The organism is Paenibacillus sp. Soil522 (assembly GCF_001428245.1).
In the GTDB taxonomy this organism is placed as follows: Bacteria; Bacillota; Bacilli; order Paenibacillales; family Paenibacillaceae; genus Pristimantibacillus.
Genome location: NZ_LMRV01000039.1, coordinates 1 through 57671 on the forward strand (window position 1 = coordinate 1; position 57671 = coordinate 57671).

Here is a 57671-nt window from a genome sequence, read left to right on the forward strand (position 1 = left end):
CATCGGGATAAAGTCGAATATGACAATCATAATAATTGCTGGCCAAAGCATCGTCATGAGCTCCAACTGGGTTCGAAGATCGTGCCCGAGCCTGAACGATTTTTTTCTTTTGATATTTGCTGTCGGGATGCCTCCCTCAATGGCGCCATTTGCCATCATTCGTCCCTCCCTTGAAAAACAATGATAATGCCAAAGTGCAGCATGGAATGCACATGCACTTTGGCACTATTCATCACTCAAATCATACTATTAAGAATTAATGCCTTTAACCGTTACGCCCATTTCCTGCGACTTCTTCTGAAGTTCCGCGTCCAGCGCCGCATCAAGCTCGTCAACCTTCAATTTCTTCAGCATGGCGACAAACTCGTCATAAAGCTTGTTGAACGCTGCTTCATCCTTCGCCAATACCATCTTGGCAACCTGAGCTTCCATGTATTGCTGGATTTGATCTCTTATTTGTGCATTTTGGCTTCCGGCCGCATAGAAATCGCCAGGCAATGCCAGTACAGACTGATCGTATCTTACCACTTCCGGCGATCTTCCATAAGCCGTCTGCGCTTCCATTTGAATCAATCCGCCGCCGCCTTCTCTTTTCGTTGGAGCCGGTTGCACGTTTTCAAGGAATGCCATATTGGCGAATTGCCAGAAGATATCCAATCCCGTTTTGGCGCTGTCCTTCTGATCTTGTGTACCTTTCTCCGTTCTTGTAAAGAGGCCTTTGTCATCTTTCGTGAAATGAACGCCTTCGATACCGAAGTTATTGAGAGTCATCCCTTCGGTGCTGGTCATAAAGCTGAGCCATTTCGCCAACTTTTCCGGTTCCTTAGCCGATTTCGAAATGTACGTTTGCATCCAGCCTGCCCCTGGTTCAGACCCTCTAGGGAAAACAGGTTTTGTGCCTTCGTTCGACAAGATAGTGCCAGGAGAAACCCAGAAATCAAGCGTATCGAATTTGCCCTGAGCTGTATTCCCGATGAACATAAACACACGTTTGGACAAGAGATTGGCTTCGATCGCCGCATTATCCGTCGTCATCTGACCGGCATCGAAGTAACCGCCTTGTGCCGCTTTAAACAGAAATTGAATGGCTTGCTTGTGTTCCGGAGCCAAGAGAATATTTCTAAATTTCCCGTCTTTATCAATAGGCATAGCGCCAAAAGATCTTTGAAGAAACTGGAGCGTCTCGCCATGATAGTTTTTACCGTGTATCTGAAGCGGGATAACAGGCTGGCCGTCAACCATCAGCTTCATGTCCTGTACCTTTTTGAGAGCCGCGAGCACGTCATCCTCGGTTTTCAGATCGGTAAGGGCAATGCCTGCTTCCTTCAAAATATTCGAGTTGACCAAAACGCCTTTGTTTTCACTGTATTTTGCCACATCTTCAAAGTAAGTGTTTGCATACGGATATACCTTTCTCGCGTCATCGCCGCCCATATGACTCGGAATGGCATACCAGTCGCCATCGCGTTTGACAAGCTGCTTCTTTACATCTTCAGGAAAGTCTTTGAGCAAATGGGATTCCGGATCGTATTGCTTAAGAAATTCTTCCAATTGCCAAACCTTGCCGGCTTGAACCAGCTTTTTCCCCATATCAGGGCCTACGGTCGTAATGATATCCGGGAAAGCGTCCGTCGTTGAAACCATCATCAGATTCAATTTCGTGTCGCCGTCCTGAGCCGGAATGTTATAGCTGAAGGTAAGCCCTGTCTTTTCCGTAATTCCGCCCATTATTGTTCCAGACTCAGCGTTCCATTGAGGCGGGTTCCAGAATCCTGCTGTCGCGAACCAGTTCACATTAACCGGCGCCGCAGGCGTCTCGGTTTTCACTTCGTTCGTCGGTTTGGCTCCGTTGTCGGTACCGCTTCCCGATTGGTTGGCGCTGCAGCCTGACAACGCAATCGTTGCGGCCATCGCCAATATTGAAAACACTTTCAATTTCATACTATTCAATCCCCCTGTGTTTAATGGTTACTGCTTCTACATCATAGCCTGCTATCCCGGTGTATCATATGTTTCGATTTTTATATTTTGGTGTTCATTTCAGATAGCGTTTACATTTTGCGATACTTGCTGGGCGTAATGCCGTAGTGCTTTTTGAACAGCTTGTTGAAATGAAAGTAATCCTTATAACCCACACGCTCTACGATCTCATGAATGGACAGCGTTGCGTCATGCAATAATTCTTTGGCCAAGTTCAACCTTTTGTTCATCACATACTCCGAATAAGTTTTTCCTGTTTCCTTCTTGATCATGGTGCTTAAATATCCGAGACTGATATTGAACTCCCTCGACAAAAAACCAAGCATAATATCTTCCGTAAAGCTGGAATCGACATGTCCGATGATCTTCTTTACCGTCTCGTTGGAAATGTGCAGCTCATCCCCCGATTTCTCGAGGAAGATGGCCTTCAGCCTGTCGAACAACTGCTCGATTGAGCTGTAATGACGAAAGATTTGATAATAGTTCAAGTATTCAATTTCATAAATGGCATTGCTGTTACTGTAATATTTAAAGAAGAGCGAGACGATTTGATTGTAAAGCGAAGAGATTTGGTCGATCTGCATATTCCGCGTCTTACAGTCCTCGCATAGCTCGTCCAGCCCTCTGTTCAATTGCTCCGGCTTCTGTTCCTTAATGGCCAGTTCGATTTGCAGGACCGTCTTCGCCAGCTCAGATGCATGCTCGGCCGCTTTATATTCGATTATCCGGTCCACTGGTCTGGTAAATGAACTGCAGAGGGCGACATCCGATTCCTGGTAGAGTTTGGCAACGGATGCCGAGTAAACGCCGATGCCGCTAATCCCGATAGACTGGGCGTGAGACAGATGTTCAGAGATGAAATTCAATAATCCGACCGGATTTTTCAACTCGTCGTAATTGATCAGGTAGGAGACTTTATTTTGCCCCGATCGAAAACGCAAATAACGGACGCCGGCAACCGCCGCTGCCCGCTCATCGGGACCGGAAACCGAAGATCCCTCGTAGAGACAACTGACAAACCGATAGTGCGGATAATCAAATGCAATTCCCCGGCTGGTCAAAAAGTTATGGATTTTCATTTTATGGTCGGGCTCGAATAATTCGAACAGATCATCCAGAAACAAATCCAGACTTTTTTGTGCTTTTTGCTCCTCCTCCAACTCCTTTTTTAAACGTGCCAACGTATCCGTCAGCTTGTTTTTGTCGACCTGCTTGAGCAAATAATCGAACGCACCGAGCCGGAGCGCCTGTTGCGCATATTCGAATTCCGAATATCCGCTGATCAGGATCACTTTGCTAGGCAAATCGTGCAGCCGGATATGTTCCAAAAGCTTAATCCCGTCCAATCCCGGCATGCGGATATCCGAGAGGACGACGTCCGGCTTCTTCTCCATAATTATCTCCAGAGCCGACAATCCGTTGTGCGCTTCTCCGATTACGGTGTAGCCAAAACTTTCCCATTCCACCAATTGTTTAATCCCGTACGCAACCCAAGGCTCATCGTCTACGATCAATACCGTGTGCATCGTTTTACAACCTCCAATTATTCTGCATAGTCTTCTAAGGGGAAGGTAATCTTGACGGTTGTACCCAAGCCGGTTTTGCTCTCGATGAGCAGATCCGCCTCGTCTCCATATAAAAGCTTGATTCTCCAGTAAATATTGGATATACCTATGCCCTGCTTCGCATCTTTCGCCGCCTGTCCTTCATTCTCGAATAATCTCAGCCGTTCGGTCAACTCCTGGAGCTGTTTTTCTTCTATCCCGTTTCCGTTATCCTGTATGACGTATTGAACTTGGCTCCGCGAGATCTTGTGCACGTGAATCCGGACCGTGCCGTTGTCGATCTTTCTCTCCAATCCGTGGAAAACAGCATTTTCCACAATCGGCTGAAGCAGCATTTTAATCGTTTTCAGCTTGAGTATATCTTCATCCGCATCGATCATTACCTGTATTTTTCCCATGAACCGGAATCCAATAATTTTTGCGTATTCCTTGACGTGGGATATTTCGTCCTGAATCGTAACAAAATCGCTCCCTTTGACCGAGTATCTGAACATGTTGGACAAGGAGGCCGAAATATCGGCAATATCCTGAACTTTGTAATAAAAAGCCATGGCACGTATACATTCCAGTGTATTGTACAAAAAATGAGGGTTGATCTGATTGCGGTATGCCGATATTTCCATCTGTTTTTTCGTGATTTCCATTTCGTACATTCGCTTTTGCGTAAACTGAATCTCTTCGCTCAGGGAGTCGATTTCGTCCAGCATTTTATTCAAACTGACGGCGAGAACGCCGATTTCATTATGGTATGCCACATGGATGCGGCTTTCTCGGCCCACTTTCGGATAGGACTTCATAAAATCCATCAGCGCCTTTACCGGCTTTAAGATACGGGTAAAAAAAAGGATAAGAAAGAGACCAAGTATACAAAACATGACCGCATACGTCGCAATGTTCAGCCTTTGAACGGTATTCAATTCCTGCAACAGCTCGTTCTTCGGAATGATGCTGATCAGTTCCCACCCGGTCTCAGACAGCGTGCTCGTCTGCACGATATACCGGTTGTCGTTTTTCCACTCCTCTAACCGGAACGTATCGATGTTGGGCGTATTTCCAACGCTTGCCAACATTTTTTTGTTTTGATCAAGGAGCAGGAGCCGTGAATTGGCTGTAATTTTTGCATTCTTCAATATATTGCTGAAGTTTCCGACATCCATGACAAATACGCTTGTTCCCTTGTAATCCCTAGCAGGAGTGTTTTTCAAATTATGAATCGGAACGGAAATCGAATAGTACGGGATTATTTCACCCGTATCCGGATCCGCTAATAAACCGGAATATTCGATATTTGGATCCGGCAGTTTGACGGATTCGCCGGTTCCCAGACCTAGAGTGGCTACTATCGTCCCTGACCGGTTGTAAAGCTGGATGCCCCGAATATTATCTTTCAATGTGGTGGTATTGGAGAACACCGATATGACCTCGTTGTGCATGAGAATCCTGGATAAAGAGTCATCCGCGTCCAAGTAAGCTTGTACCGTCGGACTATACAGCATCGAAACCGAGATTCTCTCCATGTCCGCATAAAAGCTTTTCATCTTATCTTCAACCTGAAGCAAAATTTTGCCGGCGGAGTCCGTAACCTTGCTCTCGACTATACGTTTGGCAATCGTGTTCGAGATGAAAAATGAGATCAGAAGAATGACCAGCATCATCAAGATCAAATAAAGGATTTGCCTGGTAAGGCCAAGATTTTGGAATCGTAGCATGATTATCCATTCCTTTTCGTATTTTTCACTGTTATAACCGGAAGTTGGTCAGTAAATATCGTCCCGACTTCTTTCTTGAACAGCTGGCTTTTCCATTTCAACAGTTGCCGAAAGCGCCGTAAGCGACCGCTCTTTGTGTGAAAGCAAATTCTGCGTAACCGCTTACTAAAATTAACAGGACGAGACTGAACGCATCCTTCAAATTATTAATGAGTTCAAGCCCGCTCATGCCGGGCATCCGAATATCCGTAAATAGCGGCATCATGATGACGACTTCGGTGCCCATTCCTGCTTTGCTGTTCTTCATAATGCCATATTCGTCCCCGCAGCTCAACTTGATCCGATTGTTAACGTTTTCCAGACCGATGTTGACCGTTCGGTTGTTACGGTTTTTTCCATCCATAACGGCTTGCAATTTTTCAACGTAGATGGAATAGATTCGCGCTCCCTCTAATCGACAATTTTTTCAGATATTCCATATTTTCACGACCTCTAAATGACCAGGGTATGAACGATTCGGATAATTCTATTATAACAGCCGCAGCACATATAAAAAGAGCCGCCTTTTCGCGACTCTTTTGTTGCTACGTATTTATCGCTCATGGGAATCCTTCGTTCTAAGGCCGAATAATCCGTTTTTCCTTCGCAGCTTCCAGCCAGCGCGGAAACTCATTCAGCAGCTGGTCGTACAGCGACTCGTCGGAGACGGCGGAAATGTCGTCCAAATGGATGAAGTTTGCGTTATCCACAAGGCGGCCCTCCATCGTATCCAGCTTTTTCAACACCTCGAAATCGGAGTCTCCGATGCCTACGAACTGCCAGAAAATCGGCAGTACCGAAGATGCCGTAATCACTTTCTTGATCGGCTTCACGACGCCGCCATCATTAATGAAAATAATGAACACTGGCATACCGTCATCCTGCTCGACCGTATATTTGCGAATCACGTCCTCCATGACCGGCGGCTCATTGTTCCGTCCAAACTTATGGATGGCATCGTTGTTCAAAATATGCGTCTGCACATATTGGTTAAAATCTTTTTCCGTCACGGAAGGCAATCGGCTGAAATGGGTGTCGTACACCCACACGTCAAGCGCGGCGTTATCGTCGAACTTGCAGGCAACCGCCAATATGCGCTCGACGACTTCCTGAACGGTCCCGTTTTTGTACAAGCCCTGCATGGAGCCGGTTATATCCAGCACGATGCCCACCTTTGCCGTGACATTCGTCAGCTTCTTCTTTTCTAACGTGATTTGTACCATTTTTTTGCGCAAGTCGATGATCGGCAGGGCAGCTTCCTCGACGGCAGCCGCCGCCTCGGCAGACTCTTCCTCCACCTTCAGGCCAAAATTCGTGCACAAGGACGCAAGCCCGCCGAAAAAGCCGCTGCCGACCGCGTTAAATTTCCATTCCCCGTTATAGCGATATAACTCCCCGACCACGACAGCCGTCTCGTTCGTAAAACCGGTGCCGCAATCGAAGCGGAACAGTTCCTCCTCAGTAGCCGAATTGACCAAACGTACATAAAGCCCGGATACATCCTTCATGTAGTGACCCAGCCGCTCTCCTTCGTGAATCGTTATCGTTAATGCGATTTTCGAAATGCTTTCCGGCATGCGGGATAACGAGACCTGGATGACCTCCTGCTCGCCGGTACCCGTCGCCGAATGAGCAACGGACCCGTCACGAGCCTCGGGATTTCCGTAAAAAATAAAATGCTCGTCCCGCTCACACTTGCCGTCGCCGGATAATAGAAATGCGGCCGCGTCTAAGCTCATTGGCGATACACCGATTGTCCACCCGAAACGCAGGCTGAGCAATGAGAGGTTTCGTCCCTTTGTTACGTCTGCCTTTTGTCCCTTTAACAGCTGCATTTGGTCAACTCCGTTTCAGTAGGCTGGCTATTTTTATTTGGAGCAACTCTCTCAAATCCTGTATTGATGAAGAAAACATTTCTATTATAGCTCAAATCAGAGAATAAGGAGAGACGTTCATGGAATTCTTGCCCTCGATTTCGAAACCGCTTTTTATTATGTAAAAATAGAAGTATATCACAGACTGTGTCTTAAAAAGATACAATCAGCATTATTGTTCAACCAAAAAAATGGACTGTTCTAGAAGAACAATCCGCAAAGTTATGGCCATACCTCATTTGTTGCCATCCATGCAAAAAGCCCGCCCGGATACAGGTCCGGTGCGGGCTGGAAATGCTGCAGTCAGCCGTATTTATAGGTGATGCCGTACCCCCCTTTTGGGTAAACCCAATCGATGTTGTCGTAGGGGCATGCGATCCGGCACGTCCCGCATTCGATGCAGTTTTCATACGCGACGGTCGTCAGCTTCTGCTTTTTGTCCCAATCGTACACATCGGACGGGCAAAAATAATTGCAGTCCTTCTTGACGCATTTCAGACAGTTGTCCCGTTCCTTAATGATTAGATGGGATACGTCATCGCACTTGTAGCGGATCGTAAACAGCTTGTCGGAAATCGAATCATTCATCCGTTCATCGCCCTCCAGCCTTTGTAGCCTAATTTCAGTAAATTCATCGTCCCGCCGGCAGCGTCCTTAATTAATTTTACGGCCATTTTTTGTTTTTGTGCCTTGGAGACCCCGTCAACCAGAAACATCTGATAAGCGGCTTCATTGAGCGCCGACGGCAGCTTGTCGAACAGCAGCTCCGGATCTTGTTCCTTCAGCAGCTCGTGCATCCCTTTATATTTCTTCAAATCCTTCTCGATAAACGAGCTTCGGATCTTCCGGTCGTACAGCTGCAGCGTTTCCCATGAAAAATCGTTCTTCAGTTTGGCCTCCACGATGGCCTCGCCTGCCAGCCTCCCCGACGTCATGGCAAGGTTCGTACCCTCCCGGTGAACGAGATTGACCATCTGCGCCGCATCCCCTGCGATTACCCAGCCGTCTCCGGACAGCGAAGGCATCGAATGATAGCCGCCTTCGGGGATAAGATGCCCCGAATATTCCAGTACCTCTCCGCCCTGAATTAATTTGCGGATCATCGGATGCTGTTTCGCCGCCTCCAGCACGGCGTACGGCTTGATCCGCTTCTCCCTCAGCTGATCGACCATGACGCCGACGCCCAGCGAGAGCGTTTCTTTGTTCGTATACAAAAATCCCATCCCCGCCATCCCTAAAGAGGTGTCACCGATAAACTCGATCGTGACGCCCTCGTCGCCTTCCAGATTGAACCGGTCCTGAATTTTCTCCCTCGGAAGGGCGATCACCTCCTTCACCGCGAGCGACACCTCATCGGGCCGCCATTCCTTATGCACGCCGAGCGATTTGCCGAGCAAGGAATTGACACCGTCCGCAATGACGACGACGTCAGCGTACAGATCGCCGTCGTCCCGATCCGTCTTCACGCCGACGACGAGGCCGTCTTTTCTAAGCAATTCTACCGCGACCGTTTGATAGACCGGGATAGCCCCGGCCTGAACCGCTTTGTCGGCAAACCACTGGTCGAACTTCACCCTGAGACCGGTGAAGCAGTTATAAGGCGCCTTGTAGGCTTCGTTCCGGTGACCGAACGTCGTTACGGATTCCTTGCCCATCATCCATACCCGCTGCTCGACGATGTAGCGCTCCATCGGGAACCCTTTTTCCGTCCAAAATTCGGGGATCATTTCCTCCAGCTGTTTCCGGTACAGCACCCCGCCGAAAATATTTTTCGAGCCGGGAAACTCGCCCCGCTCCAGCAGCACGACGCGTAGCCCTGCCCGGGCCATCGTCAGCGCGGCTGCGGCGCCGGCCGGTCCCGCACCGACGACGACCGCGTCAAACTTTTCGTTCATAATCCTTCACCTCTTCCCGCGAAAGCGCCCGTTTCTTCTTCACTTCGGCCGTGATGGCAGGGACGATTTTGAATAAATCCCCGACGATGCGGTAATGCGCGGTCTGGAAAATAGGCGCTTCCGGATCTTTATTAATCGCCACGATCACGTCCGAACCCGCCATTCCGACGATGTGCTGAACCGCTCCGGATATGCCGATGGCAAAATAAAGCTTTGGTCTTACGGTGCAGCCGGTTTGCCCGACCTGATGCTCATGCTTGATCCAGCCCGCATCGACGGCTGCCCGGGAAGCGCCGACGATTCCCCCGAGAGCGTCGGCCAGCTCCTTCAGCATGGCGAAAGGCTCCGGTCCTCCCAGCCCCCGGCCGCCGGCGACGATGATTTCCGCTTCCTCCAGATTGATTTTGTCGCGTTCCTGGATGAAATCCAGCACCCGCGTCGCAATTTGCTCCTCGGTCATCGCGTTCGCGATGAGGATGACCTCGCCTTCGCGGGTGGTATCGCGAGGCAGCGCCTGGAACACGCCCGCGCGGGCCGTAGCCATCTGAGGCCGATACTTCTTGCATAAGATCGTAGCCATCATTTTCTCCGAAAAGGCGGGGCGGCTAGCGAGCAGCAGCCGCGACGGCGGCGGCTCGACATCCAATTCGGTCGTATCCGCAGTCAGTCCGGTCGGCAGGTGGGTAGCGATCGCGCCGGCTAAATCCCTGCCGGTGCCCGTCGCGCCGAACAGACAAATTTCAGGCTTAGCCTCTCCGATGACCTTCATCGCGACACGGCTATAAGGCCTCGTCCGGTACGCTTTCAGCTCGGGCGCCTCGCACAAAAATACTTTGTCCGCACCGTAATAAATCGCTTCCTGCGCCAAATGCCCCACCTCATGCCCGATGACGAGCGCCATCAGTTGAACCTCCAGCTTCCCCGCGAGCCTTTTCCCCTCCCCCAGCAGCTGCCAGGAAACCTTCTTGGCTTCCCCGTCCCGCTGTTCCACGACAACGAGCACGCCCCGGTAATCGGACCAATCGGACGTTTGTTCCGCATCTCTTGCAGCAGTCATCTGCATCCCCTCCTAAAGGTTACGTCCACCCGAATCTTTCCGGCAGATCACTCTCCCACAGCTTATTTACCAGCTCCCCGGCCACTTGCTCGGGAGTATCGCCGCTTACGATTTGGCCGTTTATTTTTCTGACTTCGGGCACCCAGGTTTTGCTGACGATCGTCGGCGATCCTTTCAAGCCGATCTTGGCGTTGTCCAGATCGGGGAAATCGGCGGTCGTCCATATGTACGGCTTGTAACCGGCAGCCCGGATCATGCCCGGCAGCGAAGCTCTGCGGACTTTGTTCAGCTCCTTAAGCGCGGTAATAAGCAGCGGCATGGAAGACTCGACGACCTCAAGCCCGTCCTCCAAATACCGGTGAACGGTAACTTTCCGACTGATGGGGTTCACATCGGCGACCTTTCCCACATACGTCAGCTGCTCCAGGTCCAACCGGCACGCAATGCCGGGACCGACCTGCCCGGTATCCCCGTCCAGCGTTTGCTTGCCGCAAAACACGATGTCCGCTTTCCCCCACAGCTCCTCTACCTTGCGGATCGTCCGCGCCACAACGTAAGAAGTCGCAAGCGTATCCGCGCCTGCAAACTTCCGGTCGGTGACGAGAACGGCCTCGTCCGCGCCAAGCGAAATGCATTCCTTCAGCGACTTCTCGGCAGGAGGCGGCCCCATGGTGACGACCGTGACTCTGGCGTCATGCTCATCCTTGATGCGCAACGCCTCTTCCAGGCCGTGCAGATCGTAGAAATTGACGATGCTCGGCACGCCCTGGCGGATTAACGTATTGTTGACGGGATCGATCCGGATTTCCCGGCTGTCGGGAACCTGCTTGATGCAAACGATAATATGCAGCACTCGTGGCACACCTCCTAATAGTTTTTACGGCTTCACTGAATCGACTTCCATGAACGAGCAAAAACTCGCTTCGGAAGCATAAGTCAAATCTTCGCCCAGTCGTCCCAGTACGGATGAACGTACTTCTCGGTCAGCTCATCGTTACGGGAGCTTGCTTTGATCGCTTCCGAAAGTCTCCATGCTTTGTCAAAGGTTGAGGGGACCGTCGTATAGAAGAGCGGAGGAACAAGCCAAAAGACCCTCCCTTTCGCCACCGGGTAAACGATCGTTTTCCAGCCGGCGTCGATTTCATCCTCTTCCCACATCAAGGCGATAAGCCAGTTCGCGAATGCATGGCGCTTCCCGTCATTGCTGATGTAAATCTCGCCCAACTGTTCCTTGTCGCGCTGCCCGATCGGAATATGCGGTCTTTGGAAAAAGCTCTCCAGATTCAGGAACTGGCCCATGCCTACAGCCCCCTCGCCATTTTTATTAAGAGCTTAACGATTAAGATTATTAAACGCTTTCATATTTACCATGGCGTGGTAAAGGTTACGGTTCATTATATGCGGGACCGGGGAAATCTTTCTTTATATTCTTCCATAACGCAAAAAAGACACCCGCAAAGGTGTCTTCCGCAAAAAATTATGCGTTGTAAGTTCAACTTATATAGATTCATTTCTTGTTTATTCGTATGCGGAACACCTGGGCCTAATACTCAGATGGCATTTTTTTATAAGCTTTCAAACTTTCATATTCTTCCATGGTAATCGTTAAGATGGTACCATGCTTATAACCATATGGGAAAGTAAAGGATTTATCCGAACGCATAAATCTTCCTGTTGACATTTTCTCTGCTATGAACGGAACATACCCTTGTTCTTCTGCGGAACATCCATAAAAATCCAAGAATAAGCACCATCTGCCATCTTCCAATTTAACTGCTGTTGGAGCTTCATATTGTCCTGATTGCAGTGACTCCATGCTATTATCAAATTCTTCAATCTTCTCAAATGGTCCAGTTATATTTTCTGATTCCATAAGAATAATTCTAGCAGGATTCTTTTCACTCTTTAAGAATAAATAATACTTTCCGTCTTCCTCATACATTGCAGAATCAATGACTCCACTGTCTTCTTTCCGATATAAAACCTTAGCTTCTGTAAAATTCACAAAATCTTTTGTTCGGGAATAATAGATTCCCTTTTCTCCATAGTTATTGCAGCTATGGGATGATGACCAGTGAATAACGTAATCATCATTTTTCTTATCATAAATAAGATCCGGTGCCCACAAACAGCCGAAGTCTTCATCTCCCAGTTTTATCATCCTCTGTTCTGACCAGTGAATCAAATCATCAGACTCCCAGAGGACAAGACATTTGCTTCCGTTTCTTGATATTTTGTCCCATGAATGTTGATACTGATTCAACATACCATACGACAAACTTAAGTCTGTTGCTAAAATAAAAAATTTACCTTCTTTGGTTCTAGTAATCGTAAAATCTCTTACGCCCTTATCGCCATAATAACTCCATAAAATAGGATTTCCATCATTAACTTCTTCCCAATAAAAGCCATCCTTACTAACTCCGAAGTAAACCTGTTCTCCGTCCGGTGTTCTCTTCTCCTTAAAATGTACAAATAAATAAGCTTGCATTATTTCTAATCCCTCCCTTTGTAATATGATCGATCTAGAGTTTCCGTCAAATCTAAATACAGTAATTTACTGCTAAGGGAATTCACATTCAAAAATTTGCAAATTCAACAGGTACACTATACTGTATTTTAGTTTTATATGCGGGGGAGGCGTTTCACCGCCCCGTTTACGCGGGCATCCTCTACAGCTGCATCTGCTGCATCAGCCCATCTTCGCCGAAGGTGAGCGGGTCTATGCAGACTTCGCGATGAAAGCCTTTTCCCTCTGTAAACCGGGTCAGCGGCGTGACAAACCGGTGATAAGCAATCCAATACTTATCGGTGCCGGGCTCCTGGAGAATCGAATGATGAGCGGTGCCGAGCATATCCTTTTCCTTATTTTTGACAAGAACCGGATAGCGGTAAGTTACCGGCCCGTAAAGATGCTCCGCCGTGCCATAATTCACGTGGTAATCCTCGCTGCCAGTGTCGTCGCAGGACCACGTGAAGTGATACTGCCCGCCGCGCCTCAGAACGGTGACCGCCTCCCGGAAATCGTGCAGGCCGACAAGATTCTTCATCGTATCCTCAATTACGTTTACCATATCTTCACTGAGCCGTACAATTGCAGGGTGTGCATTTCCAAACAGCAGGTACGCTGTACCGTCATCCTCAAAATAGACGGATGGGTCTATGGCCTGGCCCATGGTGACACCAAGACGCTTCGTCTGTTCCATGGTAACAAGCGGCTGCGGCTGTGCGCGAAACGGGCCTACCGGAGTCTCGGCAACCGCAACCCCTATGGCGCTCTCTCCGCTTTTCATTTTGCCGCAAAAATAATAGTAATATTTACCATTTTTGTCGGCAATGGCCGGTGCCCATGCGCTGCCGACAGCCCAAGGTACATCTTCCGTCGCAAGATCCAAAATCACTCCTTCATCTTTCCAAATACGCATGTCAGCCGAAGAAAACGCATGAAATTGCGTACCCGACCAGCCCGTGTAGCCATCGGTTGTGGGATAAAGGTAATAGCGGTCGCCGAACTTCGCAAGATCCGGGTCGGCGAATTGCCCTAGCAAGGCCTGATGGCCATCGCCAAACGCCGCCAGAAGGCGGCTGCATTCGGCAGCGGTAATAGGGAGGACTCCGCCGTGGCGTTTCTTGGTTTTTCCCAAATCGAACGACCCTTCCGGCAGAACCCGGAATTCACCGCCATCAAGGTCGGAGGTCAGCAGGGGGAGGTAGCCCTTTCCTTCCGCAAAGCGATCCACAATAAGGCACCACTCCTCGCGATCGTTCAACTTGTAAATTTGGGGGCCTTCCACACCTAGCAATTCTTCCAAAACCGGAGCGGGAAGATCGGTGAATGAGTCTTTTTCCAGCGATGTGCCTTTTTCGACCCGGATATTCTTAGTCGTTTCATCCTTGGAAAAACGGTAGTAGGCACCGTTGTGTGCAATGATCGTAGTGTCAATGATGTGGTTTTCCCGTTCAATATATTTTTCAGGCTCTGTAAAGCTGCGAAAATCCCTAGTGCGGGCGCTATAGATTTTTTGTTTCCGCTCTTTCTCCTGCGGTTCCTGCGTCGCGGAGGCCCAAAACACCAGGAAATCGTCCGCGGCTTCATCATAAATAACCTCCGGCGCCCAGACGCAGCCGGCGCCCGGTACGCCAAGGGTGACTGCCCACGGTGAAGACCAATGCACCAGATCGGCGGATTCCCATATGATAATGTCGCGGCTTCCGTTAGTCGACGCAGCGGTCCAGCCCTTTCCGTTTGCAATGCGAAGATCCGTGGCAATCAGATAAAACTTGTCCTCCTTGGGCGAGCGCACGATAAACGGATCCCTCACGCCCTTTTCCCCCAGTTCGGAACGCAGAACCGGTAACCCCGCATTCAGGTCTTTCCAATGCAGGCCGTCCTCACTGTAGGAGAAATAAACCTGCTCGCCGTCAGGCTGTTCCCCGATAAAATGCACCAAAAGATAACCTGAATAATTGCTATTATATACTGACAAAAGATAGCCCCCTAAATAAATTAATATTGCATATAGATCTCCACATGTACCCTTGCGGTTAACCCTCTCATATTTTCCCGGGTCAATGCCCTTACATTCCTTCGCTCTACCTCGATAACGAGTTTGGAGATGACCTTCTCATTATTGATGTCGTTCTTGGTGGGAGGTTTTTACTTTTATGAAATATTGTATTAATATAATTGTTAATTCAATGATAAAAACATTAATTCATGTTTCATATTAAGACATATTTGACTGGAATGCAATCCTTAATAAAAAGCCTGTAGTCGGCAAATGTTGCCGCTACAGGGCAGCATTCGTTTTCCGATGGGAAACTGATTCGAATCCCAATAAGGATTGATGAAGGGTCTCAGCTCTGTCCGCTCAGGCGGTGAACCGGTAAAGATCTTCACGAGAAAATAGACCACTGATGTATTCAGCGGTCTGCCTTACAAATTCTGTATCCGTTTATTCAGTGATTTTTCCTTTTTTTAGAAATTAACATCATTTATATTAAAAAATTGCGATGTCCATTTTGTATTTTTCTCGTACCATAGCGCGTAATTCGGGTCGGAAAATGGCCTATCCGATCCCGCAAAATGTTTTCAATTACCCAAGCTTTCCGCGTCCACCATTCATAAGTTCTTCCCGATTCTTGTGCGGCTTCCAGATAATCATGGGTTCCGGCATCGATCACCTTATTAAAAAGTTTTAAATGTTTGTTTATGTCTGTTCGTTCTTGCCGGACTAGCCGCAGCAGAAACACCAAAAAAAACGTGGATTTTTTCATCAGCTCCGGCGTGGAAAGCTCAGCATAATCGGCGTAAAAATACGAATCGAACACAAGAGGCTTCCGACTCACATCGTTCGGAACGTCAATCGAAACCACCGTCATCTGACAAAATGTACAGTAGTACTGGTCTGCATCAAGCACAAGTGCTAAGTGACAATAAGGGCATGTTTTCATTAACATCTCCCCTTCCTGTTTCGTTTAAGCACCCGCCGGTCATTGTTCAAAAATATATCCAATTTTTAAGTGCGGATTGATCCACCGGATCCTCTCCGTCCCGATCCTTGGTGACAATCGCATTGTTGTTTCCTTCCTGTTGATCATTCATGGTTCGCCCCTTTCGGGACCTAAACATGCCTTAGTTTCTTCACGCTTTCATGGTAGGTATTGAGCAATTCGTCGAGCCTTTGGGACAGATCTAAAACCAGCGGTGCATTAAAACCGTACTGTAAGGCTAACTGATGCATGCTCGACCGGGCTTCTTCAATCCGCTGCAGAAGATCGTTCATTTGCCCCCCCCTCTCTCTAGCCTTAAAAAAGCTTCAAATCTTCAAAACGTAATTGATGATCTCCCGTTCGAAGGAGACCCTTTTCGTAGTATCCAAGATTGAAAAAGCTACCGCTCGAAACGGCCGTAAGGTAGACACACCGACTGGAACAATCAGTTGTTGGAAAGCGCAATAAATGTTCGCTCTATCTTCCGCGGCGCACCTGATGGTGAGCCGGACCATTTCTGGCTATCCTGAAGGGGCACGAGCTTTGCATGTACGGCAACTCAGGTGGATCATCCAAATGTTATCAATCGCCCTCCTCACTTCTAATGAATAAAGCGTTACGGATCACACTATCCAAGATGTGATGCATCTCCTCCTATGTATGCCTATTTTTGAAAACATTTACGTAAACGTTTAACTAAATGTTCAAGACCATATGTAAGCGTTTTCTTTGTTGTTAAACTAATATTATTCTGCTACTGTTAATCTGTCAATAATCCCTTTGCCGTTACCTTATTGCCAGTAGGTACGGTCTTCATTTTTTTACAGATAAAGACCCACTTCTGCTGTTTTTGTCCTGAAATCTAGGCGATTTTTCGAATAATATTCAATCCTTCCCACAGCGTCCCTACAACCGGAGTCACTTCGATTGTTATGTAAAGCCGCGCTGACAATCTGCATAAACTTTGGCTGGCCATAAGCTCCAAATCCAAGGTCCGGGCATTAATCCCCGCCTTTTAATAGACGGGGATTGAAAAATGGTGAGGATGACCGATTACTATTTACTACGTTTTACCTGTTTTGCGGAAGTACTGAGTCGGGTATTACCGAATTTCTTTGTTGTACAGGCTTTAATAGAAGGCATTCTTGTTTTAGTGGATGCCTTCGAACAAATAAAACAGCTGCCGGATTGGTTGGAAAATCGACTGTACGAACCGCGGGAACCGCTTGAACGGTTGGGATTTACGATTTTTGTGGTCAGTACACTAAAAGCGGTGGACACCTTTCAAGCAAAAAGAAGTGGCGGCTCGACAGATTTGAAATGGATATACATTAAACGCGGATTATCGAACAGCCAGTGATTGTGTACTACTGTAACTTCGATGCCGCGCATGCGGAGTTCAGAAATAAACGTCTTTTAAAATAACCGTTTCACCTAAATTAAGTGCATTTCCTTGACTATCAAGATCTTCAAATGAAAATAAGGCAGCTCAAGCGCCGAGTTGGTTCTTCTCCCCTGAATTAACGGGCGAAGGTTGTTACGGAGTCGCGTTACCGTACAAACACCGTTTACTACATAGCAGTATCAGGGAGAAGGTTGTCACCACTTTGGGAAGTTTTGCAAAACCAAAGAAGGACCGTCGATGCGGTCCTTCTTCGTAAGAACGTTTATTCGTACCAATATCTCGGGATAATCTCTCTTTCCTGCTCCAACAACTCTTTAATAATCATATCCGCATCATGGATGGAATTAATTAGCGGATCGGTCATCATCGCCCTTCTCAATTTCAAGAAGTTCCGTTCCACAACAGCCTCCGCAGTTAGTTCGTGCGTATCCAGTACCAGTTCCTGCATCCCTCGAATTCCTCGCGGCATTTCTCCCACGGGAAGCGGCTTGGCTCCATCCATGCTTACCTCGCATAACAGTTCAAGGAACGAGTCGTCGTTCATATTAGTAACCGCACCGTTATTGAGCGTATTGATGAAGAAGCGTTTCCCCAAATTGCCGACCATGTTTTCGATAATATCTGTTGCATGATCGGGGCCGAAGGTTTTCATATAATCGGCGATCGGTATATTCCCGGTAATGAAGTCGTCCACTTGCTGCCACATCTCTTCGTGACGCTTATACCGGTCTTCCGTTTCCCAAATCTTTAAAGGCGGGATGGCGTCGTTCGTCTTGCCAAGCCCCTGACAGTACCGGACGTATTCTTTGGTATGGGCCGTACATGTCGGGACATACCCGAAAGTATGATAAAGCTCATAAGTAATGGCATCGTTATATAGCGCTTTCGCGCCGGTATCCCCGCCGTTGTTTTCCGTAGCCGCCGACTTTCTTAATGCCTCGGCGATCGGGGCCATAACGTCCGTTCCGTCATACTCCGCCTTAAGCAGCCAGGTGAAGTGATTGACGCCGGCCACCCGGAAATCGAACTTCCGGTCGATCTCCTCGGTAAACTCTTTTCTATCCTGAATGATCCCCGCTCGAACCGCATAATACGCTTTTATGTGCGGCATATGATGACTGTCGCACAGTGCGAACGATTTTAGATTCGGCGCATACCGGCTTAAGGCGATCCCGTGAACCGTAGAGGGATTAATATAATTGATTGCCCATGCGTCAGGACAAAGTTCTTCAATATCTTTGGCACACTCCATGATGACCGGCAGCTCTCTCATCGCCCTAAAAATCCCGCCGGGACCGATGGTATCTCCCGAACACATGCGAATACCGTATTTTAAGGAGACTTCGCAATCGATGCCGCGATATTTTACCGTATCCTCGGCAAAGCTAAGAACTACGAAATTCGCGCCTTTCAGTACCTGTCTCCGATCCGTCGAGCCTTCTACCTTTAGCGGTACATTGTTTTCCCTTGCAACCATTTCGACAAGTCTTACCATCTTGGATAGTTTTTCTTCATTCGTATCTACCAAGGCAAGCGTACCGTTGTTCAAATATTTCGAGTGAACCATTTGCCAAATCGACTGTCGCCCAAAAAACAAACTTCCTGCTCCGATGACAACCACCTTCGGTTGCTGCACTTTCTCTCCGTTCATGTTCAAGATCGAGTCCCTCCTAACTGTTTATAGCCTAATTATAGGAGAGTGGTTCCGAAAGAAGAATATGAGATGGTTTCGGATATATGTCAAATAGTAAGATTATTCATGATTATTATTATTAATGGTATAGTGATATTATTTGAAAAATGTCTTGTGGTAAAGGAAGGCAGTGGATATGAAACGGACGGACATGGGAATTCTCAACGAATTGTCGGAATTCATCGCGCTTCGCATGAAATCTTTTTGGGAGCCTGTTCACGACGGGAATTGGATCGAGCACAAGGCACATATCGATTACGATCTTTGGTTCGTTCAATCCGGAATCGTCAAAATTACGATAGACGGCATCGAACATACGGCAAATCCGGGAGACGTCGTCTTATTTTACCCCGGGGTGCCCTATAGGCAGCTACTACCGGTGAAGGTTGTCGGTTTATTTATGTTCATTTCGATTTCGGGATCGGCAAGCAGCAACGCATTCTTAGCGATTTTCAGCTCTCGGGAATCATTCCTAAGGATTTGATCCGGAAAGAAGCCGCCCTTTTAGGAAAATCCTTCCTTCAATCAAAGCAGCTAAGCAGCATGCCGGGGAACCGTTTGTATTTAAAGGCTTGTCTGACCGCCGTTGTCGCTAAAATCATTGAACTCCACGGACAAGGTCTATATATTGGAGCATTTATGAACGGGAGAACAACGAAAAAATCCGAGAGAAGTTTGGACGTCTTGCAGCCTGTTTTCACATACGTAACCGACCATCTGCATCAATCCATTAAAATGAACGAACTTGCGGCGCTTGTTGGCCTATCCGAAAAGTATTTTATCTCTTATTTTAAAAAAGCCTTGGGCATCACACCGGGGCAGTACATTTATCAGATTAGAATGAACCAAGCGAGAGAATATCTCTACGAAAAAAAGTATACGGTCCAACAGATCGCCGGCTTTCTCGGTTATCCCGACGCGTTCACGTTTTCGAAAGCTTTTAAAAAATACTATAACGTTCCTCCGTCGAAATTCGAGTAATGTGGAGGCCTTTTTGACGACGCAGCAGGACTCACTATATGTTTCGGCCTGACATGTCGCTCGCACTGTCTACGAAAAGTACGCCGCTGTAAGGGTTTCCTGGATGTGGCGTTGAGTCCGATATTGAAGACCCGTTAGAATATCTACACAAATAGAGACCCTTAGCGATTTAGGGTCTCTTTATATATAAGTTTAAATTGCCGATCAACTTCTAATTTTTCTCTTTAATTTAACTTGGAAAGTGAAATCCTATAGAGCTTATCGCCGTTCTCCTCGGCAACACCGCGACCGTCTGTCGTGTTGCTGATGAAATAACCCCCCATGATGCGCGGGACCGCTTGGGATACGATCGAGAAGCAGATTATCTTCTCTCCAAATGCGGATTGGTAAGAATCGTTCATCTCCGACTTCTCCCCTTTAGTCCATTCTTTCGATCGTCAATGTAAAATTCTCTCTAACATTTGCGAGATGTTCTTTCCCGGATTTAATCTCTCCTAGTACAATCAGTCCATTCCCGGCGGTGCCGGAATCCTTATAAAATATTGCCAGATTGCCCCATGGGGAATAGTAAGCAAAGTCGCCAACCGAAGGACCGTTTAAAGGGGCAGATTCGGTAGATAATTTACGCGATAAATAACTGATTTTTTCTTTTCCAGCGAATTCCTCGAATGATAAGGTTAGCGGGAGCATCGATACCAAGTCCCTACTTGTTGGATTGTCATACATGCTTACGATGATTTCCTCATTGTCTAAAATCAATTTTATCATGGCACCTTCCACGCTTTCATTTTTATCAATAGAATCTTGACCTCTCTCCTCGGTTTGATCAACGGGTGCAACAGGTTGTTCATTTCCCGGAGCGTTAGTAATCGGCTCACTTCCGCAAGCTGTAAAAATAAAAATCATCGTCAGTGCGAAAGTCACAGATAAGATTGTTCGCATATCGTTTGGTCCTCCACCGTATTAATCTAGCTGCAATTAGCTTTGATTTTGATCTCGTTCTCACTCTTCTTCCCTTCATTAGAGGACACGTATAGGACCTCGTTGCCATTTTTAAACACGTCTAATGCTACCAATCACTTCTTTTACCATCCCTAAAAAAACCACCATTAGGACCATCGGGTCCGATTGTCGCCAACCAAAGGATTGATTCTGCGGCTTGCTTTGGTGTTCGTGGAGCAGTCGGTCCTCCCATATCCGTGCTTACCCATCCCGGATCGACAGCGTTTATTTTGATATCTCCTTGAACTTCTGCAGCTGCCAATCGCGTCAATCCATTAAGGGCAAGTTTAGATAACTTATAAGCACCGGCTCCTTGCCTCGACAATTGTCTCATCATTCCATAATCTGAAGAAACATTGATAATTCTCCCATAACCCTGCTTTTCCATTAGCGGAATAAAAGAATGAATGACGTAATAAGCACCGAAGAAGTTAGTTGACATCGTTTTCTCTAGTACGGAAAGGTCCGTAGTCAAAAATTTTCCATTATCATCCAGATACACGCCGGCGTTATTGATCAATACGTCTAACTTTCCAAACTTCTGATCCACTGTAACCGCTGCTTGACGGATACTTTCTTGATTGTCGACATCTATCATCACAAACGAGACATCTAACCCCGACCCCTTAAGCTTTTGCACAGCACCATCACCTTTGTTTGGATCCCGACTTGCCAAAACAACCTTAAAGTCATTCAAAGCCAGCAGTTTGACCAACTCATATCCGATCCCACGATTCGCACCTGTCACAAGAGCCACTTTTTTATCGTGTAACATAATCTTCTCCAATCCACCTTTCTTAAGATTATCTTGAGCGTTGAGATGCGTGAATACAATATGTTTTGCGTGTTTCACTGCGGATAATCCTACATTATATGGAATTGAAGCATGAGGTTGTCGTCAATCTTCTCGTCGCAAATGGACCAATCGGTAGCCCAGTGCACACCTTCCAAACTATTCATCTCGGGTTGGTTATTTTTTCTCCTCCAAGTAAAGAGGCACACCGGTGTTGGCGTGCCCCTAATATTTTGCTAAGATTAATCTTATTTAAAACCTTCTATTCTAGACCGACCACTGGATGAGGTACATACGGCTCTTCCAGAAACGCAATATCTTCCGTACTCAGCTTAATCGAAAGTGCAGCTACAGCGTCTTCAAGATGAGACACTTTCGTAGAGCCGATGATTGGAGCAGTAATCTGCTCCTTTTGCAATAGCCAAGCCAGCGCTATTTGGGCTCGCGGAACGCCTCGTTTTTCTGCGACTTTCGCGACACGTTCAACCACTTTCCGGTCTGACTCGGCTGTTGCGGCATAAAGCATTTGAGCAACTGGATCGTTTGCCGAGCGAAGAGTGGTTTCACTCCAATCACGCGACAATCTTCCTTGCGCAAGCGGAGCCCATGGAATCACGCCGATCTTTTCTTCTTTGCAGAGCGGCAGCATCTCGCGTTCCTCCTCTCGGTACAAGAGGTTCAAATGATTTTGCATAGATACAAATCGCGTCCATCCGTTTTTCTCTGCAACATGGAGCGCTTTTAAAAATTGCCACGCATACATGGAAGAAGCGCCGATATATCTGGCTTTGCCCGCTTTAACAACGTCGTGTAAGGCCTCCATCGTTTCTTCAATCGGGGTTTGATAATCCCAACGATGAATTTGATACAAATCGACATAGTCAGTTCCCAGTCTCTTAAGACTGTTGTCAATTTCGCTCATAATTGCTTTTCGGGAAAGACCGGCACCATTCGGCCCCTCATGCATCCGGAAATAAACCTTTGTAGCGAGGACGATCTCGTCCCGGTTAGCGTAATCCTTAAGTGCCCGTCCGACGATTTCCTCGCTCGATCCCTTAGAGTACATATTCGCCGTATCGATAAAATTAATTCCTAACTCAAGGGCTTTCTTGATAATCTCACGACTGTTTTCTTCATCCATTGTCCATGCAGGGAACCCTCGATCCGGTTCACCAAAGCTCATGCACCCGAGACAAATCCGCGATACATCCAAACCAGTGTTTCCAAGCTTCATGTATTCGATGTTATTCATCCCCTCAGTACAATACTTCCAATGCGACTCACATTGTGCTGATATCGATCACAAAGCGATACCGGACATCTGATGCTAGTACGCGCTCCCAGGCTTCATCAATCTGGTTGGCTGAAATAACCTCGATCTCAGGAGTAATGTTGTGTTTAGCACAAAAGTCAAGCATTTCCTGCGTTTCGCGAATTCCACCGATCATCGATCCGGCAAACGACCGACGATGAGGGATAAGCGAGAATACTTGAACTGGCAACGGTTCCGATGGCGCACCGACGTTGACCAGTGTTCCATCCAGCGCCAGCAACGAAAGGTAGGCATTAATATCGATTTTCGCGCTCACTGTATTCACAATGAGGTCGAACGAACCAGCCAGTTTCTTAAATGTCTCTGGATCGCTCGTGGCATAATAATGGTTCGCGCCAAGCCGCAGACCGTCTTCTTTCTTCTTCAATGTTTGTGATAAAACCGTAACTTCTGCCCCCATGGCATGAGCGATTTTCACAGCCATGTGTCCAAGCCCGCCAAGTCCAATAACAGCTACCTTCTTGCCAGGTGCAACACCCCAATGACGCAGTGGCGAGTACGTTGTGATACCGGCACACAAGAGCGGAGCGGCGGCATCAAGCTCAATACCGTCAGGAATTCTAACCACGAAGTCTTCCGTTACGACAATGTGAGTGGAATACCCACCCTGCGTATATTGCCCGTACCTATCGGTAGCTCCATAGGTGCCCGTCATTCCATTGAGGCAGTACTGCTCCTCTCCCTTATGGCAGTTATCGCACTCTCTGCAGGAGTCAACCATACAGCCTACTCCTACTCGGTCGCCAACGGCATACCTTGTGACTTCCGAACCAACCTGGGTGACAATTCCGGCGATCTCATGCCCTGGAACGAGAGGATAGTTTACAGGTCCCCAATCGCCGCGAGCTGTATGGATATCAGAGTGACAAATACCAGCGTACTTAATCTCAATGAGAATATCATGCGGCTGGAGATCCCTGCGTTCGATCGTGGTCAGTTTGAATGGGCCTTCTGGACTGAATGTAGCGCGTGCATTAGCAGTAATCATCGTATAACCTCCTGCAATCAATGAATTAATTGGTTTTTACAATCGTATTGGTTCTGTTTCGGCCAAAAAACACACCGAATCAACACTTCATGTTTAATCAACATCTGTTTATAATTATAAATGGAATCAAAATACTTTCAATGGTTAAAAGAAACTGATTCGTTGTTTATTCAAACAAATCAATAAAATTGTTGATTATCTTTCGGGAAGCCAAGTTGTCGAGTGGGAGCAATCATGTAGTTTCTTAGTAAAATGGCAACAAAACTTAATACTAATGATAGTAACCCCACGAATACAACGTATTGTGTACCCATTTGTGAGAGGAATAAGCCTCCTACTGCTGCACCAAAGGTTGTGCCTACGTTACAGGATGATATAAATAATCCATTAGCGAATTCAGGTGCTTCTGGTGCCGAAGACATCATCAAATATTGATTAATGTTCCCCCCTATACCGGCTAAAATACCCCAGATTAACGTGATGATCGCCATTGGTAAGCTAAACTGTCCAAATAAGAATAATAGGATGTAAACAGCTCCCAATATAAAAGGGAAAGATACGACAGATTTGATGGCATTATTCGTAAGCAGCTTTCCTGCGACTACGTTTCCAATAATATTAGCTCCACCGAATATACATAACATGAAACTAATTGTATTCGGAGACATATTCGTAACCGTCTTCAGATACTCAGCAAGGTAACTATAAACTCCAAATACGGCTGAATTTAATAAAATGACAGCCACAACGGAAAGCCAAATCATTGATTTTTTTAATACGGATAATTGTGCTCCGTAAGAAAGTCTTTCCTTAACAGGCATAGATGGTACAAATAGTAATGTAGCAATGAATACCATAATATTTACAACAGCAAAGAATACCATCGCCATTTGTAAAGAAGCTGCACTAGCTATAAAACTCGCGATTGGTACACCGATTACCATGCCGGCAGACACCCCAATAAAAACTTTCGAAACAGCTTTTGGAGCTTCTTCCTTGCTCACCGCCCCAGCAGCTACCGTAAATGCCAAAGAACAATAAACGGGATGAAAAAATGCTGGTAAAATACGAGCAACTAATGCAAGGGTAAAGTTTGACGTAAATATGGAGACAATGTTCCCCAAAACGAAAACACCAAGTACAAGTAACATGACCTTCTTCCGATTTATACCCGAAAACAATAACGGAAAGATTGGTCCTGACACTGCAACTGCAAGGGCAAAGAAACTCACCAACCATCCTGCTTTGGAAACACTCACATGATAGTGTTCAGCAATGGAAGGCAATAATCCAATAACCCCCATTTCCGTATTTAAGATGCCGAAGACTCCTATGGTTAATATAAATATAAGCAAATTATTACGTTTAACCAAAATCTCAACTTCCTCTCTTCACTTAATATGCAAGGGATGTCGAAAGGTCACGATAGGCATTAATCTGTTGCTGAAGTTCGGCGACCTTCTGCTCTGCACCCGCGATGGCATCGCTGCCTGCGATCCATCGTAACGGTGGTTCCTCCTGACTTGCGATGGCGATTAGAGCCTTTACAAGCTTGGCCGGGTCGCCTTCCTGTTTTCCTTTCTTATCTTGAAAGAAAGCCCGGAATTGTGGATTACGCTCGGCGTAGTCATCGATAGCTCGCTCAGCCCAGAATGTTGATTCCGGCTCTAAAAGTTCGGTACGGAAGAAGCCTGGGTTGACGATGGTTGTATTAATGCCGAATGGAGCGACATCATAACGTAAAGACTCCATCCAACCCTCAAGACCGAACTTTGAAGCGGCATAAGCGGTAGTGTATTCAAATCCGGCGAGGCCAGCAAGTGAAGAGATAGAAATAATGTGTCCCGAACGAGCCTTACGCATCAAAGGCAACACGGCACGGGTGACGTTCATCGGACCGTATAGATTGGTCGAGATTTGACGTTCGATCTGCTCTTGGGTCAGTTCCTCGAAGTAACCTCCATAGAAGCTGCCAGCATTGTTAACTAATACGTCTATGCCGCCAAATCGGTCAACAGCCAACTTCACAGCAGCCTCGGCATCCGAAGGTTTCGTGACATCGAGTTTCACGATCAACAGATCTTCATTTTCTCCAAGGGCTTTTACTACCCTATCGGTATTACGCCCCGTTGCTACAACCTGATAACCTTCGGCAAGTGCGGCTTTTGCGAAATCAACACCCATGCCGCGCCCAGCACCTGTGATGAACCAAACTTTCTTATTGTCAGTCATGAAATTTCTCCCTCGTTTCGATTTTATTATGTTTTCTTGTCAGCTTTGTTTCTTTTCAGCACCCACTAAACCAACAGAAAGCGTGTATACAAAAGGTATTGTTTAATCAACCCTCGTCTATTATTATAGATGTAAGAAGCTTACGTTCAATGGTTAAAAAAACGCGATTTGTTGATATATCAACACAGTAATCAAAACTGTTCATTATTCTAAGAAAGTTTGGTGGAGTTTAAGATGGTAAAAGTGGATCGGAGAGTTCTTAAAACGCAAGAATCCTTGAAAAAAGCAGTTATTGAGCTGATGATTGAAAAAAATTTCGATGATATTACCATTCAGGATATCGCAGACCGGGCAAACGTAAACCGCGGAACCATTTATCTTCATTATCAGGACAAATATGATTTATTAGATAAACTCATAGAAACACACATTAATGAATTAGAGCAGATGGGTACATGGGCATGTGAGATGGACTGGTTCGAGGGTCTTGTACCTTATTTTGAATATTTCGAGAAGAATTATTTGTTTTTTTCGACCATGTTAGCAAGTAAAGGGACTCCATCATCCTTTAGAACTCGGCTTCTTGCTTCTTTTATTGAAGGGTTCAAAGGTGAGATTGGTAAAGAAAGCGATTGGAATACTGATTTAAGTGAAGATATTATGCTACAATATGCCGGAACTGCTTATGTTGGGGTAATTGAATGGTGGATCAAGAATGGTATGCCTTATCCGCCGCGAGTAATGGCCAAGCAAGTTGGGGTCTTGTTAGAGAGAAGCCTATAATCCATGTATAACAAGAGCGGCCTGCGTAATTGCCAGGACGCTCTTAATGTTTAATCATTTTTCTTTACTCAATATAACTTAGAGGTTCGTGAGCTTAGTAAGTAAAATATACGACATGTATAGTTCGGTATCAAAAGTGTTAATTATTTATGAAAGTTAGGTGGATTAATATACGATTCTTTACATGACCCTCTTATGATTTTATTAATTCCATGTAGTTTGCTATATCCCTTTCAGACATAGAACCAGTTATAACCTTTAGAACTTTTCCATTCTTATCGATTAAGAATGAGGTCGGAATTGGGGTAATATCATAAGCTTCAGTGACAGCTTGGTCTTTATCTTTCAGAACGGGAAATGTAATTCCATGTCTTTCAACGAAAGATTCAATGGCAACTTCACTTTCACCAACATTAACAGCTAATATTTCTACATCAAGGTTTTTATAGTGATTATACTGGCTCTCCATATAAGGCATTTCCTGCTCGCATGGTTTGCACCATGTCCCCCAGAAATTCAAAAAAACTCCTTTTCCCTTTAAGTCTGATAGCTGAACTTTATTTCCTTCCATATCTTCAAGTACAAAATCAGGTGCTTGACCTCCAACCTGAACCTGTTTTTTTTCAGTAAAGAAATGTTGATAAAGTGTGTAAGTTATGGCTGAAATCATAATAAGCAGCAGACTCAAGCGAAGAATAAATCTGATCTTTTTGTTCCTCATCTGAACCTCCTTTACTTATTAGGTGTAAGAATGCAATCCGGCGATAATCAGGTTAACAAAAATCAGGTTGAAAATAATGATTCCAAAACCGATGACTCCGAGCCATGCAGATCTTTCGCCTTGCCACCCCCTGGAGAGCCGCAAATGCAAATATCCAGCATAAAATAACCATGTAATCAGAGCCCATACTTCCTTGGGATCCCATCCCCATAAACGTGTCCAAGCTATTTGAGCCCAAATCATCGCAAAAATAAGTGCGCCCAAAGTAAATAACGGAAATCCGATTGCAACCGACCTATATCCAATTTCATCAACCAAATCAAGCTTAATATTCTTCGTTAATGGCTGAAGAGCTGCAGAAATTCTTTTCCTGAAAATCAATCTTAGTATTAGGTATAAAAGTAAACCCGTGACAGCAGACCAAATGACTGTATTTAGTTTTCCTGCGTCAATTACAGCCGGTACTTCAACTAAAGCCTCCATCTTGCCTTCAGTAAGCAACTCGCCTTGATTAGGCCCTATAAGTGAAGGAAGTCTGTAAGTAATCTCCGTCTCTTGGCCATTATTATCGACCCATTTATAAACAGTTTCATATTGCAATCCTCTAAAAACCAATGTAATGACAATAAAAGCAAGTGTTGCCACAATGGCGTACATGATCACCTCAAGCCAGAAAGTTTTCATTGATGGTTTCGTCTGGTCAACTGAACGAAGTAAATAAATAATACCTGCAATAAAGCTGCTGGCTAGAACAGCTGAACCTAGTGCCGTTGTAGTTACATGAATAGCAAGCCAATCCGATTGCAATGCTGGGATTAATGGAGAAACATCTGTCGGGAACAAGCTTCCATAGGAAATCATTAATAATGTAATCGGCAAAGTGAATAAACCCAAGATAGACACTTTATACAAAAAATAAAGGATGATGAATGCCAGCACAAACATCATAGAAAAAGCTGTTACAAACTCGAACATATTGCTCACCGGTGCGTGTCCGGAAGCCATCCATCTTGTGATAAAATAACCCAGATGTGTAACAAAGCCTAGAATGGTCACACTTAATGCTACTGTAGCCCATTTACTTGGTTTTTCGTATTGTTTTCTCCGATCACGAATAGCTCCACCAAAAAGAAAGGTAGAAATTAAATATAGAAAGAATGCTGTATAAAGCAAGTTACTGCTAAAAGCGATCATTATTCTCCTCCTTCTAGCTAGTCTCGCTTTTCCTGTTTGTTTGATCAGTTAATTCTTGTAAGCCGGTTTCTTTTAAAATATGGTTTATTTCAGTTTGGATACCATACCAATTTTTATTTGTATGGCCTGCAATTAATATTGCGTCACTACTTCTTCTGATCCATATTCTCCGATGGTTCCAGTACAACCCTTGTATAACTCCAATCATGAAAATGGCTCCTCCCAATCCAAGAAACCATAATGTATGGTCTTTACGAACGGTAAGGGCTGAAAGATTTTTCATTTCAACGCTTTCAAATTTCATTTGTAATTGATTATCTCCGCTTGGTTCCATTGTGTTTCGTATGGCAACAAAGCTTTTTTCACCATTAAGGTTTCCCGGAGATATCATGTTAAAATAAAATGCCGGATTGTTAGGAACTTGTGATCTTGTTGCAGGCCGGCTTTCACTATCAAAATAGAAATTGGGGAAATATTCTAAAATCTTAACTATATATTCATTGCCCAGATCATACTCCTTTTGCGGATTTAACAAATCTATCTTAATCTGGCCAAAGCTTTTTTCAGTTTTTTTATCAACTAAACGAAAGGTCATCTTATTTAGTTCATTTAATTTGTAGGAAACTTGGTAAAGAGCTAATGAATCATGTTTTAACGGGTGATTCACTTTGATTTGCTCATCTTTCACCTTTACGAGCTCAGGTGTGTCTCCATAAAGGATCTCACCTTTACGTTCATACAAGGTCACATTCGTTTGATAATTTTTAATAACATTTCCATCCCCAACTCGTGAAAGGGCATTTGCAAATACTTCATCCTCTTGATCTTTTTGATAAGTTTCCAGAATAAACTTGTCACTGTTTAAGTAATACTTTCCATTGGTTCCCGGAATAACACTTGTTTCACCGTCACGAATCCAAAGCATTTCGTCTACATACATTCCCGGTACAAATCTGAGCATTCCTCCAATAAGGAAGATAATAAGGCCAGCATGATTTACATACGGTCCCCATCTTGAAAATCGGTTTTTCTCAGCCAAAAAATCCCCATTTTCTTCTCGAATGCGGTACCGTTTATTCTTTAATTTGGTTATTACTAAATCCAGCTGTTCATCTGAATTCTCTTTTACTCTTGTTTCACTAAAAAGACGTTGTCTGCGTATGAAGCTTTCATGTCGCGTAACCCCTTGATTTTTCAAAGCAAAGTATAATGGAATAACCCGGTCCAAACTCGCGATAACAAGCGATATTCCCAAAGCGGCCAGCAGCAGAAAATACCACCAAGATTCATACAGCCTGTTAAAACCTAATTGATAGTATATTTGGCCAAAAAAGCCGTATTTTTCTCGATAAAATTGTTCCGGTACTTCATTTGGAGGAATATACATCTGCTGAGGAAAAATGGTTCCAATCGCAGACGCGATTAATAGAAGAACAATAATCCAGATCCCTACTTTTACGGATGAGAAAAAGTTCCAAACCTTATCCAGTGGTGTTTTATTATACGTTTGTGAACGTCTTGCACTTCCTTCATAACGCATATCAACCGACTTTTCCGAAAGATCTTCACCAACTTGTTTCCCGCATGATTCGCAAAGATGTGTTCCGTGTGGATTAACATGACCGCATTCGCAATTTACACGTTCCATTTTAAAAAAACCCCTAATTAATCCTCATTTTTGAACCTATATCCGTGTTTTTGAGTTCTCCTTTGTCCTGTTTTTGAACAAATTTCAAAGCATAGTGTGTACCACAAATATAGATTCCCATGATGGAGAAGTGGTCAATGATAAATTTAATGGCGGAATCATCATTCACCCAGGTACCAAATGGATTATAAATAGTTAGCTTAGTACCGATCTCTCTTTCAAAGGAAGCATATACCCCATAAAATACAATCAACATGGCAAGAACTCGTAAGCCAATGGTGCGAATACGGCTAGTGCCGGTGATTCCCGTCATTCTCCGTACTGAATTGATAATCATACCCCAAGAAAATCCTACGTGTAATGCCATGATGATAAATCCCCAATAGGCTGTCTGAACATGTATTTGCCGGAAGATCATGTCATCATTTACCGGGATAAAGGAGAATAATTCACTGGACATTAATATTCCACATATCATCATAACAGCCATTGCTGCAAGAAAAAGCAAATTGAGTACGATTTGCAGAATACGCCGTAGATTATACTTTCCCTTCAGTATCGTACTAAACCACCGTCGATTTAAAAAATTATGGACGATAAATAGTACGAGTACTGAAACGCCGAGGAATTCATGAACTGTATTGCCGGTAATATAATAAGCCATTTCGATTAACATGAGGATTGTCATGGTTAGGTCAATTACCAGCTTGAATAACATCTTTGGATTCAAAGTATTCTCCTCTTTCTATTTAACCAATCAATAGATTGTTTTTTCCTAGCGAGTCTATTTTTAATGGCCTTAGTTATTATATTGATGTAAATACATTGTCAATAGAACGTCCTGAAGTATTCCCGCTTTTTCTTCTTCCCCTATTGATCTGCTTTCTACATGAGATACATCCTTAGAACCATTCATATGAGCAGGTATCTCACTTACCATCCAGTCCTCTGTAGGCATAGCTGCGATTGGGGTTTCTGAACTGCTGTTCTCTGATTGTGCAACTTCTTCTAAATCAAACTCTTTCATTTGATCCATCGAATTCATAAAGTCATCCCTTTCCCGATTTGCGTGGCAGGAAAAGCAACGGCCAATATCATCTTCAGCCACTTCTCTGTCAGGAGTAAAATGCTGGTATTCCCAATCCCCATTACGTTCTTCGGGCGAGTACTTAGAACCCCAGCCGGTACGCTTTTCCATCACTAAATAATGTTCAATCTCTCCATCCTTATATCCTTCGAGAGTGATTACGGTTCCGCTCGGAAGCTCCTCTCCGTTCTGCACTGCTTCAATCGCTTCCCTGCTATTTACATAGATGTTTTCATGAATATCTCCTCGATCGTAAGTCGCAAACACGATCCCCTTTTCAAAATCAGGGAATTTAACAAGGTTTGCCCCAGATCCGATCTCAGCGTATTCCCCAGACTTAGCCCCGGAAGAGTTCTCCTCTTGTTGAGATGTGTCCATTGTATCAGTTTGTTGAGGAGCACCCATTGTATCAGTATCATTGTTGCTACAAGCAGTAAGGATAAGGGAAAGCAGTAATCCAAGTGACAGCATTAATCGTTTTTTCATATTGTTCTCTTCCTCCAGGTTTCGTTTTATTGTCTCCTAATTTAACTCGTAACATTAATCTTGCTACTCATTCAGTTCCTATCCCACTAGATTCACCTAAACTAAAAACCAACAAAGAAAAACATCATTTATTGGTTAATCAACATTAGTTTATAATTATAAATGGGCTGCATACAATGGTTAAATTAACGCAATTCGTTGGTTATTCAACATAAAAAATAATATTGTTAATTATCTTAAGGGAAGTTTGGTGATGTGGTAGCACCGACGACGAACTCCAGCTTGCCATTATGTGAGCGAACGACCGATTTCGTTCTTGATTGTACCTTACAAAGTGGCGAGAAACCTGAGAATTATCTTTGAGAAACCTGAGAATTACCTTATTGTTGGCTGAAATACCGCTATTCTTCTAAAAAGAAACAGCGGTGGCCTTGGACGAAGTTGTCCTGGACTACCGCTGTACTTATTTGATCTATCAGGTCATGTTAGCAAGAAACTTTAACCAAGGAAGAGCAGTACCGGAAATTACGTAACCGGCAGACAAACACGAAATAACGTGCCTTCCCCTTCCCTGCTTTCCACTTCAATTCGGCCGCCGTGCAGTTCCACGATCGATTGGGTGATCGCCAGCCCCAAACCGGCCCCGCCGTACTTTCTTGCCCGCGACGGTTCGCCACGGTAGAACCGTTCGAATAGATGCGGAACTTGAATCTCCTTGATCCCGATACCATTATCTTGGACCGAAAGCCTGATTTCCCCGGCGCTTTTTTCCAGGCCGATACGGATATCACCTTTGGATGGATCGGTATGCTGAACGGCATTTTGAAACAAATTCAGGATGACTTGTATCATCTTGTCCGGATCAATAGCAACAGCCGGGTCATCGATCAAATCGAACCGGATCCGCCTCGCTCCGGCGATCATTCGCAACTGTGGCTCCATCTGACGAATAAGTTCGCCGAGGTTGCCAGGAGTCATGTGGACATCCGGACTGCGTTCCATTCTCGCCAAAGCCAACAGGTCTCCGACAAGCTTATTTAACCGCTCCGATTCGCTATACATGCTTTCTAGTGCTATTTGCAGTTGATCGGGTTTACCCGCGCCCCCCTCGAGTAGCACTTCCAGAAACCCGTGGATCGAGGTCAACGGGGTGCGGAGTTCGTGCGAGGCGTCAGCGATAAAACGGCGCATTTGCTCTTGAATCTCTTTTTCCAAAGCAAACGAGGTTTCAATTCGCTTCAGCATTCCGTTGAAGGCAACAGCCAGCCGGTCGATTTCCACGGGGCCCTGCTTGTTCGGCAAACGCTCATCCAAATTTTCGCTGTGGATTCGTTCCACGGTGTTCACCATACTTGACAGTGGAACCATGGTCCGTTGCAGGACGGGACGGAAGGTAAGCATCCCCACAATCAGTGCGATCAGCGAACCAATCACGTAAATGGTTAATAAATTCTTTTGAAAAGCCAACGTTTCTGTCAAATCGACGGTTGCTTGAACGATGCCCTTTTCCGCATCTGCAGGGTCGACTAGCAGGCACATAACCATTTGAACGTTGTTCTTTTCGTCCCGGATGATTTTATAACCATCTGTCATTTTACCGCTTTCAAAAATTTCGCGGTATTCCTGCTTTGACAGCCGGGGAACCGTTAAAGGGTAGCTGGGATTGATGTACAGATCTGAAACGTTCCCGTTTTTTTCGATGAACGCGATCGTCACCACGTTGTTTTGCAACGATTTAATCGCAGCAGCATCGTCTTTTCCCCATGAACTGTCCTCTTTCCATCGGATCCAGATCTCGGGTGAGACGGAGCGGATCAGATTTTGAATCCCCCACTCCTTTTTGCTGTACGAAAACTGCTGCATTGTGAAATATTGAAAAACGCCAATTAAAATAAAAAGTCCGGCCATGATCAAAATGGAGCGGGAGAGGAGCTGAAAGCCGAGAGAATTGGTTTCGACACGACGACAAAAGCGGAACCGGGCCTTCATTGGAAATTCATCCGGTAACCGGAACCCCGAAACGTACGGATCAATTGATGCGAGCGATCCTCAAGCTTTTCCCTCAAATATCGGATGTATACTTCCACGACATTTTCATCTCCGACGAAATTGTGTCCCCATACCGCATCCAGAATGGAAGATTTGCTCATGACACGATCGTGATTCAAAACGAGAAACTTAAGCAGTTCGTATTCGGTGCGCGAAAGCCCAAGCAGGACCTCTTGATAGCTCGGAATTGGCTGTTTTATTGCAGATTATTACATCAACGCAGCGGCGAAAGAGACGAGCAAATCGGCTTGCTCCGCCGTGATCGCTTTTCCGCTTTGGGCTTTTGCTTGGTTTACGAAAGCTCCCAGTTGCCCTTCCTTCGCCTTCGCGTTCTCCCAGTCAGTGGAAGCCTTGGCGGCATCCAGCTTTTCGATCAAAGAGGCGGCGACGTCCCCGTGCCCACTTTCCTCGAACCACATTCTGGTCAGACGAGCAAGGCTATCGTAGTCAACGGTGACGATGACCGTAATCGAGGCGTTCGTCGCATGACCCGCTTGATCGGAGGCGGACGCGCTAAACGTGTGCTCGCCGAGACCCAATTCATAAGCCGTCACTTTGATCAATTCACAAGTCGTCCTTGCAATCCCCGATAATTCGTCCGTTGCATCGCAGCTGATCGCGACGAGCTGGTCTACCGTAAATTCGGTACCGTCCGCAACGTCGAAGATAATGCTAGGCGCCGTCAAGTCGACCGACACGGACAACGACTTCGCTTCTTCCGCGTTACCCGCCCGATCGACGCTCCAGTAAGTTACCGTATGCACGCCTTCGGTTTCGATAACGGCTTGTCTCCCACTCGCGACGTCTCCGTCGTCCACTCGATAATAGGTCACTGCCACGCCGGAGATTTCATCGGTCGCGGCGAAATCAACGACGACAGCCGAACGGTACCAGTCGTTCTGCGCTTCCCCTTCCGCCGTTGCGGTCGTCTCCGGCGCCGCATCGTCGCTGCTATTCAGCGCGATATCCTCAGTATTGTACATAAAAATAAGTCTTTCGTTTGTTGAGATATTCGGTATATCTGCTATTTGCGACAGTTTTTTTGTTCCCAGCCGGAGTGTTAATACGGCACCACTCCCTGATCCGGCCGCGTGTTGATATACGATCCGATTGTCAAACTTGGGAGAAACCAGGAAGAAGGGGCCGACCCCGCTGGAACGCAGAATAAACTTTTCATTTTCGCCTATCTCTGTGGCATCGGCTTTTATAACATTGTAACTCTCTACCGTATCATCCTTTACCGATAAATAGGTGTTTGTCTTGACCAGCCGTACCGAATATGTGCCGTCGTCGTTAGTGACCAACTGATAGAAAGGCGCGTCCTTCTTCATGATACTGGTAACAAGCTCGCCGTTTTCATTAATATCATAGTAAGAGTTCACTGTCTCGGCGACTCTCTGACCGTCAACGATACTCCAATTCCTCTGATATAATGGCTCCCATCTGGTCCGCATCTGAAAATACGGCCCGCTTGAGTTCAGCGGCTCGCCGTTATAGTACGTCAGGGTGCCAAAGTTCAGATTGTCAAAATGTACCATTGCCTGCGGTCGCGCGGCCGCCGCCGCCCTCGCCGTCCATGTCATATCGACGCCGCCCACCTTGGTGTAGAGGGCAAGAGCCTGATCAAAAACAGGCCGGAGCTCGCCTTTGTTAAGCCCGTTATTCTCCCTGTCAAACCCGGCTCCATAATATCCTCTGCCTGTATCACCAAAAACGTTCGGCATCGCAACGAAGGGTACATCCTCACCGTACAGCTCTTTCGAATACAGGTTGTATTTCGCCGAATATTCGAAGGCTTTCGCCAGCCTGTTATCATACAGGGAATACAAATCCACATCCTGATTGTAAGCGATCAGGCATATTTCGGCCATATATCCGATAGCCAACATGGCGTGGGCCTGATCACGGCCGGTTTCCATCGTCTGGCCTGATTCGTGCACATAAGTGAAGATGGAGCCGTTCACATGAATGTCCTGATATAAGGCCATCGCGCGGTTAAAGATTTCCGTATTGTCACAAAGAACGCCTATCGAAATCATGCTGACTATGGCCGCTGCGTCCCAGTTGCCGTTGGCGAGCATGGGAGCAGCTGCGTCCTGGATCACCGGATATACCACGTTTAGCATCATATCCTGCAGCGATTTGAAGTCAGCGTCGCTGTATCCGTCGTATCCACCGTTGTAATACCTTATAATCTCAGCTGCGCTGGCATATTTGTAAGCATTGATGCCGGCGCCCAAGATCCTGTCCCTACCGTCTATCACTTTTAAGGCCTTCGCCCATTTCCCAAGTATGTCGGAGGCTCTTTCCGCGTATCTATAGTCTCCCGTGATCACCCACTGCAGGGCGTTGAAATACGCGGCATTGCCGCCCTTCTCAAAATAGCCGATGTTGCCGGAATCCGACGGGGCTCCTCCACGTCCTACATTCGAAAATACAGTAGTCTCGTAATCGAAGCTGGATAAATCATAGGTAACGCTATGCAGCAATCTCTGGTAATCAGAGTACCAGGGCTCAGCCTTCTCCTGAACACGAAGCTTCATTCTCTCCAGGTCTTCTATCGTATACAAAATACCAGGATGGTTGAAAATTCGTACCTTCACATCCGCTATCGCTTGATAGCCGCTTCCGTTATATTCCACAGTATACTCGTGGATGCCGACGCTCAGGTCCGAAACCGTTACGCGCATCAAGCCGTCGGCATAAACAACGTCCGCGTCCGTCCCAACGATAATATAATTCTCAGGGTTCGTATCGCCGTTCACGGGACGCCAGAACAATTCAGCGTCGTCTCCGGATACCTCTTGACTTACCTCCAGCAGATCCCTGCCTGTTACCTCTTCAAAATAAAATCTGTATTCGGTATTCTGAGCGGCCGTTCCGGTGCTCTGCATGGAGTCGTCGGTCATTTTTACATTAATACGGTTAAAGCCAGAGTCGTCTCTCATCGTGGACAAATGCGACCAGATGCGGTAATAACCCGATTTCACATAATGGTCTACATAAAACCGCTCGTTCCAGCTCGGGATACTTGCCGACGCCTTGACTTCGAACGTCCTGTCGGTGCTGGTACCGCTTTGGGCGCCGCTCAGGATATTAAAGTAACGATGGGTATTGCTCAGGAACTCTTCAGCCGTAAAGTAATTCTGGATCGTAAGATATTTGTCATTGTCCAGGGATTTTATGGAATAAGCCGTCCTGGTGGCTCCAACCTCCGGTTCCTCATGGTACACGGTGGCGAAATAGTCAAGGACATACAGCGCGAACGTGGAAGCCTCTGCGGCATTTGCCGTAAGCGACAGTTTTTCCGTGATGGGATCAACCTTAACATATTTGCCTTCCCCATTTTTCATTTTAAAAATCATTGACGCTGTCTTGCTGTTGTTAAAGTAATTCCCCATATTCGGGCCCGTAATCTTGGAAGTGAGCTCCGCAAGGTTGTCCATCGCCGTTTGCAACGATAAGAGGGCTTGGTCGACCTGGGCTTGAGTCGCACTGGCCCGACTTACTTCTTTTGCATTGTTGAGGGCACCCGCAAACACCTCCCAGCTAGCCGCCGTGTACTCGGCTCCAATTAGCTGATCCGCTTTGGCAATCAGCGCGCTGAGCGCCGTCTTGTCGACGATCCTATTGTTCACAATAGGATCGTCAAGAGTGACGGCCAAGGATGGTCCAGAGTATCCCGATGTATTCCTTGAGGAATACATCTCGCTGGCAGCTACCGCATTTTCGTTCACACGAGTTGTCGTAAGATGTATACTGACTACTTTTCTTCCGTTACTCAACGCAAATCGGAAGATCGTGGACAAGTCAATGGAAAGGTTTTCTTCACCGGTTGACGTAACGTTTCGGGTTACAACCGGCGATTCAGCTATATCGTTTGGGCGGGCATTATATGTAAGATTGTTTACCGTCCACTCGGCGCCAGAGTTTCTCAGGGTCGGTTCGCTTTCAGTAAATACCAACTCGTTTGGCGCATGCGTTTTTCTGAAGCTCAAAATCATTTTCATCTCGTCAATATTATAACGATTAGTTTCGATGGAGGATAAATCAAACTTGAGATAAGTATGCCGGAATTTCCCGTAAATTAATTTATTTGCGATTAAATTTATCCCCAAGCTGTCTGCCTGCGTGCCGAAATTAGACACAAATGCATCCTGCACCGCCGGGAAGGATGCTGTCCCAGCCGCCGCCGCAACAATCGCTGTTGATCCCAGGAAAAGGGTATATAACTGCATACATATAATTGGTACACATAACAGTAACGATAAGACCTGTTTCAAATGCTTTTTCATGATCGCTCTCCTTTCTGAAAAACACAATTCTATGGATTCTTTTCCAATGTAAGCAACAATCTCTCCGTCTACATACACAATGTAACCGCTACCAAAATAAGACGCAACCGTGGCCAGAAACACGGCTTGATTCCTTCAGATCGACGGTTGCCCCAACGGGCCGCAGGCGTCTTTCTAATGTTAAGCTGGTCGAAGGGGGCGATGCCGTCGCACTTCATGTTGAACCCGTCGTATTAGAGGAAGTGAAAGAAGTTGTGCAAGCCATCGGTTATCATGACAAAGGAAAGTAATCGCCCATAGCCTGGCCCATATGAAGACATCATCTCCTTTCTAACTGTTTAGTGAGACATCCGCAAACGCATTGGTATCGTCGGACACATTCCGCCAGGGGCTTTTGTGTTCAGCAAGACCTCAACAAACTTATAATATCGATGTGAGAAAGCAATTCATATGCTCTTTTTTAAGAATAAAGTCAGTATTCTTTAGAATGGAAACTCCAAGGCTTTTGCGTATAAAGGCCACCGAACCCATGACGCGATACCCTTGTGCTTCAATCGCAGATCAATCCTCACTTTCTGTATAACGATGCAAACGCTTCCCGGATTTCATGTCGTTAGATATCCATATTCATCCGGTATATCTTAGAATAGACGAAATCCCACCGTCAATCATCGTTCTTTTCCGCAGTATCCGCGGCACCGACGATTCCCTTGTAGTATCCAGGCGTCATGCCCGTGTATTTCTTAAATACTTTTGTAAAATAATGCTTGTCCTCGTAGCCAACCTGCTGCCCGATCTGGTTAACAGGCAGATGCTGCTCAAGCTCCAGCAGCTTCTTCGCCTCGCGGATCCGTAATTCGTGCAAATAATTGACAAAATTCATGCCCGTTTCTTTTTTAAATAGACTGCTTATATAATTCGGATGAAGGCTCACGAGCTCGGCAAGCTTATCCAGTGAAATATCCTCCATGTAGTGCTTTTCCAAGTATGAAAGAATTTTTGCGGCATGCTGCGGATATTCGGAATCAACGGTAGTAATGGGCAGCTCGTCTCTGATCTGTTTCAGCAAAACGGCTATTTCATCTCTGTCAATCGGCTTCAGCAAATAGTCGATGACGCCGTATCGCAGGGCCCTGCGAACAAATTCGAATTCGTCGTAGCCCGTCAGAATAATGAAACGGTCACATAGCCCGTTTTGCCTGGCTTCCTCAATCAGCTCGAAGCCGTTTTGCTCCGGCATCTGGAGATCCGTAATCGTTACGTCTGGCATGAACGTCTTCATCTTCTCGATCGCTTCTTTCGCGTGTCCGGCTGATAGCACCTCCGTGCAAGCCGGGGCGGCCTCCTTGACGACTTTAACCAGTCCGCCCAGAATCAACGGCTCGTCGTCCACAATCAGAACCTTCATCTGTATTCACCATCCTTCCAGTTAGGAATAAAGTCAGTATCGTGCCCTTGCCGGGCTCGCTTTCAATTTCGAGCCGCGATGCTCCGCCGTAGAACGATTTGACCCTTGCGGCGACGTTGCTCAATCCCCAGCCGCTTTCTCCCTCCTGCGGCATGCCGGCTTCGCCATTGTCCAGCCTTTGGCGGATTTTTCGTAAGTTCTCAGGCAAGATGCCCGATCCGTTGTCGGATATCACGATACGTGCCTCTTCCCCTGTTTTGCAGGCTTCCACTCTGATATGAACGGGACGCAGAACGTTTGAGATGCCGTGCACGATGCAGTTCTCGATGAGCGGCTGCAAAATAAATTTGGGACAAGCGAAGCGTTTGGCGTTGACCGTGACCTCGATTTCGTAAGTCAATCGTTCTTGTAAACGCATCTTATGAATATCCAGATAAAATCGGATAATCTCTATTTCTTTGTCCAGCATCGTCATATCCTTTCCGGTGGAAAGGCTGTATCGCATCAGCTTGCCGAACCAGAACGCAATATCGGCAACTTCTTTGTCATTGTTCGTTTCGGCGAGCATTCGGATTGTTTCCAGCGTGTTGTACAAAAAGTGCGGCTTGATCTGCGCTTGCAGCACTCTGTATGCGGCCTCTTTATTTCGCAGCTCAGCGCGATGAACGTTATTGATCAGCTCATCCATTCGCCCGATCATGTTGTTATAGGTAGTGATCAGAAATCCGATCTCGTCCTGTTTGCCCGGCGTTTCCATTTCGACGACCATCTGCTTCATATTGTCGTCGTCAATAGAGCGCATATGCCTTGCAAGCCGAAGAATGCGTTTGGTGATAATCGACGAGAGTGCGTAATAGAATAGTGATAAAACCGTCAGCAACGCGATAATCGCGGCCACGATAATGATTTCCTTTTCTTTGATCCCGTGAAACACGTCGCGGATCTGTCCGACAATCACGATGCGGGCACCCAGGTCCTCCAGGTACATTTGGTTGACAATGGTTTTTCGATTAATGAAATAGGAGTTCTGCTGGTCCGAGTCCCCCCGTTTAATCATCTTTTGAACTTTCTCCGGCAGCTCTCCGCCGGCGTGCAGCGGCTCTCCCGAATCCTTAAGCAGGTATGCTTTCCAATCTCGTTCCACACCGGCCGCTTGATAAAATTTCCCTAGCAGCTCGTCGCCGGCGTGAATCTGTAGGATGCCGATCCTTTCCGTGATCAACGTGTTGTATAGGCTTTGCAAATAAACAAGCTCGGGCTGACTCCCATTCGGGTGGAGAATCGTCCATTTGCCGCTCCCCGGCTTCAGTGACAGGGCAATCGCCTTCTTCTCCGGGTCCATACCGGACACATCGATAAATTGTTCGGTAATAGGCAGTACCTGCTCTTTTATTTTGTAGATCATCAACGAATCGATCTCAGGATTGGCAAAGAGCGACTGGGTGATTACGGGGCTGATATAGCGAATATAGGCATAAATGCTATCCAGATCGGAAAGGTATTTACCGTCCAAATAATCCGTTACATAAGGATTATATTGCAATACCCGGTACACCGATGCGATTCGGTTCAGATCCCCCTTCATATTGGCGTATGCCTGCTCTAAAATTTTTTGCCGGCTTTCAACGAATTGTTGCGTCAAATTTCCGTATATTAACAAGTACATGTAGCTTCCCAGGGCGATAACCGGAATAAGAATCAGAATGACGTACCCCAATATCATCTTGCGCGCGATGCTCATGATACTAGATCTCCTCCTGCTGACGGTATGGTATCGGTTTCCATCACGTGCAAATAAAAAACGGGTAGAGGCGTCAATGCGCCCCTACCAGCAAATTACGACATTTACTCAAGCAAGTCCTTTTTCTCCTGATAGGTTTGGTTGGCCCAGTCCGTCAACTCAGGTAGTCCAATATTTTCTGCGTTCTTTAACAGCGCTTCATAATTCCGAACGGCTTCTTCCTCGGTTTTCGCCAAATAAATTTTGACCTTCTCATTTCTGATCATATCGTCGATCTTTGTCTTGATCGTTTTCTCCGAAGAATCCGGCTTCGTCTGGATCATGCCGACAGCGGGTTTAGAGATTCTGATTTCTTTTAATTCCATCAATGCCTGGGTCGTTTGCGTGCCCGGTTTATATCCCAGCATCCCCTCGGTGATGCCATCGTTGTAAAGGTACCACCACTTGATTCCGTTGCTGTTTACGAAATCGGCGTCGTTCGGATCGTATTTCAGGTTTGGATAACCTTCCTCATTCCAGGTCCAATGCTCGCCTTCAACCCCGAACATCGTCAGCTTTTTGCCCTCGTCGCTGGCCAGGTACTTGAGAAATTGGATGGATTTCTCCGGATTCTTGTTGTTTTTGGTAATGAAGGTTCCGGCGAAGCCAAGCCCTGTGCCAACAAGTTTCGCCTCCTTCGACAATGCCGTAGGCAGCATTTTGAAGGTGAAATCGCCTCCATCGTTCTTAATGGCGATGTTGTCCTTGTCCGCAACGCTTACCGTATGGCTGTGGGCGAACGCTTTGCCGCTCGTCGCATATTGATCGTCGATCAGGTCATTGGCGTGAGCAAAGTTCTCGGCCTGAATATAGCCGTTGCGATAAAGGCTGTTCATAAATTTGAAAAAATCGAGCATTTTCGGATGTTTAATATAATATTCGATTTTCCCGTCTTGTTCATACCAATTTTCAAAGTAAGCATCAATGCCAAACTGAATGATAAAATATTGCTCGATCCAGTTTTTGTCCATCATGAGCGGCACCATATCGGGATACTTCTCCTTGACCATGGCCAAAACGTTCGTGAAATCCTCCAACGAAGCAATCGTCGGATTTCCAAGCTCCTTCAGGATGTCTTCCCTAACGGCGATGCCGGGGTTGCCGTCGCTGCCGACCGCATATTTGTTCTGCTTCATTTCCTCTTGCGTAGCGAATGCGTTCCGCACCGTGTAGAAGTTGCCGTCATCCATCGTATGAATTCCGATTCTCGTGTCGTCGATTTTAAAGTCTGGCGCGTACTTCTCGATTAATTCATTCCAGGGATACGACAATTTGGTATCGGATAGGCGATCGATTTGGGAATAAGTAAAGATGAGATCCGGCAAATCACCGGAGGCGATCATCAGCGGAAGCTGCTTATCGTCCGTCGCGACCGTCACGTTTAATTTGACTCCCGTCATTTCGGTTATTTTTTCCGCTACCGGACCTTTCCATTCCCGGACCGGATACCATGGCATGTCGATAAATAATGACAGTTCTTCGATTTCTCCACCTTTCGCCGATCCGCCGCCGGAGTCGGACGCTTGCGTGTTACCGCTGTTCGCGCCGTTGCCACTGCATGCCGACAGCAATGATAATAATAGAATAACCGCTACAGATGCCATCAGAGTCTTTTTAAACTTGCCTTGATTCAAAACAACCCCTCCTATGATTTATATTATATATTAAAGCAAAAAGCTTTAATAACAAGCCAGCAGCATCAGCCCTTTACCGAGCCAAGCATAATGCCTTGAATGAAAAACCGCTGCAGGAACGGATAAACGCAAACGATCGGCGCGATGGAGACCACCATGGCGGCTAGCTGCAGGGAATAACTTGTGACGCCTGAAGCTGCGCTGTTTGCTGCTCCGACGGCATCCAACGGTGCATTGCTTTTGTTTATCACTTCCATCATCCGGAAAGCAAGCGTCCGCAGACTGTCGGATTGAACGAAATAAGCGGAGTCCAGCCAGGAATTCCATTGGCCAACGCCCATGAATAGCGCCATCGTGGCGATAAGCGGCATTGAAACCGGGAGGATGATACGATAGAAGGTAACAAATTCATTCGCTCCGTCCATATGCGCGGATTCTTTCAGCTCCCCCGGTATTTCACGGAAGAACGAAATGGCGATCAGCAGGAAGAACGTGCTTAGCATGGACGGGATAATGTAGACCCCAAACGAATTCAGCAGCCCGACGGAACGCAGCACCACGTAGTAAGGAATCAGACCGCCAGAGAAATACATAGCGAAAATAATCATAGTAAAATAAAACTTGCTAAACAAAAGCTCGCGATGCGAAAGTCCGTAAGCAACCAGGCACGTAAGCAGCACGCCAAGCGCGGAGCCGGATATCGTGCGGATCACAGTCACCAGGAACGCCTTATACCATTGCGGATCGTTCAAAAACGTGGCATAGTTCTCGAACGTCACGTTCCGGGGCCAAAAATAAATACCTCCGAGAAGCGAGTCTGTGCCTTTGTTAAACGAGAGAATCAAGACATAATAAAACGGGTACAGCATAGCCAGCATGATGACCAACAAGATGACGGTAACAACGCCGTCCATGACAAGATCCTTTTTCCTTTGACTTACATTCATCGTTGGATCTCCTTTTCTAAAACAGGCCGGAGCCCGAAATTCGTTTGGCAATGTAGTTACTGGAGAAAATCAGCGCGACAGAGATGACGGACTGAATTAAATCGATGGCTGCCGCATAGGAGAATCTTCCGTCTTTCAGGCCGACCTTGAACGCATAGGTCTGTACGATTTCGGAGGTAGGGTTGTTGATGCTGTTTCCGAACAAAAAAGCTTGTTCGAAATTGGAGCCGACCAACCCGCCGCCTAGGATGCTTCCAATCGTAAGGATGAGAACAACGACAATCGTGCCTTGCATGCCGGGAAGCGTAATGTGACGAATCCGAGCCAGCCTCCCCGCCCCGTCAATCATTGCCGCTTCGTAAAGCGACGGGTTAATGCCCGTAATGGCTGCAAGGAATATAATGGTCCACCATCCCATTTCCTTCCACACCGCGCTGCCAACGGCCAGCCCCCAGAAGTAGTCGGGGTTGGTGAGTATGTCAAGCGGCTTGTCGATTAGCCCAAGGCTCAGTAGAGCTTTATTTACAAGTCCGATATCGGCGGACAAGAAGGCGAACGAAATGCCGACAACGACGACCCATGAGATGAAATGGGGCAGGTAGCTGACGGTTTGCGCGAATCGCTTAAATGCCCCGTTTTTGACTTCGTTGAGCAGAATCGCCAGCAAGATCGGAGCCGGGAAGGTGAACAACACTTTAAGAAGGCTTAAGGCCAACGTATTCCGGACAATCGTGCCGAATTGGTAGTCGTTAATAAACTCGTCGAAATGCTTGAGACCGACCCAGTCACTGGTGAAAATCCCGATAATCCCTTCGGATATCGTGTAATTTTTGAACGCCATGATGATGCCGAACATTGGCGTATACGAGAAAACGATCAAAAAAATCATTCCGATGCCAACAAACAAATGCAGCATCCATTGTTTTTTAAACCTCTTCCATTTTCGAGCTTGCCCCAAATTAACCGTTTCCAATACTTGTGAATCCACATTCATGCGATAATCCTCCTTTGCTACAAGTCTATACGTTCGGGACAGCACCCAGATAGATGACATTCTTAAGAAAGCGTTGTCATTTTTGAAGATGCCATCGTTCGGAACGTAACGTACGTGTCCGACGAATTGTCGTCGGCGAATTGCAGGTGGTTCTTCATCGGCAGTATGGAGCCGGTTCGTACGAACAACGGTATGCGCTCCAGCGGAGCATTGTTCGAAAGGCTACATGATCTTTAAGCTCTTCGATCGAATAGTCGCTGGCCGGATCCGGTTCGCGAACGATCATGAGGCTTTCTTTGACGCTGAAAGCCGATTCCATTGTGTATTGAATATGGACAAAGAAACGCTCGATATAATAGAATGTCTAATGTCGGATTATTGCAATCGGTCGGACAGATTCGAACTATCCGTCAAAGATCGATAATACATAACCACATAACTATAGTGTGACCAAACATGTGACCACAAACTTAATTCCATACCTATTAATGAAAAAAAAGCCTCTAAACACCCGGTACCCCTGGGACTGACCCCCTAGAATGAGACAAATTAAAACACCTTCAAGAGAATGCATCCATGTCGTAAGATGTGGGGATAACCTTGGAGGTGTTTTTGCATTGGCAACAAGAGTAAGTTACCCAGTGGAAACAAAAATGAAGGCCATTGAAATGAGATTGGCAGGTGTCCCGGTAAAGGAGATTATGGAGCAACTCCACATACGGAATAAAACACAAGTGAAAACCTGGATGAAATGGTACCGTGATGGCCAATTGAACCGGTTGGAGCAACCTGTCGGCAAACAATACGCCTACGGCAAAGGGCCGGAGTATGCATCAGAGCTGGAGCAGTTAAAAGTGGAGAATCGGTTTTTGAAACAGCAATTAGATGTGCTAAAAAAGTACAAGAAGATGAAAAGGAGGTGTCGCCAAGGATCATAGTGGAGTTGGTCGATTCGATTCAAGGGGAAGTCAGCGTCACCCAAGCATGTGCATGGCTGGGAGTCCCTCGTGCTACCTACTATCGTTGGAAAGCAGCGTGTAAGCTTGAGAAGCTCGACTGCATGGTCCAAAACATCCGGGAACTCTGTACGCGGCATAAATTTCGTTATGGATACCGGAAGATTACAGCACTGCTCCGTACGGAGCATGCGATCAATCACAAACGTGTACAACGAATTATGCAACGTGAGCAGCTTCAATGTCGTGTAAGAGTCAAGAAACGGAAGAACACGGGACAGCCAGCCTATGTAGCAGAATACCTGTTAAAGCGTCAATTTCAAGCGGAGGCTCCGATGCATAAATTCGTCACGGATATTACGTACTTACCGTTCGGCGGAAAAATGTTGTACCTGTCGAGCATTCTGGATTTGTATAATGGAGAGATTGTAGCTAGCAGTATATCGGATAAGCAAGACACTGCCTTTGTGCTGGACACGCTCAATCAATTGCCAGCTGTACCCGGTGCGATCCTCCATAGCGACCAAGGCAGCGTCTACACATCGCAGGCGTATCAGGAAGCTGTCAAAGGAAAAGGCATTACCATGAGCATGTCCCGCAAGGGAACGCCCGCTGATAATGCCCGCATCGAATCGTTTCATTCCACACTCAAGTCTGAAACGTTCTACCTCGAAGGGTTGACCCATACAACGACCGCCATCGTTGAACAGACCGTTCGAGACTACATTACTTACTATAACGCAATTCGCATTCAAACGAAACTAAACAACCAGTCGCCGGTTGAATTCCGACGGCTGGCTGCTTAAACTTGAAAGGTGTTTTGATCCCTGTCTCACAAATGGGGGTCAGTCCCCCTTGTGTTTAAAGGCTTTTTTAGTTATGGAGCCTGTCGGGTTCAAACCGACGACCTCATCGCTGCCAGCGATTGAATGAACTCTAAAGGTTATTTAAATCCTCTGATGCCTTGTACAGGTTAAAGGATTAGAGTATTCAATTCTGATTTTTCGAGCTGATCGTTGGACACTTACTGGAGTCCGATACAGCTGCATTTCTATTCGTTCCAAAGTTTGACGCGATCTCGAATCAGGTCAGTGAATAGTACGATATAGACATCCGCCCTACTGATCCGCCGCTTCTGCCGTATCTTGAGGCTCAGAGAAGCGAAGTCGACGTCCTTTAAAATAACGCTTCACAACGGAATACGCCAGCTTCGGCCTGCGGTACCGGTCGACGATTCCCTTGCTGTTCTGCGTTCCGGCGCGGGTCAGCAGCCATCCCGTCCCTTCCGTTACCCTGCAGTCGCAAAATTGCCAGATCAGCATGCCGGACAAGAAAGGGACGGACGTATAAGCCGCCAAATTGCGCCCGATGATATCAGCATGTCGCTCCTCGGTTCCTTTTACCCGGCTCGGGTCGCGATAACCGTAATAGCCGTCGGCCCCGAATTCACTCATGATCATCGGTTTCCCGAGTCCCCCGGCCTGATCCGCCCAAAGTCTCGCCTGCTTGACAAGCTCCAGCGGATCTTCATCTTCGTACCAGAGCGGATACAGGTTGAACGAGACGATATCCGTAAGATCGAAGCAAAGCTCGCGATCGCGGTGATGCGAAGCAAAGCTTAGCGGCCTTGACGAATCCATCGCCCGGATTTGATCGAGCTGTGTCCGGTACATCTCCCGGCCTTCCGGCGTATCGCTTGCACATTCATTCAGTATCGCCCAGATAATGATGCTCGGATGGTTGAAATGGCTCTCCACCATCTCCCGGTTGCAATCCTCGCACTGCTTGGTGAACAAAGGATGCTTCATTTGCTCCAGACCAAGGCCGCGCGCATGATTTTCTTCCCAGACGAACAAGCCCCGCTCATCGCACAAATCAAGAAACCGTTCGTCATTCGGATAGTGGCTGGTACGTACGGTATTTGCGCCCATGTCCAGCATCAATTCGATATCGTGCACCATGAGCGGGTAAGGAATAGCGGCTCCTGCCAGCGCATGATCCTCGTGCCGGTTGAAGCCCTTCAAAACAATGTCCTCGCCGTTTACCTGGATGCGCCCGTTCTCCGTTGACACCGTTCGAAAGCCGACCCGCTCGATCAAATCGTCCACGGGAGCTTCCTGCCCTTCTACATATAGCAGCGCCTTCAGCAGATACAGCTTCGGATCGCCCGCCGACCACGGGGCAACGCCGGGGAACGGTTCCGTAATCGAAAGCTCGGCGATCTCGCCCGGCATCGCGTCAACCTCGCCTGCGGCAATGTCCCGACCCGCCAGACTGAACTGCAGCCGTACGCGCCGAGCTCGTTTTCCGATATTCCGCACATAGAGGCGAACCGCACCCTGCCAGCCTTCAGCCGAATGAATCGGCGTAAACGCGATTCGTTCGATAAACAACTCATGCAGCAGCTCAATCGCCGCGGGTCGGATTAATCCGCCATACGTATAATAATCGTTCGGGACATGAAGCGCGGACGATTCGCCGAACGAATTGTCCGCGATCACCGCAACCTCATGCATGCCCGGTTCGACATCCGGAATGATAACGGCAAAAGGCGTGTAAGCATTATAATGATGCCCTGCCGGCTTTCCGTCAAAATAAACGTCAGCTGAATGGCTCACGCCTTTGAAAACAAGCCGGATTGCGCCTTGCCGCGATATTTCTACCGTTTGTCGATATACGCCTTTCCCCTGATAGGCCGTAAACTGCGGATGCATTTCCCAGCATCCGGGCACAGGCATCCGGTACCGGTAGATGGATGGCAACCCCTCAGTACCGTTAATCGGTTGAAAGTCCCAGTCGCCATCTAGCTCTTTCACATCGCGTATTTCATTCGTTCGAAAAAGCCTTAGCATGAATATCCCTCCAATTGTATCGACTTGGTCTTTCCCCAAAAGCGCCAGAATGCTGCAAAGCACCGGCAACATTGCAACAACTCATGAGAGAAGGAGCCGCAATAATGGGCGGCTCCTCTCAATCGGACCAATTCCGCCCGGCTGCCTCCCGCCGTCAGCGATGTAAGCCTCCTCGATTTTCCACAAGCATCCTGGCAGATTGGCACTCGATGCAGAGCCGACTGCCCAAGTAGAATCCACTTGATTGCCGCACCAGAATTTCAGCTTCAATTCCCCGCATACAGATGTCTTCATTTAAGCTCTGTATGTATATATGAAAACGAAATTACTGTTCATGATATAATTCTTGGCCGTTGATAAAACTGTGGCTGAAGTATAGTACTCCACATGTTTAAGCGCCCTTTATTTGTAGTCCTGACCGTTGACAGCCCCAGCCATCAAGCAGTTGACCGTAATCATTGTTCTTATTCCTTGTCGCATACCCGGATGGTATACGTTTCTCAACTTGGAAGCGCATTCGCAAACAGAAGCAACACAGCCATACTAAAGGAAATGATTCTTTTCGTGTTGCGATGGTTTTTTTCTGAGTTTCATATTCATCGTCTCCTTCTCCATCCAATAGACAATTGCTTGGTTAATAAGGGGCTTGTCACACCGATATCACGTACAGATTCCTCCCGGATTTCACATTATTTAAAATACTCACCTGTAACTATATAGTGAGACTAGACTTTTAACCTTAATTTTCTGGTCAAAAAAAAGCATGATGTGGTCATCGTCCAATTAAGGAGCCTTGAAAAGGCTCCATGCAAACACAAGCTTTCCGATACAGTCTGTACGCGGGGACTGGTGAACTGCTTCCGTAATGGCGGCGCTTCAATATCTCGTATTCCCCAACCTTCTGTTCCGAATAACAACCCGGAAGACAATCCGTTGATCAAACGGCCTTCCCATGTAAAACCTCATTTCGTATGTAATCAAGATCGGTCAATTCCTCATGCTTAGTAATATTGGTTACTACTGATATCGTTTTGCAGCAGGACTTTATTTTGAGACCATGTTCGCATCAAAGCACCTCTTTGACAACGTTCAATTGCATCATCAGTAGCGTTGGATAAAACATGACACGAAATGTTGGATCAAAATACGCTCTAAATTGTGCTGAATATATTGAATTTAAGGCGTAATCTGCATAAAAAAATCTCCTAAACTGAGAAGTACAGGTAGTCCCTGTCTAAATCCCTCATTTAGGAGATACACGCATGTATAATCAAAACTACAAAATCTGATTCGAGGTGCTTAACATGAAAAAACGAGGAGGAACGGTTTTCGACATCCGAGATTCTTACTTCAAACGGTAAAGCGGAAACGACTCAAGCTGATATCCCCGATCAAGCATAGGTAGACCGAGTGGGTCTGCTGAACGCCGATCGTCTTGCAGGCAAAAGTCTCCCATACTTGTGACCCCTCCGTCTCGGAAACGGTGCACTCTCCGATCAACGGTCCGTCCGCTGCATCCAGTCTAAGCTCTATTCTGCCGCCTCTCTTGGCGGACGAACAGCGTGCTTCGAAGCCGCCGATCCCGGCGCGGAAATCCACATCATCAAAGCGCAGCCAGCCAGATTCACCCGATAATCTGACATGTGTCAACACCAGCTAACCTCCATTTTGTGATCGTTGATTAGACTTACCTAATCCTTTGGCTACGAACGCGAGACGGCAACTTTCATGATGTCTAGAAACGTCCAATATTAATTTCTCGGCTCGTAGTCGAACCAATCAAAGAGTGCCGGCGAACCTTGGCCCCTCTCACAGACGGCATACATCGCAATGACTAGTCCCGTAAAGCCGCCCGCTACCTCTGTTGAGAGCAGATGCGTTTCTCCCGAGCCCAATTCAAGGACATCGGCCCCCTCTTGCTGAATGGAGAAAACAAATGATTCCGGCTGAGCCTCAATCTTTAATACGACAGGGCCCGCTGCGCAATCCAGCGTGCGCTCCGTTCTCAAGGATCCTACAGTTCGCCGGTATACGATCACCTTGCGCCCTTCTTTGAGCTTTACGGCCAGATCATAATGATACCTTTCGTTCATAAATACGGTAAGCCCGGCTTCCTCACCGTCGTTTACCGGCTCGAAATTTAATAGGGCGGCAATGTTGCATGACATATGGCTCAGGCGGCGCCCCACAAAGGCGGGTGCGCTGGCATCGTCGAGCGACGTCTTGTTTCCACGAAGCGCAAGATGCCCCGGACATTCGCTAAGTGACCAGCTGTCCGGCGCCGGATTGCGCAGGAAGACCCAGTCGAAGCCTAGCATGGTATCGTCAAAATCATCTCTGATTGCCTTAGGCGGCCACCGGACTTCAGTTAACTGCGGTGCCTCCATAACGGACTCGATCCTGCCGCCATCACCGATAATCGGCCAGCCATCAGATGTCCATGACACGGGCGCCAGAAACGTCTCCCGACCCAGATGATGCCTGTAGGGATAGGAGACAGGCCTGATGCCCAGGAACACCGCCCACCAGCTTCCGTCATGCGCCTGTACCAGATCCGCATGCCCGGTTGCGTGTATGCTGCTGTTCAAGCTTCTGTGAGACAAGATCGGATTTGCGGGACATGGTTCAAAAGGACCGTAGGGATCGCCGCTTCTCGCAATCGTCACCATATGTCCGTATTCCGTGCCTCCTTCGGCAATCATTAAATAATAAAGTCCGTTGATCTTGTAAAGATGAGGAGCCTCCGGGTGCGCTCCGCCCGTTCCCTTCCAGAGCAGACGGGTCTCAGTCAGCATGCTTCCGGTCGATATGTCAATCTCGCATTGATAAATGCCATAGCCTTCATTGCCTTTACAATTGGATTGAAAGTATACGCGGCCGTCCTCATCGAAGAACAGAGAAGGATCAATACCGCCCTGAGCGACAGGTACTGGATCGGACCATGGACCGGCCGGCTGCTTACTGCGGACAAAGAAGTTGCCGATCCCGCCCACATTCGTCGTCACCATATAGAACCAGCCGTCGTTATAGCGTATCGTCGGGGCGTAGATCCCTGCCGAGATCCAAGTGTTTGCCAGCGGCAACTGCCGCTCGGTTGTGAGACAATGTCCGATCTGGCGCCAATTGACAAGATCCTTGCTGTGAAAAATAGGGACGCCGGGAAAATAGGCAAAAGTGCTTGTCACCAGATAATAATCATCATCGACCCGGCAGATACTCGGGTCGGGATATAATCCAGGAATTACGGGATTGGTATACGTCACAAGGGTGCACTCCTAATCATTCAAAAGTTTTCATACGGTTCAAAAAGAGAATCACTTTTGGTGATCTCTCTTCATTTTCGATTGTATATCACCGATTAGTATCACACCTTGATTATTAGGTCAGTGAATAGCATGATATAGACATCTGTCCGATTATGGATGATTCATTCCACAAAAATACCCCCAAACCATGCGGTTGGAGGTATATAAAGCTTGAGTGCATGCTGAGCATGAACGAATCAGCGAATCGCCAGCGGACTATTTTGAACGACCGACAACCATTCGCGGGCAATAAGCTCATGACCGGCTGCCGTCGGATGAACACCGTCCCATAACCAATAAGCGGCACCCGTACCGGACGCGGCCTTGTCGAACGCCGCCTGCAAAGGAACGAACACCGCGTTAAATTCCTCGGATAACCGGCGCGCTATGCTGCTATATTCATCAAGCAGTTTTTGCCACCGTTCCCATTTCTCCTCCGTACAGCCCGTTTTTAAAGCAAACGGCTCGCATATGACCAGCCCGGTATGCGGCAGCACCTCTTTGGTCTCCTCAAGCAAATGCCGATACGCTCTTTCGAATCGGTCGGTAGCGCCGCTTGGCAGCCCTTCAACAATTCGCCAGGCATCGTTCACGCCGATCAGCATGCTGATCAGATCCGGTTTCAGGCTGATTGCGTCCTCATTCCAACGCGCGTACAAATCCGATACCCGATCTCCGCTGATGCCTCTGTTGATAAAATGCGGCCGCTCTCCAGCCAGTTCATATCCAAGCTTCCCTGCCAGGATAAAGACGTAGCTGTGACCCAATATATGATTGGGATCTTCGTTGCGGCCGCGACTACCGTCGGTAATGGAATCGCCTTGAAATAAAATCGTTCTGGATTGCTGATTCATTGAGAATTCCTCCTATTTTATACAAAATGAATATTCTTTACGCAGTTGGACGGCGGCTTTAACTATACAGTCTGCTTGACGATTTCCACCGCATACGGCTCCAGCTCTATAACGGGACCAACCGACTCCTCTCGCAGAAGGCTCAAATACGCGCCCCCCAACTCGACTGTCTGTTTCTTCCGCGTGAGATTCAATATGAATAAATAACGCGCCGTTCCCTTCCGGCGTATCGAAATCTGAACCCCCTCCGGCAAACCGGTAAATCGGGTTAAACCGGCCTCATCGGCAGCCTTCCCGAATAAATCCAGGTAGAAGCTTTCCTCGGCAACGGTGCCTATATAGTACACTTTGCCCTCACCCCATGCATGAACCGTTACAGCCGGTTTCCCCGCGAAGAAATCGTCCTCATACCAAGCAATCGTCTCGGCGCCAGCAGGTTCCAGAATATCGCACCACTGACTGCAGGTATGCGTTTTCCCATCCGTCATACGGATAGTATGAACGTCATTGCCGACCGGATCGTATTCGGCTACGGTTACCCCTGCCGCCTCGGCCAACTGACCAGGCAGCGGATGAATCCAACATATGTTGTTCGGGTTTTTCACGCCGGTACGATTCGTCAAGATTAAGGTGGCTCCGTTCTTCACGCAATTCTTCAGCTTATCCGCCAGGTATTCATCCAACAAATAGAGCGACGGTGCAATAATAAGGCGATACCTGTCCAGATCGTCCGTTGTATTTACAACATCCGTCAGAATGCCCGATTTGGTCAGAGCCCGATGATAAAGCTTCAGATTGTCGAAATAATCCATTCCTTCTGCCTGAGGCTGAATCGCGAACGCATTGTACAAGTCGTGCGAATGGAGAACGGCAGCCTCGCCAAGCACCTCCGACCCCGCCAAGACAGGAGAAAGCCGGTTAACTTCATCGCATAACATCTGATATTCCTCGAATCGTCTGCCGGGTACATTGCTGTGGTCGATTAATCCGTGCCAAAATTGTTCGGCGCCGAACGGAGCGCTTCTCCACCGGAAGTGAACGAGCGTGTCGGCGCCGCGGGCAATGCATTGCCAAGTGAAGGCCCGAATAAATCCGGGCTGCGGAGTCCGCCACATCGGAAACCAGCATCCGGGAGGGCCGCTGATCGTTTCCATGATCCAGAAATTGCGTCTCTTGATGCCCCGGGTTAAATCGAGCGTCAACGCGCCGTTGTATCCGCCCGAAACCGATTTCTCGGGGCTCGTGCCGGGGTAATAATCGAGAGAAGCAAAGTCCAATTCCTCGCAAACCTTGTAATAATCGAGAGACATCGGATAGCTCCAAATATTATGAGTGACGAAATGGTCCGGACAACATTTTCGCAGGATGCTCAATTGCAATTGTTGAAATTCCACTACGGAATCGGTTTCGAACCGCTTCCAGTCGAGCAGATAAGACGGATTCCTAAAGCTTGTACCGCCAAACGGGGTAGAGATTTGCGTCCAGGTGCTATATTCACCGCTCCAGACAACCGTACCCCAAGCCTGGTTCAAGGCTTCCAAAGTACCGTACTTCTTCGAAAGCCATTCGCGAAATTGGTTATTGCAATTTTCGCAATGACACTCGTTCAGGCTGAACTCATTATCGATCTGCCAACCGATTACTGCGGGGTGTTTGGCATAGTGAGAAGCCAGCTTATCCACAATTCTCTCCGTAAAGACACGCATGGAAGGGCTGTTATAACAACGATGCCCTCTTATCCCGGGATATTTCAGATTCAGCATCGCGTCCCGTGGAAGGACATCCGGAAAGCGTTCCACAAGCCAATTCGGAGGCGTGCAGGATGGCGTGCCGATGACGATTTGGATTCCATGCTTAAAGAAAACATTGATTGCATCATCGAGCCAGCCGAACTCATACCGCCCCTCCTCCGGTTCTAGGCGTGACCAGGCGAATTCGGCCACACGGATCAGGCTTATTCCCGTCTCCCGCATCAGCTTTGCATCCTGCTCCCACATGGAGCAATCCCAGTGCTCCGGATAATAATCCACTCCTATATTCATCAAAACCAAACCCCCAAACTCTCTCTTAACAGAAATATCCCTTACCGGCACTGACAGAGAACGACCGGTCTATTCGGCTGCCGGACAACTCTCTCAGTAAAAGTAACATTATGATATATCGTTTACCTTGGTTTAAAAATATCGAATAATTGCATATAAAAATACGGAAATACCGCAGCAGACTGTTTGAACCGCGTGCTTTGTAACAGACGCCCTCATGATCCATAACCCTTGACAACCTCACCATATACTAATAATCTTATAACAAAAAAAAATATAAAAAAACGGAAGTGTAATGATGCCTATGTTTGAGACAAAAGTCCGCTTGCTGATGATGCCTCCGGAACAATCCGTCCCCTTTTACATTGAAAGTATCGGTTACAATCCGTTTCAGGAGACGGTCATAAGACGCGACGGTTATCCATTTCATCATTGGCTGCAAACGGTTTCAGGCGAAGGGAAGATCATCATTGAGGGATCTGCTTTCTCCCTTCCTCCCAATCACGGGATCATGCTGCCGCCGAATGTTCCCCATCAGTATTATTGTCTGGGCGATTCGTGGTCCACTTATTATTTAATAATAGACGGTCCGCAAATCTCCCCGTTTATGTCTATTTTGGACATCCAATTTTTTACGGTCTACAGCTGGCCGGAAGGGACCGAACCCGAGAATCTCATCGGAGAGATGTTGGAATCCTCTCTTCTCTCCCAAGACGTGACCGGTCTGGACAATTCGATTGACGTTTATCGTTTTCTTGTTAAATTGAAGAAGCACGGAACAGCGGTTAACACGTCTTCCACCCAAAGCCTCGCAGGCCGGTTGCAGCCGCTTGTCCAATATCTGGACATTGAATATCGCAATCCGGACATCGGCATGACAGAGATGTCGGAACAGCTGAATATAAGTCCGAGACATCTCAATTCGTTATTTAAAAAAACGTTCGGCTACACCCCTTATCAATATCTTATCAATCTGCGGATTCAAAAATCAAAGGAAATGCTCACTAGCGAACAAACGACGCCCATTCAGCATATTGCTGCATTGTCCGGCTTTCGCAATGCCAGTCACTTTATCGCCACGTTCCGTAAGCTCGAGAACATGACACCCGATCAATACCGGCAAACCTACGTAAAATAACACATCATGCGTAAACCGCGCAAATCGAAATTCCGGAACCTGATTTTTCAGCCGCTTCGGAAAACGTTTTCCAAGGAGTGAACGGAAGTGAATACCTATCCTTTCCAAAACATAAAGCTCTCTCTAGAAGAACGCGTCAGCGACCTCGTTTCCAGACTCACGCTTGAAGAGAAGCTCTCGCTTATCCCATTCAGACAGGGATCCGTAAAACGGCTCGGAATCCCGGGGTATTGGATTGGCGGAAATGCCGTTCAAGGTCTAGTTGCATACGAGGGCGCCACAACAGTCTTCCCGCAGAACTTGGGCTTGTCCTGTACATGGAATACCGAATTGATCAAAGAAATCGGCGAGATGATCGGCGATGAAGCAAGAGCCTACGACAAGCTCAGAAACGGTCTGAGAGGTCTTATGCTCCGTGCGCCGGTGGTCGATTTAGCCCGCGATCCGAGATGGGGAAGAACGGATGAAACCTTCGGCGAAGATCCTTTCTTAACGGGGTGTATGTACTCAGCCTATGCGAAGGGAATGCAGGGCGATCATCCATTTTATATCAAAACAGCACCGATTTTAAATTATTTTTATGCAGGCAACAACGAGAGGGACCGGCTGAAAAGCTCGTCATGCATCAGTCCCCGCAATAAAAGGGAATATTACCTGAAAGCATTTGAGACTCCTGTCCGCGAAGGTTCCGTACATTCCGTTATGACCGCTTACAACGCTATAAACGGGACCCCCGCAATTTGCCATCCGGATATAAATGCGGTTCTGAAGGATGAGTGGAAGCTGGACGGATTTGTCGTTTCCGCATTCTCAGATATGCAACAGACCGTCGATGAACATCAATATTGCAATACTTATGCCGAAGCGGCGGCGGCAGCGATAAAAGCGGGAATCGATTGCATTATGGATGACAGCGAGCTAGTAAAGAAATCGATTCGAGAAGCCTTGGAACAAGGCCTGCTTTCGGAAACGGACATTGACCGGGCGATTCGCAACGTATTCCGGGTTCGCATGCGGCTCGGCCAGTTCGATCCCGAAGCAATCAATCCATATGCGCAAATTACGGAAAGCGTCCTTTACAAGCAAGAACACCGCGAGCTTGCGCTTAGGGCTGCGCGTGAATCGGTCGTCCTCTTGAAAAATGAGAATAATATGCTTCCGCTAGACAAGGAAAGGTTGCAGAGCGCAGCTGTTATCGGGCCATTGGGAGATGTCGTTTGCCGCGGATTTTATACAGGCAGTCCGCCTTATCAGGTTACGCCGCTGCAAGGCATCATACGCAAGCTCGACCCAAATATCGTTCAGTTCAAGGACGGCTGCGACCGGGTTATACTGCAATCCGCCGCAACCCGCAGATTTGTCGGACAAAGGCATATCTACGATGCAACTCTGGCAGCGAATAAAGAGGATGCAGACAGCGGAGAGCATTTCAAGCTGACCGATTGGGGCTTGGGGAGCC

Annotated in this window: 48 protein-coding genes and 2 pseudogenes (1 of these 50 running past the window's edge); 7 read left to right on the forward strand and 43 right to left on the reverse strand. The window is 47.0% G+C overall.

What is annotated here, in order from left to right; translation table 11 throughout:
* Positions 1-249: 249 nt before the first annotated feature.
* The 17 genes and pseudogenes from ASG81_RS12065 to ASG81_RS12135 all read right to left on the reverse strand — a co-directional run bounded on the left by ASG81_RS12065 (position 250) and on the right by ASG81_RS12135 (position 18668).
* Positions 250-1941, reverse strand: a complete 1692-nt coding sequence (locus ASG81_RS12065) for a hypothetical protein (RefSeq protein WP_056633984.1) — start codon at positions 1939-1941, stop codon at positions 250-252.
* 110 nt (positions 1942-2051) lie between these two features.
* Positions 2052-3506 (reverse strand): response regulator transcription factor, encoded by a 1455-nt coding sequence (locus ASG81_RS12070; protein WP_056633988.1) that lies wholly within the window; start codon positions 3504-3506, stop codon positions 2052-2054.
* 17 nt (positions 3507-3523) lie between these two features.
* Positions 3524-5254, reverse strand: coding sequence for a sensor histidine kinase (locus ASG81_RS12075; protein WP_056633991.1), 1731 nt, complete (start codon positions 5252-5254; stop codon positions 3524-3526).
* A 97-nt stretch (positions 5255-5351) separates the two neighbouring features.
* Entirely contained in the window at positions 5352-5657 is a 306-nt protein-coding gene (locus ASG81_RS12080; RefSeq protein WP_155971457.1) for a response regulator, read from the reverse strand.
* A gap of 214 nt (positions 5658-5871) precedes the next feature.
* Positions 5872-6516: a vWA domain-containing protein gene (locus ASG81_RS32710; RefSeq protein WP_056634135.1), complete on the reverse strand. Its 645-nt coding sequence runs from the start codon at positions 6514-6516 to the stop codon at positions 5872-5874.
* 96 nt (positions 6517-6612) lie between these two features.
* Positions 6613-7128, reverse strand: a pseudogene (locus tag ASG81_RS32715) (TerD family protein); the annotation flags it as partial.
* A 342-nt stretch (positions 7129-7470) separates the two neighbouring features.
* Positions 7471-7755, reverse strand: a complete 285-nt coding sequence (locus tag ASG81_RS12090; protein WP_056633997.1) for a ferredoxin family protein — start codon at positions 7753-7755, stop codon at positions 7471-7473.
* Positions 7752-9062 carry an FAD-dependent oxidoreductase gene (locus ASG81_RS12095; protein WP_056634000.1) on the reverse strand — a complete coding sequence of 437 codons (1311 nt, stop codon included), beginning with the start codon at positions 9060-9062 and terminating at the stop codon, positions 7752-7754. The genes ASG81_RS12090 and ASG81_RS12095 overlap by 4 nt, the downstream gene beginning before the upstream one ends.
* Entirely contained in the window at positions 9046-10119 is a 1074-nt protein-coding gene (locus ASG81_RS12100) for an electron transfer flavoprotein subunit alpha/FixB family protein (protein ID WP_056634003.1), read from the reverse strand. Before ASG81_RS12100 ends, ASG81_RS12095 begins: the two co-directional genes overlap by 17 nt.
* A gap of 19 nt (positions 10120-10138) precedes the next feature.
* Entirely contained in the window at positions 10139-10972 is an 834-nt protein-coding gene (locus tag ASG81_RS12105) for an electron transfer flavoprotein subunit beta/FixA family protein (protein ID WP_056634006.1), read from the reverse strand.
* 83 nt (positions 10973-11055) lie between these two features.
* Positions 11056-11418 carry a hypothetical protein gene (locus ASG81_RS12110; protein WP_056634009.1) on the reverse strand — a complete coding sequence of 121 codons (363 nt, stop codon included), beginning with the start codon at positions 11416-11418 and terminating at the stop codon, positions 11056-11058.
* 244 nt (positions 11419-11662) lie between these two features.
* Entirely contained in the window at positions 11663-12610 is a 948-nt protein-coding gene (locus ASG81_RS12115; RefSeq protein WP_056634012.1) for a glycoside hydrolase family 43 protein, read from the reverse strand.
* A gap of 181 nt (positions 12611-12791) precedes the next feature.
* Positions 12792-14606 (reverse strand): family 43 glycosylhydrolase, encoded by a 1815-nt coding sequence (locus ASG81_RS12120; RefSeq protein ID WP_056634015.1) that lies wholly within the window; start codon positions 14604-14606, stop codon positions 12792-12794.
* Positions 14607-15114: 508 nt separating this feature from the next.
* The gene (locus tag ASG81_RS12125) at positions 15115-15573 is read right to left on the reverse strand and encodes a hypothetical protein (RefSeq protein ID WP_056634018.1); all 459 of its coding nucleotides are present in this window, start codon (positions 15571-15573) and stop codon (positions 15115-15117) included.
* Between the two features lie 170 nt (positions 15574-15743).
* Positions 15744-15905, reverse strand: coding sequence for an aspartyl-phosphate phosphatase Spo0E family protein (locus ASG81_RS29825; RefSeq protein WP_081417289.1), 162 nt, complete (start codon positions 15903-15905; stop codon positions 15744-15746).
* A 991-nt stretch (positions 15906-16896) separates the two neighbouring features.
* Positions 16897-17004: a DUF1259 domain-containing protein gene (locus ASG81_RS33945; protein WP_442952864.1), complete on the reverse strand. Its 108-nt coding sequence runs from the start codon at positions 17002-17004 to the stop codon at positions 16897-16899.
* 275 nt (positions 17005-17279) lie between these two features.
* On the reverse strand, positions 17280-18668 hold the full coding sequence (locus tag ASG81_RS12135; RefSeq protein ID WP_056634138.1) for a family 4 glycosyl hydrolase: 1389 nt from the start codon (positions 18666-18668) through the stop codon (positions 17280-17282).
* A 178-nt stretch (positions 18669-18846) separates the two neighbouring features.
* Here ASG81_RS12135 and ASG81_RS32720 point away from each other — a divergent pair, with 178 nt between their 5' ends.
* Positions 18847-19194, forward strand: a complete 348-nt coding sequence (locus ASG81_RS32720; protein ID WP_235548842.1) for a cupin domain-containing protein — start codon at positions 18847-18849, stop codon at positions 19192-19194.
* Between the two features lie 59 nt (positions 19195-19253).
* Positions 19254-19691: a helix-turn-helix transcriptional regulator gene (locus ASG81_RS32725; RefSeq protein ID WP_235548843.1), complete on the forward strand. Its 438-nt coding sequence runs from the start codon at positions 19254-19256 to the stop codon at positions 19689-19691.
* 224 nt (positions 19692-19915) lie between these two features.
* Here the strand turns inward: ASG81_RS32725 and ASG81_RS30835 are convergent, their stop codons facing one another.
* The 7 genes from ASG81_RS30835 to ASG81_RS12170 form a co-directional block, all read right to left on the reverse strand.
* Complete coding sequence (locus ASG81_RS30835; protein WP_155971459.1) at positions 19916-20092, reverse strand: hypothetical protein; 177 nt, start codon at positions 20090-20092, stop codon at positions 19916-19918.
* A 16-nt stretch (positions 20093-20108) separates the two neighbouring features.
* Positions 20109-20633 carry a cyclophilin-like fold protein gene (locus ASG81_RS12145; RefSeq protein ID WP_155971461.1) on the reverse strand — a complete coding sequence of 175 codons (525 nt, stop codon included), beginning with the start codon at positions 20631-20633 and terminating at the stop codon, positions 20109-20111.
* A gap of 127 nt (positions 20634-20760) precedes the next feature.
* Positions 20761-21468, reverse strand: coding sequence for an SDR family oxidoreductase (locus tag ASG81_RS12150; RefSeq protein WP_056634145.1), 708 nt, complete (start codon positions 21466-21468; stop codon positions 20761-20763).
* Positions 21469-21748: 280 nt separating this feature from the next.
* Entirely contained in the window at positions 21749-22729 is a 981-nt protein-coding gene (locus ASG81_RS12155; RefSeq protein ID WP_056634146.1) for an aldo/keto reductase, read from the reverse strand.
* A 37-nt stretch (positions 22730-22766) separates the two neighbouring features.
* Positions 22767-23807 (reverse strand): NAD(P)-dependent alcohol dehydrogenase, encoded by a 1041-nt coding sequence (locus ASG81_RS12160; protein WP_056634024.1) that lies wholly within the window; start codon positions 23805-23807, stop codon positions 22767-22769.
* Between the two features lie 179 nt (positions 23808-23986).
* Positions 23987-25180 carry an MFS transporter gene (locus ASG81_RS12165; RefSeq protein ID WP_056634028.1) on the reverse strand — a complete coding sequence of 398 codons (1194 nt, stop codon included), beginning with the start codon at positions 25178-25180 and terminating at the stop codon, positions 23987-23989.
* Positions 25181-25202: 22 nt separating this feature from the next.
* A complete protein-coding gene (locus ASG81_RS12170) occupies positions 25203-26039 on the reverse strand; it encodes an SDR family NAD(P)-dependent oxidoreductase (RefSeq protein WP_056634030.1) in 837 nt (278 codons plus the stop codon).
* 234 nt (positions 26040-26273) lie between these two features.
* Between ASG81_RS12170 and ASG81_RS12175 the strand changes: the two genes are divergently transcribed.
* A complete protein-coding gene (locus ASG81_RS12175; protein WP_056634033.1) occupies positions 26274-26822 on the forward strand; it encodes a TetR/AcrR family transcriptional regulator in 549 nt (182 codons plus the stop codon).
* 193 nt (positions 26823-27015) lie between these two features.
* On the opposite strand, the gene resA is transcribed toward ASG81_RS12175, so the two are convergent.
* The 8 genes and pseudogenes from resA to ASG81_RS12210 form a co-directional block, all read right to left on the reverse strand.
* A complete protein-coding gene (gene resA / locus ASG81_RS12180; protein WP_056634036.1) occupies positions 27016-27543 on the reverse strand; it encodes a thiol-disulfide oxidoreductase ResA in 528 nt (175 codons plus the stop codon).
* An 18-nt stretch (positions 27544-27561) separates the two neighbouring features.
* Positions 27562-28737, reverse strand: coding sequence for a c-type cytochrome biogenesis protein CcsB (gene ccsB, locus ASG81_RS12185; RefSeq protein ID WP_056634039.1), 1176 nt, complete (start codon positions 28735-28737; stop codon positions 27562-27564).
* Between the two features lie 13 nt (positions 28738-28750).
* Positions 28751-30385 carry a cytochrome c biogenesis protein ResB gene (locus ASG81_RS12190; protein WP_056634043.1) on the reverse strand — a complete coding sequence of 545 codons (1635 nt, stop codon included), beginning with the start codon at positions 30383-30385 and terminating at the stop codon, positions 28751-28753.
* Between the two features lie 13 nt (positions 30386-30398).
* Positions 30399-31115: a DUF4405 domain-containing protein gene (locus ASG81_RS12195; RefSeq protein WP_056634046.1), complete on the reverse strand. Its 717-nt coding sequence runs from the start codon at positions 31113-31115 to the stop codon at positions 30399-30401.
* 69 nt (positions 31116-31184) lie between these two features.
* Positions 31185-31958: a cytochrome P460 family protein gene (locus tag ASG81_RS12200; RefSeq protein ID WP_056634050.1), complete on the reverse strand. Its 774-nt coding sequence runs from the start codon at positions 31956-31958 to the stop codon at positions 31185-31187.
* Between the two features lie 525 nt (positions 31959-32483).
* Positions 32484-33947 (reverse strand): sensor histidine kinase, encoded by a 1464-nt coding sequence (locus ASG81_RS12205; protein ID WP_056634053.1) that lies wholly within the window; start codon positions 33945-33947, stop codon positions 32484-32486.
* Positions 33944-34186: pseudogene (locus ASG81_RS29835) on the reverse strand (winged helix-turn-helix domain-containing protein); the annotation flags it as partial. The pseudogene ASG81_RS29835 and the gene ASG81_RS12205, both read right to left, overlap by 4 nt.
* 30 nt (positions 34187-34216) lie before the next feature.
* Positions 34217-38302, reverse strand: a complete 4086-nt coding sequence (locus ASG81_RS12210; RefSeq protein ID WP_056634056.1) for an OmpL47-type beta-barrel domain-containing protein — start codon at positions 38300-38302, stop codon at positions 34217-34219.
* A gap of 545 nt (positions 38303-38847) precedes the next feature.
* Here ASG81_RS12210 and ASG81_RS33950 point away from each other — a divergent pair.
* Positions 38848-38919, forward strand: coding sequence for a histidine kinase (locus tag ASG81_RS33950; protein ID WP_155971470.1), 72 nt, complete (start codon positions 38848-38850; stop codon positions 38917-38919).
* A 47-nt stretch (positions 38920-38966) separates the two neighbouring features.
* On the opposite strand, the gene ASG81_RS12215 is transcribed toward ASG81_RS33950, so the two are convergent.
* The 5 genes from ASG81_RS12215 to ASG81_RS12235 form a co-directional block, all read right to left on the reverse strand.
* The gene (locus tag ASG81_RS12215) at positions 38967-39710 is read right to left on the reverse strand and encodes a response regulator transcription factor (RefSeq protein ID WP_056634059.1); all 744 of its coding nucleotides are present in this window, start codon (positions 39708-39710) and stop codon (positions 38967-38969) included.
* The gene (locus ASG81_RS12220; RefSeq protein WP_056634061.1) at positions 39658-41451 is read right to left on the reverse strand and encodes a sensor histidine kinase; all 1794 of its coding nucleotides are present in this window, start codon (positions 41449-41451) and stop codon (positions 39658-39660) included. Before ASG81_RS12220 ends, ASG81_RS12215 begins: the two co-directional genes overlap by 53 nt.
* 104 nt (positions 41452-41555) lie before the next feature.
* Positions 41556-43124 carry an extracellular solute-binding protein gene (locus ASG81_RS12225; protein WP_056634067.1) on the reverse strand — a complete coding sequence of 523 codons (1569 nt, stop codon included), beginning with the start codon at positions 43122-43124 and terminating at the stop codon, positions 41556-41558.
* A gap of 65 nt (positions 43125-43189) precedes the next feature.
* Positions 43190-44071, reverse strand: coding sequence for a carbohydrate ABC transporter permease (locus ASG81_RS12230; protein ID WP_056634069.1), 882 nt, complete (start codon positions 44069-44071; stop codon positions 43190-43192).
* Positions 44072-44087: 16 nt separating this feature from the next.
* On the reverse strand, positions 44088-45065 hold the full coding sequence (locus ASG81_RS12235) for an ABC transporter permease (protein ID WP_056634074.1): 978 nt from the start codon (positions 45063-45065) through the stop codon (positions 44088-44090).
* Positions 45066-45682: 617 nt separating this feature from the next.
* Here ASG81_RS12235 and ASG81_RS12245 point away from each other — a divergent pair.
* A protein-coding gene (locus ASG81_RS12245; RefSeq protein ID WP_155971463.1) for an IS3 family transposase occupies positions 45683-46827 on the forward strand; the annotation gives its coding sequence in 2 pieces (ribosomal slippage) (positions 45683-45977 and positions 45977-46827; 1146 coding nt in all).
* 312 nt (positions 46828-47139) lie between these two features.
* Here the strand turns inward: ASG81_RS12245 and ASG81_RS12250 are convergent.
* The 6 genes from ASG81_RS12250 to ASG81_RS12270 all read right to left on the reverse strand — a co-directional run bounded on the left by ASG81_RS12250 (position 47140) and on the right by ASG81_RS12270 (position 55074).
* Positions 47140-48873: a glycoside hydrolase family 2 protein gene (locus ASG81_RS12250; protein ID WP_056634149.1), complete on the reverse strand. Its 1734-nt coding sequence runs from the start codon at positions 48871-48873 to the stop codon at positions 47140-47142.
* 81 nt (positions 48874-48954) lie between these two features.
* Positions 48955-49167 (reverse strand): hypothetical protein, encoded by a 213-nt coding sequence (locus ASG81_RS30845; RefSeq protein ID WP_155971465.1) that lies wholly within the window; start codon positions 49165-49167, stop codon positions 48955-48957.
* Positions 49168-50223: 1056 nt separating this feature from the next.
* Entirely contained in the window at positions 50224-50526 is a 303-nt protein-coding gene (locus ASG81_RS12255) for a carbohydrate-binding protein (protein ID WP_056634083.1), read from the reverse strand.
* Between the two features lie 98 nt (positions 50527-50624).
* Positions 50625-52136 carry a glycoside hydrolase family 43 protein gene (locus ASG81_RS12260; protein WP_056634086.1) on the reverse strand — a complete coding sequence of 504 codons (1512 nt, stop codon included), beginning with the start codon at positions 52134-52136 and terminating at the stop codon, positions 50625-50627.
* A gap of 239 nt (positions 52137-52375) precedes the next feature.
* Positions 52376-53032: an SGNH/GDSL hydrolase family protein gene (locus ASG81_RS12265; RefSeq protein WP_056634090.1), complete on the reverse strand. Its 657-nt coding sequence runs from the start codon at positions 53030-53032 to the stop codon at positions 52376-52378.
* A gap of 62 nt (positions 53033-53094) precedes the next feature.
* Positions 53095-55074, reverse strand: coding sequence for a beta-galactosidase (locus ASG81_RS12270; protein WP_056634093.1), 1980 nt, complete (start codon positions 55072-55074; stop codon positions 53095-53097).
* A 304-nt stretch (positions 55075-55378) separates the two neighbouring features.
* Here ASG81_RS12270 and ASG81_RS12275 point away from each other — a divergent pair, with 304 nt between their 5' ends.
* The gene (locus tag ASG81_RS12275; protein ID WP_162255024.1) at positions 55379-56212 is read left to right on the forward strand and encodes an AraC family transcriptional regulator; all 834 of its coding nucleotides are present in this window, start codon (positions 55379-55381) and stop codon (positions 56210-56212) included.
* Between the two features lie 87 nt (positions 56213-56299).
* On the forward strand, positions 56300-57671 hold the start of the coding sequence (locus tag ASG81_RS12280) for a glycoside hydrolase family 3 protein (RefSeq protein ID WP_056634100.1). The gene runs 1478 nt beyond the window's last position; the window shows 1372 of its 2850 coding nt (coding positions 1-1372); the start codon lies at positions 56300-56302; the stop codon falls past the right edge of the window.

Coding starts and splice junctions, on each gene's coding strand:
- ASG81_RS12065 (WP_056633984.1), bottom strand. CDS start 1,941: ATGAAATTGAAAGTGTTTTCAATATTGGCGATGGCCGCAACGATTGCG.
- ASG81_RS12070 (WP_056633988.1), bottom strand. CDS start 3,506: ATGCACACGGTATTGATCGTAGACGATGAGCCTTGGGTTGCGTACGGG.
- ASG81_RS12075 (WP_056633991.1), bottom strand. CDS start 5,254: ATGCTACGATTCCAAAATCTTGGCCTTACCAGGCAAATCCTTTATTTG.
- ASG81_RS12080 (WP_155971457.1), bottom strand. CDS start 5,657: ATGGATGGAAAAAACCGTAACAACCGAACGGTCAACATCGGTCTGGAA.
- ASG81_RS32710 (WP_056634135.1), bottom strand. CDS start 6,516: ATGGTACAAATCACGTTAGAAAAGAAGAAGCTGACGAATGTCACGGCA.
- ASG81_RS12090 (WP_056633997.1), bottom strand. CDS start 7,755: ATGAATGATTCGATTTCCGACAAGCTGTTTACGATCCGCTACAAGTGC.
- ASG81_RS12095 (WP_056634000.1), bottom strand. CDS start 9,062: ATGAACGAAAAGTTTGACGCGGTCGTCGTCGGTGCGGGACCGGCCGGC.
- ASG81_RS12100 (WP_056634003.1), bottom strand. CDS start 10,119: ATGACTGCTGCAAGAGATGCGGAACAAACGTCCGATTGGTCCGATTAC.
- ASG81_RS12110 (WP_056634009.1), bottom strand. CDS start 11,418: ATGGGCCAGTTCCTGAATCTGGAGAGCTTTTTCCAAAGACCGCATATT.
- ASG81_RS12115 (WP_056634012.1), bottom strand. CDS start 12,610: ATGCAAGCTTATTTATTTGTACATTTTAAGGAGAAGAGAACACCGGAC.
- ASG81_RS12125 (WP_056634018.1), bottom strand. CDS start 15,573: ATGAAAACATGCCCTTATTGTCACTTAGCACTTGTGCTTGATGCAGAC.
- ASG81_RS29825 (WP_081417289.1), bottom strand. CDS start 15,905: ATGAACGATCTTCTGCAGCGGATTGAAGAAGCCCGGTCGAGCATGCAT.
- ASG81_RS33945 (WP_442952864.1), bottom strand. CDS start 17,004: ATGCGCGGCATCGAAGTTACAGTAGTACACAATCACTGGCTGTTCGAT.
- ASG81_RS12135 (WP_056634138.1), bottom strand. CDS start 18,668: ATGAACGGAGAGAAAGTGCAGCAACCGAAGGTGGTTGTCATCGGAGCA.
- ASG81_RS32720 (WP_235548842.1), top strand. CDS start 18,847: ATGAAACGGACGGACATGGGAATTCTCAACGAATTGTCGGAATTCATC.
- ASG81_RS32725 (WP_235548843.1), top strand. CDS start 19,254: ATGCCGGGGAACCGTTTGTATTTAAAGGCTTGTCTGACCGCCGTTGTC.
- ASG81_RS30835 (WP_155971459.1), bottom strand. CDS start 20,092: ATGAACGATTCTTACCAATCCGCATTTGGAGAGAAGATAATCTGCTTC.
- ASG81_RS12145 (WP_155971461.1), bottom strand. CDS start 20,633: ATGCGAACAATCTTATCTGTGACTTTCGCACTGACGATGATTTTTATT.
- ASG81_RS12150 (WP_056634145.1), bottom strand. CDS start 21,468: ATGTTACACGATAAAAAAGTGGCTCTTGTGACAGGTGCGAATCGTGGG.
- ASG81_RS12160 (WP_056634024.1), bottom strand. CDS start 23,807: ATGATTACTGCTAATGCACGCGCTACATTCAGTCCAGAAGGCCCATTC.
- ASG81_RS12170 (WP_056634030.1), bottom strand. CDS start 26,039: ATGACTGACAATAAGAAAGTTTGGTTCATCACAGGTGCTGGGCGCGGC.
- ASG81_RS12175 (WP_056634033.1), top strand. CDS start 26,274: ATGGTAAAAGTGGATCGGAGAGTTCTTAAAACGCAAGAATCCTTGAAA.
- resA (WP_056634036.1), bottom strand. CDS start 27,543: ATGAGGAACAAAAAGATCAGATTTATTCTTCGCTTGAGTCTGCTGCTT.
- ccsB (WP_056634039.1), bottom strand. CDS start 28,737: ATGATCGCTTTTAGCAGTAACTTGCTTTATACAGCATTCTTTCTATAT.
- ASG81_RS12190 (WP_056634043.1), bottom strand. CDS start 30,385: ATGGAACGTGTAAATTGCGAATGCGGTCATGTTAATCCACACGGAACA.
- ASG81_RS12200 (WP_056634050.1), bottom strand. CDS start 31,958: ATGAAAAAACGATTAATGCTGTCACTTGGATTACTGCTTTCCCTTATC.
- ASG81_RS12205 (WP_056634053.1), bottom strand. CDS start 33,947: ATGAAGGCCCGGTTCCGCTTTTGTCGTCGTGTCGAAACCAATTCTCTC.
- ASG81_RS12210 (WP_056634056.1), bottom strand. CDS start 38,302: ATGAAAAAGCATTTGAAACAGGTCTTATCGTTACTGTTATGTGTACCA.
- ASG81_RS12215 (WP_056634059.1), bottom strand. CDS start 39,710: ATGAAGGTTCTGATTGTGGACGACGAGCCGTTGATTCTGGGCGGACTG.
- ASG81_RS12220 (WP_056634061.1), bottom strand. CDS start 41,451: ATGAGCATCGCGCGCAAGATGATATTGGGGTACGTCATTCTGATTCTT.
- ASG81_RS12230 (WP_056634069.1), bottom strand. CDS start 44,071: ATGAATGTAAGTCAAAGGAAAAAGGATCTTGTCATGGACGGCGTTGTT.
- ASG81_RS12235 (WP_056634074.1), bottom strand. CDS start 45,065: ATGAATGTGGATTCACAAGTATTGGAAACGGTTAATTTGGGGCAAGCT.
- ASG81_RS12250 (WP_056634149.1), bottom strand. CDS start 48,873: ATGCTAAGGCTTTTTCGAACGAATGAAATACGCGATGTGAAAGAGCTA.
- ASG81_RS30845 (WP_155971465.1), bottom strand. CDS start 49,167: ATGAAGACATCTGTATGCGGGGAATTGAAGCTGAAATTCTGGTGCGGC.
- ASG81_RS12265 (WP_056634090.1), bottom strand. CDS start 53,032: ATGAATCAGCAATCCAGAACGATTTTATTTCAAGGCGATTCCATTACC.
- ASG81_RS12270 (WP_056634093.1), bottom strand. CDS start 55,074: ATGAATATAGGAGTGGATTATTATCCGGAGCACTGGGATTGCTCCATG.
- ASG81_RS12275 (WP_162255024.1), top strand. CDS start 55,379: ATGTTTGAGACAAAAGTCCGCTTGCTGATGATGCCTCCGGAACAATCC.